The sequence below is a fragment of the Streptomyces sp. NPDC058051 genome, assembly GCF_042885475.1.
Lineage (GTDB): Bacteria > Actinomycetota > Actinomycetes > Streptomycetales > Streptomycetaceae > Streptomyces.
This window is the reverse complement of record NZ_JBHVRW010000014.1, coordinates 115,343-170,407: the sequence shown is the minus strand read 5'-3', so window position 1 is coordinate 170,407 and position 55,065 is coordinate 115,343. Positions and strand designations below refer to the sequence as shown.

Below are 55,065 nucleotides of genomic sequence, written 5' to 3'. Positions count from 1 at the left end.
GGCGCAGCCGGAACCGGACATGGGCATCCAGGCGTCACGCCGTGGATGCCCACGTCCGGTTCCGGTGGTCCGTCGACTTCGAGGATCGTGTCGGTGAACGTCCCGGGCTGCTCCTGGGGGAGGTTGTGACCGGCGCCCGGGTCTGGTGCGCCCAGGGGCGGCCCGCGAAGTGGACGGCTCAGCCGCTTTTGTCGGTCCACGGAACGGCCGGGGCTGGGCCCACGACACCTGGGACCGGATGACGGATGCCCGGCAGGACCGCCCTGCTGGGTGGGATGCCGGTCAGGCGAGCGCGGGCTGCGCCGCCCGCGCGGCAAGCCTTCCGGTGCGCGCCAGGGCGAGGACCGCGCCCGCGCAGGCCCCACCGGTCAGGGACAGCGCGGTCCACAACAGCCACAGCATCCGGTGCTGCTGGGCGTAGTCCCACAGTGCGCCGGTGGCCAGGTTGCCCAGGGTGATGCCGATGCCGGAGATGGTGTTGTAGAGGCCGTAGTGGGTGGCGACGAGGCGGTTGCCGGACAGGGAGACGACGGTGTCCATTTCGAACGGGTAGACGACCGCGCTGCCGGCCGACAGGGCGATCACCCCGGCGCCCAGCGCGGCCAGCGCCACCGCCCCCGGTACGGCTTTGCCGCTCGCGGCGACAAGGGCGAGCGGCGCGAACGCCAGGCCCAATACCGCGAGGCCGCGCACCAGGGCCTGTTCACCGCTCCACCGCCGTTTCGCCCAGCCGGTCAGCCGCAGCTGTCCGGCGATGGCCACCGCGGCGGAGAGGACGAACAGCAAGCTGGTGGCCTTCGTGCCCGCCTTCCCGAACGCGTCGCCTGCGGCCAGGGGCAGCGCGAGGTAGACCTGGAAGGTCAGTAGGTAGGAGCCGATCATCGCGAGGGAGAACAGCAGGAACGGCCGGTTGGCCACCACCGTGCGCCACTGCGCCAGCACCCTGTCGCCTCGTCGGGCGGAGCCGGCACCGCGGCGAGCGGGTAGAGACCGGCCCTGCAGGACGGTCAGGGCCGCGAAGATGCCCGCTGCCACCAGGCACACCAGGCGGAAGTCGGCGGCCAGCAGTGCCAGGCCGACCAGGGGGCCGGCCAGTATGCCGGCCTGGTAGTAGACGTTGAACGTCGCGAACGCCTCCACCCGCCGCTCCTCTCCGGCTTCGGCGGCGAGGTAGGCGCGTACGGCGGGATTGAACAAGGCGCCGGCGAAGCCGGTGGCCGCCGACGCGATGACCAGGACGGGCAGGCTGTCCACGACGCCCAGCAGGGCGAACCCGGCGGTACGCAGCAGGCACCCGGCCATGATCGATGCCTTGTAGCCGTAGCGGTCGGCGACCGTACCGCCGATGAGGAACATGCCCTGCTGGGAGAAGTTGCGCACGCCCAGCACGAGGCCGACCGCCCACGCGGCCAGTCCCAGCTCACCGGCAAGGTGGGCGGCGAGGTAGGGCATGAGCATGTAGAAGGCGAGGTTGATGGCGAACTGATTGGCCATCAACAGCCGCACCGCGGGCGGGAAGCTCAGCGTGCTGGTCCACAGGGTCTTCACCGGGCCGCTCCCGCCAGGGTCGCCGCACCCGCGCCGGCCGGTTGCCCGGCGGGTGCCGGGTCCAGGACGGTTTCGCACTTCGTCCACCGCGTGACGGCCCGCTCGCCGGGATGGGTGATCTGGTCCGGGGCGTCGGCCGGCTCGCATCCCAGCAGCCGGCGCTCCCGACACCAGGCGTCGTCGAAGACGGTGCCGACGTAGCGGTGCGGGCCGTCGGGGAAGACGGCGGCGATCCGGGCCTCGGCCGGCAGGGTCGTGGCCAGGTGGCGGGCGACCAGGGCGACCGCGCCCACGCTCCACCCGCCGGTGGCGTACCGGGAGCGGGCCAGGGCCCGCGCGGACCAGACCGCTTCCCCGGCGGATACCCAGTGCACCTCGTCGAACAGGGCGTAGTCGACGTTGCGTGGATAGATGCTGCTGCCCAGGCCCCGCATCAGCCTCGGCGCGGCCTCTTGGCCGAAGATCGTGGAGCCTGTCGTGTCGACGCCCACCACCTTCAGGGCGGGGAAGAAGCCGCGCAGCACCGAGGCCACTCCAGCCGAGTGCCCGCCGGTACCGACGCTGACCACCAGGGCGTCGATCCGACCGAGCTGGGCGACCAGCTCCCGGGCCAGGCCCGCGTAGGCGCTCACGTTGTCGGGGTTGTGGTACTGGTCCGGACACCACGCGTCCGGATACATGGACAACAGTTCGCCGACGCGGTCGCGGCGAGCCTGCTGCCAGCCCCCGACCGGATGCGGATCCCGGACGGTCTGCACATCCGCGCCGTAGGCGGCGAGCAGGCCCGACACCAGGGGTTCCATGCCAGGATCGGTGACCACGGTGACGGGGTGGCCGAAGACGATCCCAGCGAGGGCCAGCCCCAGACCGAGTGTGCCGGAGGTCGATTCCACGATCCGCGCACCGGGCAGCAGGTCACCGCGCTCACGGGCGCGTTCGGCCATGAACAGGGCGGTGCGGTCCTTGATGCCGCCGGGGTTGTGGCCTTCGAGCTTGGCCCAGAAACCGCGTCCGGCATCCGTGAAAGGTTCACCGACCCACAACACGGGGGTGTCACCCACCAGAGAGGCCGGGGTGTCGGCGCGGCGCGTGGCGCCGGTCAGCAGCTGGGCGGGGGCCAGGGTGGAGCAGGGAAGGGTGGAGGAGTTCATCGCACAGGTCTCCTGCCGGCCGCACAGCACCCCGATCAAGGGCGAGGCGGGCCGGTGGTGTTCGAGGACGGAACCATCAGTGGACGATGACGTCACCAGGAGCCCGGATTGCGCGGGCGCCCGGTGACCAGGTCCTCTCAGGTCCGCCACACGCCCAGTACAGCCCGCGCCCGGCTGTGCTCCGCAATGGCTCCACTGCCTTCGTTGCCGCAGGGCGCCCGGCTCCTCGCGGGCATCGTCCCGGCGGGATCGGGGATGAGCAGCCCACCGCCGGTCGCCGGGGGCACGGGCAGGTCGGCCCGGGGACCGGCGGCGGCAGGCTCGTCCACGTCGGTGCATCCCACGGCAGCGCCGTGATCGCACAGGGTCGAAGTGGCTGCCGCGACGGGGTGCGTGTGCGGGGAGGAGACAGCTCCAACAGCGGGCAGTGAATCAGCCCGCGGCAACCCGGCAGCTTGTGCGCCGTGGGCACAGCCGAGCAGGTGCAGCAGCCCGGCCAGCACCGTGACCAGCACCAGCCGCCACGGCGCAGCCCGGGGTACGAGACGCCTCACCCGCATCAGCACAGCACGAAGCGTATTCGAGCAGACACAGAAAGTGCTTGCCGGGTGAGGCGTTTCGTTCTCATGAACGGGCTCTTTCTCCGCAAGGGGCAGAGCCCGGCCTCTCCAGTACCTTCCGGGCGCCGCCGGGCATGAGAAGGCTCAGGCGTACTCGAAGGCCGTCGGAACGGCGCACACCGGGGCTTTGCCGCCCTCCAGCAGCGCGACGGCAGCCCCCGGACAATTGATCGACGTCACACGCCGCCTGGCGGTAGCTGTACGAGGACAGGGCAGCCACTGGCCCAACGGCGTCGGGCTGAAGCTTCGACGCGCACCGGGTGTGCCCGGCCGGGCACACCCGTGTCAGCCACGCCTCCGAACTCGCCGACGGCACGGCGGCACAGGCCGACACGTGTGACAGCGGCGCCTTGCAGGTGTGGATCGCGGGCCGGGACGGTCGCTGTGGGTGGTGCAGGGCACATGTGTGGTACCCGCCGACAGGAGTGCCACGCTCGGTACCGCCCTGGTGCCGGTGTGTCCTGCGACGGCGCCACCGCTCAGCGGTGGAAGGCCGGCTCCGACCGCACCCTGGCCTTCAAGGGGGCGGGCACCCACTGATCGGCCTCGGCGCCGGGGCGGCGAACGCCGTCGGCTGGCCTCCGTTGCAGGAGAGCGCGTATCTCTACTCGGGCACCACCGGAACCGGGACGGTGAAAACGGTCGATCACGACGACTTCGGCACGTGTTACACGCTGTCGAAGGCTGCCCTCTCGGTCCAGATCGCCTCCGGCTCCGCATCCCTGGAGCTTCTACTCCAAGGCCGGCTGCACCGGCGCCACCCCGTGGCGCAGCGGCTCGCTGGCCCAGACCGACCTTCCCTGGGCGATGCTGAGCTACCGGGTGGTCACGCCCTGACGACCCTGCGGGTGTCACTGTCCCGTCGTGGCCGGGACGGGACGATCGTCCCGGCCCGGCCACGACGGTCTCGGTTCCGGATCGGCCGGTCCACTCACGGCTGCGGCGGGGACTCCTCCTGGGCCGCATCTGTGCGGCGCGCGGGCGAACCGCGTGGACGCGCGCACGAGGCGCCGCCGTTCGTCCTCGTCCAGTCCCAGGACGTCCATCAGCTCGTGCAGAGTCGCCTGCCGCCGCGGGCTCTGGCCACGTTCCATGTCACTGATGGCCCGCACGCTCACGCAGGACACCTCGGCGAGGGACTCCCGCGTGAACCGCGCACGTTGCCGCGCCTCCACGCAGCAGCCGACCGGGCTGTCAGACGGTGATGGTCTGGTACTCGGTGTAGGTGCCGAGACCGACCGCGCCGTACTCGCGGCCGATGCCGCTGGCCTTGAAGCCGCCGAACGGGCCGTCGAAGGCGACGGAGGCGCCGTTGACGGTGATCGTTCCGGTGCGGATGCGACGGGCGACGGCCAGGGCGTGGGCCTCGTCGGAGGACCAGACACCGCCGGAGAGGCCGTACTCGGAGTCGTTGGCGATGCGGACGGCGTCGTCCTCGTCGTCGTAGGCGATGACGACCAGGACCGGACCGAAGATCTCTTCCTGCGCGATCCGCATGGAGTTGTCGACATCGGCGAAGACAGTCGGCGTGACGTAGTTGCCCTTCTCCAGGCCCTCGGGGATCTGCGGGCCGCCGGTGACCAGCCGGGCGCCCTCCTCGATGCCGAGCCGGATGTAGCCGCGCACCCGCTCCTGCTGGTCCGGACGGATCATCGGGCCGATGAAGGTGTCCGGGGCGCTGGGATCGCCCACCTTCAGCGACTCCACCAGCTCCTTCAGCGCGGCCACGACCTCCTCGTACCGGCTGCGCGGGGCCAGGATCCTCGTCTGGGCGATGCACGACTCGCCGTTGTTGAGCAGGGAGCCGAACTTCAGGCCCGCGACGGCCTTCGCGATGTCGGCGTCCGGCAGGATGACGGCGGCGGACTTGCCGCCCAGCTCCAGGCTGACCCGCTTGAGCTGCTCGCCCGCGATCGAGGCGATCCGGCGGCCCGCCCGTGTCGAACCGGTGAACGCGATCTTGTCGACCTTCGGGTGCGACACCAGGTACTCACTGGTTTCCCGGTCCGCGGGCAGGATGCTGATCACGCCCTCGGGCAGGCCCACCCGCTCCAGCAGTTCGGCCAGGAAGCCCATGCTCAGCGAGTTCTCCGGGGACACCTTGAGGACCACGGAGTTGCCGGCGAGCAGGGCCGGGATGATCTTCGAGGTGGCCGAGGAGAACGGCGAGTTCCACGGGATCACCGCGGCCACGACGCCGACCGCCTCACGGCGCACCACACTGCGCACCGGGGACGCCGGGTCGGAGGGCACCAGGGTCTCCTCCCAGCCGAACTCCTCCGCCGCCTTGAGGTAGGCGTTCGCCTGCCGGGTCAGACCGGGCTGTCCGGCCCGGGTGAACCATCCCGCCGAACCGTTCTCCAGCGAGATGAGGTGTGCGGCCTTCTCCGCGTTCTCTTCGCGCAGTGCGTTGAACCGCCGCAGGGCCGCGATCCGCTCCGCCGGCGGGGTCAGCCGCCACACACCCGCCTCGAACGACGCCCGCGCCGCGGCCAGCGCGCGGTCGACGTCCGCTCGCTGCGCCTGTGCCACGCGGCCGATCACCGACTGGTCGTGCGGCGAGGCGATGTCGAGCAGGTCCGGGTCGCTCGGCACCGCCCAAGAGCCTCCGACGAAAAGCCGGTCGTAGGTGATCATGTGCTTTCTCACTTTCGGTTCTCTCGGACGCTCCCTCAACTGTCACTTCAATGTAGCATTTTACTTCAATACATACACACGCGAGCGGCAGTACATCTCTTATGTTCTACATTGTCGTAAATCTTGAGGGATGAGAGCCGACGCAGCACGTGTCCGTTCCCAGTGCTTGTGAGGGTTTCCCGCTGGATCTGCTCGGCGAAGTGATCGAGTCCCGATCAATCTGCGCGGCGAATGTCCTGTCTCGCTGAAGCCGAAGCAGTCTCGGTCGATGTGAGGCATCGGGCTGTACGTCTCGCTCAATCTCGGGCAACTGCCCCTGTGTCTCGCGTGTCAGCCCGGCGCGTCCATCAGGGCGGTGACATAGGCATCCAGCCGCTCCTCCACAGCTCGCGTCGTCAGCTCTGTTCTCCCGGCCTCCCGCCACGGCTGCGACACCGACTGCACTTCCTCCGAGGCGGCCAGCGCGTCCCGCACCCGCCAGTACAGCCGCTCGCTCACGCTCGCAGCCAGCACACCGCCGGCCTCCTCGTACGCCTCGGCGAACCGCAGCCCCCAAGCCGGGCCGTGCAGCAGCGCGAGATTGACGGAGCAGTGCGCCACATCGAGATCGGCCGGGCCCCAGGAGGCTCCTGCCCAGTCGATGACGCCAGTGATCCGAGCGCCTTCCGGGTTCGAAGGCGACACGTCGAACAGCACGTTGCCGGGTTGGAAGTCCCGGTGCAGGAAGCGCCCTTCATAGGGTGGCGCGGGTCTGCGGATCACTTCGATAGCCGCGGCCCATACGGCCGCGTCGGCGCCCTTGGGAACCACGACGGTGTCGGCGGTCGTCAACGTCGTATATTCCCGGGGCCGCTCAGCGGGGTACACCGCGTGGATCGCCACAAGTTGACGGGCCAGCAGGCGCACACGCGCCTCCACTCCCATGTCGTCAAGGACCGTCCGGCCCGCCAGATGGGTCATCAGGAGCGACGGATACTCGCACTGCGCGGCGGTCGGATCAACCGCGACTAGTGAAGGAGCCGGCACGGCGGTCCCCGCGAGCAAGGTCAGAGCGCCGGCCTCCCCAATCAGCCCGTCCTCGGCGTTCTCCATGTAAAACGGGTCAACGTAGCTCCGCAGCACCAGGTCACGGGTGCCTCCGTCCCGCGTGCCGACGATCAGCCTCCGCATCTCGGCGGTGATGCCGCCTTGCAGCGCCTCGGCTTTGACGATCCGTTCGCCAGCTTCCAGGTGCCGACTCACCCAAACCAGCGTCAACGGTCGGACGGTCGCGGTCTCATCGTGGTTCATCACCGTGCCACCTCATCATCCGGGCGGCGGCACGGGCGAAGGCTTTTACAGGTACCGACGGCCGTGCGGCTCAGTCCTTCCAGCAAGCCTGGATCCGGACGCAGATGCTCTAAGAGGCGCAAGTCAGAAGTCAGTTGGGCGAGGCAGACGGACACTCGGCATCTCACTCAACCTGAGACACACCAGGTCAGACGGCCGCCGTGCCTCAGCTCCAGCGAGGCGGGACAGCGAAGTCTCCCGTGGGCTGAGCTACGGACGTCGCGCGACGAAGACGAACTCCTTGCCTGGCCGGTCAGGAGCGTCGCGTACGTCCTCCACCACGTACCCCTGCGCGATCAGCTCCGTCTCGACCTCCTGCCGCTCGCGGAAGCGCAAGGTGGAGTCCGACGTCAGTACCTGCCCGTCGGAAGCGAACACATAGGTCCAGCGGAACGTCACCAGCGGCTCGCTCACCTCGATCACCTGGACCCAGCTTTCGACGGCGCCGACATCCGGGATCTCCGTCACGCGGTATGAGGCTTCGCGGTTCCACTCCTCCCAGGCGCGTCTGGCTGGATCCCTGGTCTCGAACACCAGACGGCCGCCAGGCCGCAGTGCCTCGTACGCGCCGCGCAGGGTCTCGCGCCATGCCTGCCGATCGAGGATCTGCTGGGCGGCGTTCGCGGTCATGGTTCCCAGGTCGACCCGCAGCGGCGGGAGTGTCGTGGCATCGCCACAGATCCAGCGCACTCGCTCGCTGCCTGGCTTGGCGCGGGCCACGTCGATGGATGCCTGGGCGGGATCGACGCCGACGACCTTGATCCCGTGTTCAGCCAGCAGAAGTGCGAACACGCCTGTCCCACAGCCGATATCCAGCACCTGACGTGCCCCAAACTCCTCCGTCATCTGGACGTACGCGTCGAGATCGCTGCGATCGGGATCGAGTGGGTCATAGATCGCGGCAAGCCGTGGATGTCCGAAGCACTCGTCAGTCATGCGATCGAACGTATGGGGAGGCTGAGCTGCCTGCCTAATCAATTTCTGCGGCTGCCAGCGGTGTTGGCGCCCGCGTGAGTCGAGGTCTCCAATCGATCACCCGGATGAGGGGTTTGGTCCCGTTCTTTCTTATCAGTCCCGCCTCTTCTGCACAGTGGCTCGCATGGGGGCACAAGGAACGGCCGAACAGGAGATGTCAGCCGTGGATCAGTTCGAGGTCGGGTGGCGGGACGCCGGTGGTGAGCACCGGCGTCCGCTGTCCAAGGCTTCGGAGATTGAGTTCGAGGCAGGGCTGCCCGTTCGGGGGTTCCCGTCGTATCGGGGGCAGCGGCATTTCCCGGGGCTGTACTGGTCGGCGACGACCGGCGGGCATGTGGGGTTCGACTGAGCCACCCCCGCCGCTGCCTGCCGGAACGTGCGGCTTACCTGCACGAACGCACACCGACGCGGGCACGCCGAATGAGCGGGCCGTCAACATCGAGAAAGAGGAGTGGGCGCTGCCTCAGACCAGTCACGACTGAACGGTAACCGTTACTGGACTGACGCGGCAGGGTCCAAGCTCATCGCCCAGTTCTCAGAAACACTGGGACGACGGGCCTTGACCCCGAATCCTGGACACGGGTTATGCGGCTTGGGCGAGCGTAGTTGGTGTGAGGTGGAGGGCGTTCTCGAAGGCGATTGGTGATCGTTGTCCGAGGCGGGAGTGTCTGCGTCGGGTGTTGTAGCGGTGGAGCCATCGGAAGGCGTCGAGTCGGGCCTCGCGCTCGTTGAGAAGGACTTCCAGGACCTCACCGGCTTCGGAAGAACGTGGCCGCATCGCGGACTCTCGGTCTGATGCGCGCCTACGCGGTGCGGGACTGTGCGGCAATCGTCGAGCACCTCGCACACCTCGTGTCCAGGTGTGGGCGGGCCGGGGGCCCGGCCCGCCCACCGCCGCATCAGGCCGCCAGCGCTTCCCGGAGCGTTGAAGGCTTGAGTCCGAAAGTGTCGCGGATATCGCTGTCGTCCACGATGAACGGACGCTCAGACATGAAGCTCATCTCGGTGAACTCCCGCCACAGTGGGTCGGTGAAGGACAGCAGTGTCATGTCCCGTTCGGTGAGTTGCTCCAACCGCGGTTCGGGCGCTCCGTGAAGTTCGGCGAGGTTGGTTGCGGCATGACGCACGGTCGTGGTGATGACCGGGGCGTGCCAGGCCCGTCCCCAGGTCCGCTCGTCGCTGCTGACCGCCACCAGCGCCGCTGCGACGTCCTCGGTGAAAGAAAACGAATGGGCCGCATCGGGGTTGCCGTGGACGAGGGCCAGTTCGCCGTCGAGGACTCGGGGCGCGACCAGCAGCGTGAACGGTGAGACTGCGCCCGGGCCCAGGTACTGGCCGGCTCGCACTTCGGTGGCCCGCAGCCGCCCTTCGTCGTGCGCGTCCTTGGCCTGCTGCCACAGCTGGGCCCTGACCCGGCCCTTCCGGGTGGTCGGGGCCATCGGGGTGCGCTCGGTGACCGGCCCGGTGGTCTGCTGATAGCCGTAGTGGTTGCCGAGCATCACGTAGTCGGCCCCGGCCCGTTCGGTCGCAGCGAGAATCGAGGTGAACAACGGCGGCATGGTCTCCGGCCAGGTATGGTAGGCGGTCATGGCGGCGTTGAAGACTGTGTCCGCTCCGGCCAGAGCCTCTGCCAGCTCGTCAGTGCGGCCCGCGTCCAGGGCGACCCGTTCGATGGCAGGGTGGTCAGGACCACTGCCGCTGCGGGTGATGAGGCGGACCCGCTTGCCGCCGTCGGCCAGTTGCCTGGCGGTCGCGACCCCGGTCGCACCTGCCCCGATGACGACTGATCCACCCATGGTCTTGTCTCCGTTCACCTTCAAAAATGGAACGCCTCCCCGATGGGGGGAAACGTGGTTCACGGAGGGCCCGTCCGCACGCCCAACTCTGCCGTGCGGACGCAGGGTAGGTTAGTGGCCTGAAAGCCACGGCCTCCAAGGATCTAGCCATGCATCGTGTCGCCGTCCTGGCCGTTCCCGCGGTCAAACCCTTCGACCTGTCCATGCCGTCCGCGCTGCTCGGCGCCGCCGAACTCGACGGACGCCCCGGCTATGAGGTGACGGTGTGCACCGCCACGCCCGGCGTGATCGCGGCCTCCGGCGGCATCGAGGTGGTGGTCCGGCACGGCCTTCAGGCGGTCGCGGCGGCGGACACGGTGATCGTCCCCTCTACCGCCAGCCGGCACGACGCCGAGCCGGCCGCACTGGACGCCTTGCGGGAGGCGGCCGCCGCGGGCAAGCGCGTCACCTCGATCTGCAGCGGTGCCTTCGTCCTCGCCCAGGCCGGACTCCTCGACGGCCGTGTCGCCACCACCCACTGGGGCTTGGCCGAGGAAATGCAGCGCGCCTTCCCCTCGGTGCGCGTGGACGCCGACCGGTTGTTCGCCGAGGACGGACCGATCATCACCGGTGCGGGCTCGGCCGCCGGGATCGACCTGTGCCTGCACCTGATCAGTTGCGACTACGGCGCGGCAGTGGCCAACGCGGCGGCCCGCGCCGCTGTCGTCACCCCGGTCCGCCACGGCGGGCAGGCGCAGTTCGTACAGACCCCGCTCCCGGCCGAGACCGACTCCTCATTGGATGCGGCCCGCATCTGGGCACTGCAGCACCTGGACCAGCCGATCTCCCTGCGCGACCTGGCCGGTCAAGCCAAGGTCAGTGTGCGGACCCTGACCCGCCGTTTCACAGCCGAGACTGGCGTGACCCCATTCCAATGGCTGCTCCAGCAGCGGCTGCTGCGGGCCCGCGAGCTACTGGAGACCACCGATCTCACCGTCGACCAGGTGGCCAGCCGCAGCGGCCTCGGCTCCGGCGAGTCGCTCCGCCAGCACCTGAGCCGCCAGATCGGCATGACCCCAGCCGTCTACCGGGGCGCCTTCCACCGCCAGAGCGTGAAGGCTGGTCAGTGACCGCGCGTCTCGGTCCGAATCTGGTGTTTCATAGGTGGTCGCTCGTGAAACACCGCACCACCCGGTGGTCCACCTGCGGCGATCACGTTTCATGAGTTGTTGCAAACGACTGGGCTTCTGAAACACCCTCATGAAACGCTCCGGGGCTACGAGCGACGACTTCAAGCGCGTGGAATCGCACGACTGTCCGATGTCCACCTGTGCCGTCCCGGCGGGCTCCCCGTGCCGGACCGGTAAGGGCAGGGTGGCGGTCCAGTACCACACCGCCCGCTTCCGCCTTGTGCCCCAGCTCGCCAAGACGCTCAGCGTGCCGACCCCCGCAGTACGGAAACCGGGGTCGGTGTGGACGGAGCTGCCCCGGCCGGTGAGCGCCGGCGCCAAACCGGTCGGGCACGTCCGCCTCGGGTACGCCCGCGCCTCGACCGTCCGGCAGTCCCTCGACGCGCAGCTCGACTCCCTCGCCGAGGCCGGAGTGACGCGGGTCTTCTCGGAGAAGATCTCCACCCGCGCCACGAAGCGCCCCGAGCTGGAGACCGCTGTGAAGCTCGCCAGAGAGATCCGCTCCTGCGGCGTCGCAGTGACCCTCGTCGTTCACGAGCACAAGCGGCTCGGTCGCGGCATCGAGCTGGCCATGCTTGCCGAGGAGCTGAAGGCGAGCGACGTCGGCCTGGAGTTCCTGACCGGGGAGCTGAAGGGCTCACACGACCCGTCCGGGATCGTGTTCACCGTGCTCGCCGCGATGTCCGGGATGGAGCGCGAGTACATCCGCGACCGCACCCTCGAAGGCCACGAGTCCGCCCGCAAGCGCGGCAAGACCATCGGCGGCGCGGGCGTTACCGACGACTCCATGCTGTCCATGGCCCTGCACCTACGCGCCCAGGAGATGAGCCTGCGCGACATCGCCAAGCGACTCGTCATCACCACCGGCGCGAAGAAGGGCCAGCACCCCTCGCCCGCCACCGTCATGCGGATGCTCCGCGAGCATGACGAGCAGGCCGCCGCAGCGGCGAGCACGTGATCACCCGGCTACTTTGCGGCTGGTGTCTGAGCTAGGGCTCCAGGGCCCCGTAGAGGCGGGGGTGGACCGGCGCACCGTCTACCGGCGTTTCTCGGTCGACACGTTCCTGTATGGCATCGGAGCTTCATGAGACACGGATCGGGACGGCAGCACACTTCTGCGACGCCGTACCCGTGCACCCCTATGTTGTCCGGCTGCGGCCGTGGCCGACATCATCGCGCGGAACCCGTAGGCGAAGCAGGGCTGGGGTTGACCGCCGACGGCGCATGAGCGCGCCGTACGAAACGACACGGTGAGGGCGGTCTGCGGCCGACATGGCGAAGGCGGCCTACGGCCGACCGGATCACGGCCGGCCGGATCAGACTCGGCCGGACCTGGTTCGTCCCGGGGGTCCGGACCAGTGACATGTGGCGTCGGTCCCGGACGCGTGCGGCGGAAGGGCATCGCCCTTCCGCCGCACGTGTGTTCAGGACCGGTCGCGCCTGGGCAAGCGCCAGTTCGGGCGCGGGAAGTGGCAGGTGTAGCCGTCCGGGTAGCGCTGAAGGTAGTTTTGGTGCTCCGTCTCGGCCTCCCAGAACGGGCCGGCCGGCACCACCTCGGTCACCACCGGCCCCGGCCACAGCCCGGACGCCTCAACATCGGCGATGGTGTCCTGTGCGACACGACGCTGCTCGTCGTCGAGGTAGAAGATCGCGGAGCGGTAGCTGAGGCCCACGTCGTTGCCCTGCCGGTTCGTCGTGGTCGGGTCGTGGATCTGGAAGAAGTACTCCAGGATCGCACGGTAGTCGGTGACCGTGGGATCGAAGGTGATCTCGATCGATTCCGCGTGCTTTCCGTGGTCACGGTAGGTGGGGCGGGGCTTGTCGTCGTCCCCGCTGTAGCCCACCCGAGTGTCCACCACACCAGGAAGCGCCCGAATCAGCTCCTGCATCCCCCAGAAGCAGCCACCCGCCAGCAGCGCCTTCTCCTCGACGTCGCTCATGGCACCTCACCTTTCTGTCCGCGTCCGTTCGCGCGGGCTCCAGCCTCGCACACCTGCCGGAAAGTCCCCCACCTATCGTCACCATTTTGACTGGTGACGAACCGTATGGCGAACTGGTCACCGCTGTGCCTGCCCTCATGGACACGCTGGACCCGCTACTCGCGCTGCGTGCGTGGCTGGACCGCCTGCTGAGTCTCGGCAGGGCCGCACCGGAAACCGGGGCCGGGACAGTATCGGATTGCTGCTGTTCAACGAACGCTGTCGCTCGACCGTGGTCACGCCAGAACCTCTTCTCCGTGTCGGACATGCCGCCGCCCGAGCCTCCGCCGGTGGGACGGGGTCTGCCCGGGTGGTCGGCCGGGGCCGTCCGCGCGGGACGTCCCCGGCGTACGTGGGGGCCGACGGGTCCGCCGGACGTGTCGGCCGACCTCAGCCTGCGCTGCCGGACAAACCTCACGCATCAGTCACTTGACGGTGGGATACAAGGTTGTGCCTCCGACGTGACGGGCAGTCACAGCAGGTCGAATCCCAGCTCCCGGGCGGCCGTCTCGGGGGTGGGTTGTGACCAGCGCTCCGCCACCGCCTCGCTGGTGGACAGCGACCGCGCCAGGGCCACGTCGAGGTAGAGCGTGCCGTGGAGGTGGTCGGTCTCGTGCTGCACGATGCGCGCCGGCCAGCCGGTGAACACCTCGTCGACCGTGTGACCGCGCTCGTCCTGCCCGCGCAGCCTCACCCGCGCGTGGCGGGCCACCACCGCCTGCCAGCCGGGCACGCTCAGGCAGCCCTCGAAGAACGCGGCTCGGGCGTCGCCCTCGGGCTCGTAACTGGGGTTGACCAGCACCCGGAAGGGCAGTGGGGTGCGTCCGCGCGCCTCCAGCGTCTCCCGCGGCCCTCGCGCCAGGTCCTCCATCACCGCGATGGCGAGCGGGATTCCGACCTGGGGCGCGGCCAGTCCCACGCCCGGGGCCGCGTGCATCGTCTCCCGCAGCGCGGCCACGAACCGGTCGAGCAGCGCGTCGCCGAGCTGCCCGTCGTAGGGTTCGGCGACGCCGCGCAGTACGGGATCGCCCGCGGCGACGATGGGCAGCGGGGCGCCGGTCGTCAGGAGTTCCTCGACGCGCTCGGCCAGGGACATGCGTGTCATCGACTTGGTCATGGGATCAGCTTGCCAGCCGATTCGGGATACGTATGAAACACATGTATTGAGAATCCGTGCCGTCGACGGTCAGTCGGCTCGCGTTCGTCCACTCGTTCTTCAGCAACTCCGAGGTCCACGGCGCGGCGCTGCTGCTGTCGGGCGAGGCGGGGGTGGGCAAGACCGCGGTGTTCGACGCGGTGGCAGGCCCCCGCGCACGGTTGGACGCGGGGTGTGCCACCGGCCTGTCCTCCCCCGGTGGCCGTGCCTGACGCCGCCTCGCAACACGAGAGGTGAACCGGATGCTCGATGCCTGGGACAGCCATCCGGACCTCCACTGGCCGTCCGGTTTCTCACCGGCTCGCGCCCACGGTTTCTGCCAGGCCCAGGCCGTCGTGCGCGCCTCGTCCACCACGGCGTTCACCCTGATCTGCGACGTGGCGCGGTGGCCGGAATGGGTGCGTCGATCAGCTCGGGCAGGTTCCGCGCCAGGCCGCAGGTCACCGAGGCGATCAGGAAGATCGTGGTCGAGGTCAGGTACAGCCGCTTGCGGCCGAACATGTCGCCGAACTTGCCCCACAGCGGTGTCACCGCTGCCGAGGCGAGCAGATACGCGGCGCTGACCCACGCGATGCCGTCGAACCCGTTGAGGTCCTCGGCTGTCCGGGGCAACGCAATAGGGGGTGTGACCGAGATACGCGCCAAAGGGGCAACGGGATGATCTTGAAGCACTGATCCGCTCGGATTTACCTGCGGCGACGTGCGGCGGGGTCGCGTTCGGCGACGTGCCGGGCGACCGAGTCGATGCCGGGGCGGGCGTAGCGCTCCAGGGAGCGGACGGAGGCGTGGCGGGAGCGGGCCAGCAGCGTCGGGGTGGAGGTGCCGGCCTCCGCGTCGTGCGTCAGGGCACTGTGGCGGAGCCGGTGCAGGGTCCAGCCGTCCAGGTCCTCGGTGTCGTCGGGGGAGGCGAGGGGGTTGGCCAGTAGCCGGGTGTTCTCCTCGAAGATCTCCTCAGCGCGGCGGTAGGAGAGCCGGGCCCAGCCTGTCTCCGGGCACACGTCGAGCGTGGGTGTTCCGGCCGGGGCCTTGCGGTCGGTGAGGAACAGCGGGCCGCGGGTGCGGCGGGCGATGAGGCGGGGCAGGAGCTGGGCGGTGCCGGACTGCCAGTGGATCCACTCGGTAGCCCCGCCTTTGGCGGTGATCCTGCCGCGCTTGTCCTGCGGGTAGAGGTCTTCCACGTTGAGGCACAGCACCTCGTCGGCCCGTGCGGCGGACTCGTAGAGCATCTTCCACTGCGTCTTCTCCCGCTGCGTCCTCTCCCGCTGCGTCTTCTCCCGCAGCGCGATGTCCAGGCGCCACAGGGCGGCGATCTGGTTCTCAGCGAGAGCCTTGGTGCGGTCCGGCGGCGCCGGCCGCCGCTCGATGCCGATCGTCGGATCGCACTCGATCCAGCCCTGGCGCTGCCACCAGCCGATCGCCTTGCGCGCGATGGACAGCTCCCGGTTGACGGTGTCGGCGTCCATCGCATCCGCCCCCGCCGCCGCCAGCTCGGCCAAGACCTCCGGCAGCGCCGGGTCGTCGATCGCGGCGACGGGGAAGACGGGCGGTTTCGCGCCTCGGCGGGCGGGTCCGGTCGGCGGCGGTTCGCCGGCGAGCATCCATCCCCACGTCGTGAGGGAGATCCGGTAGATCCGCGCGGAGGACTTCGCGATGCCCGCGCCGGTGAGGCGGCGCTCGACCGCCGCGGTGTACGACGAGGGCAGGGCGGGCAGCGGCACGACCCGGGCGCGCGGCAGGCGGGGCGCGCCCCTGCTCTCGGATTCGGCCACTGGTTCGATCATCACGCCTGCCCCGCCCTTCCGGCACTGCCGCAGTAAATGCGTACAGCTCGTCCCGGCGGCCGGGATGCCCCGCCGCAGGTCGCGGTGATCACCGTAAGGGCTCCGCGCAGTAAATCCGGTATTTACTGCGGCAGTTGCGAACGCGTTTCCGCGATCGAGCATCCGCCCGAATGCGTTTCTGCTGTGCGGACTTGAGGGGAGTGGACTGTCAGTGACCGGGGCCAGCATGCTCACCTGGGTCATGCCCCAGATCCACCGTCACGGGCAGGCACTCGGCGAGCAGGTCGACGATGTCGCGCCAGGCTCGCTGCGCGTGCCGTGGGTGGTAGCCGACGCCGGGGACCACGGGGTGGCCGACCGGCGGGTGATGGAAGGCGTGCAAGGCGCCGCCGTAGACCGCGAGGCGCCAGTCGACGCCCGCGGCCTGCATCTCAGCGGTGAACGCGTCTCGTTGCGCGGGCGGCATGATCGGGTCTTCCGACCCGACCCCGGCCCACACCGGGCAGCGAATGCGCGCAGCCTCGCCCGGTCGGCCCGTGGTCAGTGCGTTGACTGTCCCGATCGCGCGCAGGTTGACACCATCGCGTCCGAGTTCCAGCCCGACGGCGCCCCCGGTGCCGTAGCCGACGGCGGCGATCCGGTCGGGGTCGGTCCGCGGTTCGGCGCGCAACACGTCGAGCGCCGCATGGCCGATGCCTCGCATCCGCTCGGGGTCGGCGAGCAGCGGCAGGCAACGGGCCAGCATCTCCTCGGGGTCGCCCAAATAGCGCCCGCCGTGAAGGTCGAAGGCCAGCGCTATATATCCCAGTTCGGCGAGAGCATCGGCCCGGCGGCGCTCGACGTCGCTGAGCCCCATGCCCTCTGGTCCGAGCAGCACCGCTGGCCCGCGGTCGACACCGGCCGGGAGCGCGAGGTGCCCGATCATCGTCAAACCGTCGGCCGGATACTCGACCGTACGCGTCGTAATCGTCGTCATGAGACTGGACTGTAGTGATCGTCGAGCCCGGTCCGGCCGGTGTTCTGCCGCTGGCGGAACAGCGCGGGTATCCCTCTGAAATACGGCGAGGGCCCACCAGAACCGTCACAAACCCCGCCCCCACGGCAGCGCTATCGGATCACCTGCCCGGGCCACGGTGTTGGAGGCTGACCCTCGCAGCAGGATTCTGGGGTATACCGGCCCGCTCCCTTGAAGGGCGTCACCAGCTGGTTCCCTCACGGCTCAGGCAGCCTGGCCGAGACCGGCGGCGGTCAGGTCCTGCTCGCGCAGCGGGGTGAAGTCGGCGTCGAGTTTTTGGCGCGTATCTCGGTCACACCCCCAATAGAGCCTCACCCAGGCTGGCACCACCGAACCATCCGCCCCATTAATGTGGCAATTAACGGAGGATACTTCACTCGTGTGAGGCGATAGATGTCTGAGGTTTCACATTCCGCCGCTAGAATCGGTGCGGTGAGAGCCGACGCAGCACGCAACCTGGAAGCCGTCCTGACCACCGGGGCGCGCATGCTCGCCGCCGATCCCGGCGCCAGCATTGCGAGCATCGCTGCCGAGGCGGGCGTGGACCGGCGCACCGTCTACCGGCGCTTCGCCAGCCGTGAGGAACTCCTCGCGGCCATCTACGAATCGCGGCTCACGGCCATCGAACGGGCCATCGAGAACGCCCGGCTGCGCGAGGCACCCGTCGCCGTCGCGCTGCACCAGTACGTCGAGAACATCATCGCCGTCAACCGCACCTGGCCCGTCGACCTCACCCGCATGCTCGCCGACGACACCGTCCACGCCCGCCGTGACGCGTCCGTCCGCGAGGTCGACGCCTTCCTCGAACGCGCCACCGACGAAGGCCTCCTGCGCCGCGGCCTCCCGCAGGGATGGGCGAGCGCTTTGCTGCCCCAGCTCATGCACCTGGTGTCCCGGACAATGCCCGAACTGAGCCCCGCACAGGCGGCGGACGTCGTCGTCGACACCCTGCTGCGCGGCCTCGGAGCGTCCTGACCCGACGAAGGCCCCCGGGACACTTCGCGAACGCCGGGCCACCGTCCTGGATCTTGCTCGGGCAAAGGACCGTTTATGAGAATCGAGGCAGGGGGCTGGTTCGGCTCAACCGGCTCAGGTGTCGTTTCCGTGGTGGCGCGGGGATGAGCGGCGTGGTGATGACCGCGGCACACGTGCCCAATACCAGCCAGTCCAGGTGGCCATGGCCGCTGCGGCACGGCAGGCCGCCTCGGCCGTCAGACCGTCGCTCACTGGAAGAAGATCGTCTGCCTGGCCCTTCTCGGCGGTCGCTGACAGACAAGGGGTGGCTCGGCCATGTTGCCGGGCCACCCCTTCGGGGCGTGCAGCTGTCAGACCGGCTGCGGGGCGGGCGCTGGGGCGGTGGCCTTGTGAACCTTGCTGGTCTCGCGGAGGATCAGCAGGCCAGTGATCGCGATCAGTGCCGAGGTCAGGCCGTGGATGCCGAACGCGGCGGCGATGGAGCCGTGGTGGGCCAATACGTTGATCATGTCGCCGAACGGGGCGACGGCCTCCATGAGCAGGACCCAGCCCAGAGCACGGCGGTGGCCCGTCACCAGCAGGATGCCGATGACCAGGCCCATCGCGAATTCGCGGATGCCCTTCATGATGAGGAAGCCGTCGCCGTCGCCGGCGGGCCAGTTCGGCAGGCCAACGCCTGGAGTGGACGTCTCGGGGGTCAGGATGAAGGACAGCCCGAGGTAGAGGACGAACAGGGCGACGACGGTGGCCAGGGCCGTGTTGACGTTCTTCAGCGACATGGTGCTTCTCCTTTGAGGTTCAGCCTGGGGTTGTGCAGGGTTCAGCGGCGGGCGTAGTTGGGGCGGCCGATGACGTGCCGGATGACGCGGACCGATGCGGGTGGGGCGGACAAGATCGCCTTACCGGAGCATCCCTGGCCGCGCCGACCTGCCGGTTCGTCCCCGGCGATGCCCGTTTTGCCGCGATCGCGCCACCATCAGCAAAGCCGTGATTCGCTGGGCTGCCATCGGCCTCAGGACCCGGCGCCGCCCAGAGTGAGGATTTCCATGAGGTGTCCGTTGGGGTCGTGGAAGTAAGTGCCTCTGCGGCTTTCGGTGCGCTTGCTGTGATGGATCTGCCCGTCCTCTTGGCATGCAGGATCGCCGTAGTGGGTGATTCCACCGTGCTGGATGCGGGCGAGGGCAGCGTCGAACTCCTGCTCGCTGACCGTGAACGCGTAATGGTGTGGCTCGAAGGCGGCCAACTGGTCGTAGTCCAGGCTGACCTGGTGGCCAGCGTGACCGGCGTGAAGTGCGCCACCGGCGGATCGACACTCAGGCCGAGGATTTCGGCCAGGAACTGCGCTGAGGCTTGCGGGTCACGGGCGGGGACGATGGTGTGATTCAGTGCCACGGCCACAAGGACTCCTTGTCAGGGACGGGGCTGCGCGTGGTGGGTTGGTCGGCGGTCTTGGCGACCCGGCGTGGTACGGATGCGTGACTGCCCGGGGAGAGAGGGCAGGGCTTCTCCGACCGCCCTCCCCCGGCTACAGCTGACGTGTCATGCATCGATCTGCTCGAAGATGTGCGGGTACGACACGATGTCGTCGGGAAACTCGGCCGCCATGCGCTGAAACTCCGGGCTGCCGAACGCCGCGGCGAGCGCCTCGGTCGACTCCCAGACCGCGACGTTCATCAGAAGCTGGCTGTCTGCCGTTCCCCTGTGCATCTGCAGGGAGACGAATCCCGGCTGAGCCTTCATGAACTCCGCCTGCCCCCGAAAGAGGGCCAGGAACGATTCAGTCCTCTCCTTCGGGACGAAGAAGGTGTTGGCCAGGACGATGGGCCCGGTCTTCTCTTTGAACTGCGCGCATATCGGCGTGTGCGGGTCGAGACTCTGCAGCTTGGCCATCTTCGGTGCTTCCTCTCGCTATCGGTTGTCCCACGGCACCGCGGCCAGGCCACCGCCGTACTGGATCCGGCGACGCTCACGACGCTCGCCACCTGTGGCACGTGGAGATCTGACAGACGTTTGAGGGGCATCGGCGCCGTCCTCCAACGACTGCGGCCTTGCCAACGTTTGTTGGCAAACGCTTGTTGGCAAACGTAGAGCCCCAGTCCTGGACTGTCAACACGCGTTGGCCTACATTTGTTGGCATGACCGGCACCACAGAGAACCAGCAGGCCGCACGGCGTTCCGACGCCACCCGCGCCACGATCCTCGCCGCGGCCCGCGAGCGGTTCGCGGCGGACGGCTACGAGAAGGCGACCATCCGGGCCATCGCGCGCGACGCGAAGATCGACCCGTCGATGGTGATGCGCTACTACGGCAACAAGGCGGGCCTGTTCGCGGCGGCCGTCGCGATCGACCCCGGGTTGCCCGGCTTGTCCGTCGAACCGCGCGAGGAGATCGGCCGCACGCTGGTACGTCACTTCCTCACCCTGTGGGAGGAGAACGGGGAGCTCACCGCGCTGATGCGGGTCGGCGCCACCGACCCGGCCGCCGCCGAGCGCATGGGGAGCGTGCTGCGCGAGCAGTTGATCCCGCTGGCCCGCCGGGTGAGCCCCGATCCGGAGCAGGCGCCGGCGCGGGCGGCGCTGTGCGCCTCGGCCGTGCTGGGGCTCGCGCTGACGCGCTACGTGCTGCGGTTCCCGGCGAGCATGACGCTCAGCCGTGAGGAGATCGTGGACTGGCTCGGACCCACGATCCAGCGGTATCTCACTGCACCCAAGCCCTGAAGAACGCGTCGAGGCACCTGCCGCGACCTCGGTCACGGCGGGTGCCCTCAAAGGGAAAGCCGAAAGGATCAGCCCTGCTTCTCCGGCTTGCGGGACTTGTCGCCGAGCATCATGAGGCCAGCGGGCACACAGCCGGAGGTCCACACGGCGCAGCCGCAGATCGCTGGGCCCCGTACCCCAGACGGGCACCCGCCCCAAAAAACTGCGATGCACATTGATCACGACCCGATACGCGCCCCAACGCCGCGTCATTCGCCGGTGCCCTCGTCCACGTCGAGGTGGACGGTCGCCGGGTCACGCAGTGAGCACAGGCCCTCGCGTGGCGGGCGGGCGGCGAAGCTGTGGCGGCCCACGCAGTTGAGGTCGGCGCCCAGCGACGCCCCGCCCCTGACAGCCCCGCGGACCACGACAGGACCTGCACAGCAGGCGGGGCGCGAGGCAGGGCCGGTTCCTGGCCAGGTGTTCTGTCCGGAGTGTCCGTCCTGCTCCCGTGTGCACCGGCCAGTCACACACGTGTGTGGCCGATTTTGCACTCTCCGACACGTGGTTGATTGTGCAAAAGTTCACTCCGGCCGCATGCGACCGAACCAGTACCGAACCAGTAGCGACGATGTCTCCTCCCGGCGCCGTCACACACAGGAAGAGGTGGGTAGCATCTTCACCCCCAGGACGAAACTCCGTAGCTCAGCCGCCGCGACCATGGCCGCAGCTCTGATCGGCCTCGGCGCCGGGGCGGCGAACGCCGACGGGTGGCCTCCGTTGCAGGAGGGCGCATACCTCTACTCGGGCACCACCGGAACGGGAACGGTGACGAACGTCGACCTCGGCGACTTCGGCACGTGCCACACGCTGTCGCAGCCCGCCCGATCGATCCAGATCGCCACCGGCTCGGCCTCCGTGAAGCTGTACTCCGGCGCCAACTGCACGGGCACGTATCCCTGGCTCAGCGGCACGCTCACTCAGACCAACCTTCCCTCGGCGATGCTGAGCTACCAGGTCGTCAAGCCCTGACGGCACTTCGGGGTGACACCGCCCTGCCCTGGCCCGGCCGACACGATGATCGTCGGCCGGGCCAGGGCAGTTTCGGTCCCCGACCGGACGTTGGATCCGACCGCGTACTGAGCGGACGACTCGCTCCTGCAGACCGGCCCGCAGCTGATCAGCATGCACATCAGCCGCACACAGTGCCGATGTGGGACAGCCGAACGCGGCCGAGGGCCCGCCGGTCGCGGGACATGTGAGTCCAGTTCGAGGACCGAGCCCTGTTCACGCCGACGCGTGCGGCGGCTGCCGCCTACCGGACTCCCGCCTGCCGACGGGCGTCGTCGGGGTTCGCTCCCTCAATGGTCAGGCGCCGGTCGACATTCGTCGTGCCGAGGGCCTCCAGGACGAGGCAGACCGGCGGTCGAGATTTCGCCGTAGCGGGAGCCACAGGCGCTCTCGCCATCCACCACGAGGGTCTCGGACCCGGCCGGATCGGATCCGGGCAGGTCGGTCGGACCGCCGGGACAGGCGGCGTTCAGCACTCACGTGAATCACCGGGACTTTGAAACCGTCCTGGGGGACGCGTCACACCTTGTCCGCCTTCGCCTTATCGGAGCCGGTCGCGCTTCCCGCGCGCTCCTGCCCCAGCCACCGGGAGTGGTGGCGCTCTGCCCAGGACCGGCTGACGTATCCGGTACGCATGCCCAGTCTCGCCTCCTGATCCTGAAACGCCTTGCGCATGTGCCCGAGCACCACGAAGGTGATCGCCCAGGCCAGGATGTCGTGGACGAAGATCGCGCTGGTGCGGGAGATGAACGGCAGCAGCCCCATGAACCACATCAGCAGACCGGTGGCCATCATCACCAGGACGGCGCCGGCGATCCAGCCCGCGTAGAGCTTCTGGCCCGCGTTGAACTTGCCGGCGGGGCGTGCCTCGGGCGAGATCCGGCGCCTGCGGACGGCTCGCAGCCACTGCCGGTCGTACACCGCGAAGCGGTTCAGCCTGCGCAGGTCCGCGCGGAACTCGACGGACAGCAGTCCCAGCAGGAAGGGCAGCGGAAGCGAGATGCCCGACCACTCGTGGACGGTGACCATCAGGTGCCGCCGCCCGACGAGTTGGGCGAGCGGCCCGAGGTACAGACAGGCGGCGGAGACCATGCACATCAGCATCAGAGAGCCGGTGGCCCGGTGGATCATACGCTCGGCGGTGCTGAAGCGTCGGACCCGGTCCGAGGGGTCAGGCCGCTTCGCTGTGCCGGTCGGCGTCATCGAGCCATCCGTCGATGTCATAGCCGCGTTCCTCCCAGTAGCCGGGCACGACCTTGTCGGTGACCGATATGCCGGACAGCCACTTGGCGGACTTGTAGAAGTACATGGGGGCCGCGTAGAGGCGGACCGGTCCCCCGTGCTCGTGGGTGATGGGTCTGTCCTGCATCTTCAGCGCGACCAGCATGTCGGAACGGCGGGCCTGCTCCAGGGTGAGGTTCTCGCTGTAGGCGCCGTCGAAGCAGGTGAAGCGGACCGCCGCGCCCGGGGAACGCACGCCGGCGGCGTCGAGGATGTCCGCCAGCCTCACACCTTCGAAGGGGGTCTGGTCCACGCGCCATCCGTCCGTGCACAGCACGTCGTGGACGATCCGGGTCTGCGGCATCGCGCGCAGGTCGGCGAGCGTGAAGGTCCTCGGTTTCTCCACCAGTCCGCCGACCCGCAGCTCGTAGTTCGCCTCGTTCTTGTGCGGTACCGAGCTGACCACGCTGTAGTACCGGAAGCCGCCCGGATTGGGCAGCAGACCGGTCAGGCCCGTGACGTCGAACTGGGAGGCGGTGCCGAGAAACCCCTCCCAGCCGCGCTGAAGGTAGGGCGCGGTGGCGAGCCCGGCGGCGCCTGCGCCGAGCATGCCCAGCATCGCCCGCCGCCCCACCGGTGCGCCCTCGGCCCTTGGCTTCGGCTTTCCTGCCATGGTCAGTGTGCTCCTTCGAGGTGGCAACGAACCCGGCGCTCCGCGCCAGCAGGGGCGGCCCGATCGGGCGATCCCGCACGTATGAGCAGAGTCGAACTGCCGCACCATCGTCACCTGTTCAACCAGTGACGATGGTGTCACGACGTTCCTCGGGGTGTCAACAACACGACGAATGGAAGAGGGCGACATGTGCCCGCGCGGAATGTATCGATGCGCACAGGTATGAGCCTTGGGCGGCTGAACCGCCAGGACGGCCGGGGACCGGGCGGGGGAAGGACTGCTACCGGTCTCCGAGCGGTCCAGACCGTGTGCCGTCGCCCTCGGCGTCGCCGAACCGGTGGGTCGACATCGTCGACAGCACGCCTTCGCAGTCCTCGGGGTGGCCTTGCGATGTTCCGGGGCCGCCGGGGTGAGAACGTCCGGAGCGATGCGGTTCACCGTGACGCCATGAGCGCCACACCCGCGGGCGGCCGAGCGGGCGGCGCGCCGATAGCTCCCTTGGCCGACACGGCCGTGTTCTCGTATAGGGGGTATCGCCGAGGTGAGCCCAAAAGGGGCCACGGGATGATCTTGAAGACATGAGGGCCCGGCCCGTCACCCGTTCGGCTCAGTGTCGTTGGTGGTGATGTTGACTGTCGTCTGGGGCCTGGGGTGGGTTGTGACCTCGATCGAACGGACTGCGTATCCGCGGTTCAAGCGGCTGGTCACCGCGCACGAGCTGCATCTGTTCTTCTCGCCGACTCGCGATGAGCTGGACTGGGCCGCCGACCGTACGGACAGCGATGAGCATCTGCTGGCCCTGCTGCTGACGCTGAAGTCGTATCAGCGCATGGGGTGCTTCCCGAAGGTGGAGGACATCCCGGAAGCGGTGGCGGAGTTCGTGCGGCGGGCGGTGGAGCTGCCGGAGGGCACGCTGCCGGCCTCGGCCAGGCCGCCTGATGCCGGGCGGGCAGGATTAGGGGTTGGCCGACCAGGGCGGTGATGAGCTTGCGGGCTCTTGCCTTGGTCAGTCGCTTCGCGGCCGGCGCGCAACGTTGCCGGGGAGTGCGCGGCTCGATGTCGGTGCCCTTGACCGCCTTTACGAGCACGACCTCGGCGCCCTCTACCTGGCCTACGCCCCGGCCTACTTGGACGACAATGACGCCGCCCTGGCGCTGATCGCGAGCTTTTCCGGCATCAGCGTCGCCCGGATCAGGCACGGACTCACGTGCCGCCACTTCGCCACGACCGGCGACGAAAGCCGGATGGGTGTAGCTCTCGCTGCACCCGCGTCAGCTTGACGCTTCCTCCTGTCGCTGGTGATCGCGGGTGGTGGCGGGGATGGCGTTGTCGATGAGGACGGCGGCGACGGCGGCGGCGGTGGGGAAGGCGTCGGCGTTGAGGACCCGGGTGCGGGCCGCGGCGCCGTCGATGAGCAGCGCGAGCTGTTCGCCGAGCTGGTCGGGATCGGTGGCGCCGGCTTCGCGGGCGGTGTCGGCGAGCCGTGCGGCGACAGCCTTCTTGTAGTCGCGTGCGTACTGGGATGCGGGGTGCTGGGGGTCGTGGAGTTCGACGGTGGCGGCGATGTAGGGGCACAGGGGGGTGGTGGGGGGGATGTCGAAGGCGGCGAGGAGCCGTTCGCGGGGCGTGAGGTCGGTGCGGTCGAACACGTCGGACAGAACGGACGGGTCGAACCGGCGCAGGTACTCGGCGACGAGTTCGTCCTTGCCGGTGAAGTGCTGGTAGGCCGTGCGCTTGGACACCTCGGCCGTCGCGCAGAGCTGGTCCATGCCGGTGCGGTTGATGCCCTGCTCGCGGAACAGTTGCTGGGACGCGATGAGGATGCGCTCGCGGGCGCCCCGGCCGCGGCGGCGGCCCGTGGGGCCTTTTTCCAACTCTGTCATGGCTCCAGGGTACCCCAGCTGGGTAACGACCGGTGTACATAGTTTGCGTTCGGGTCGCCCGCCCCGTACGTTAAATAAACAGGACGGTGTACTTAACATCGTCGCCCCAGGTGCACACGGAACCACCGACTCAAGGGAACGACCATGGGAAAGCTTGAAGGCAAGGTCGCGGTCATCACCGGCGGCACCACCGGCATGGCGCTGGCCGGCGCGAAGCTGTTCGTCGAGGAGGGAGCGCACGTCTTCATCACCGGCCGCCGCCAGGAGGCCCTGGACGAGGCCGTGAAGGAGATCGGCCGCAACGTCACCGGCGTGCAGGGCGACGCCGCCGACCTGGGCGACCTGGACCGCCTTTACGACACCGTCAGGCGGGAGAAGGGAAGCCTCGACGTGCTGTGGGCCAGCGCCGGCGGCGGCGAGCCCGCCCCGCTCGGCGAGATCACCGAGACCCAGTTCGACACCTGGTTCGGGCTCAACGCCCGCGGCACCCTGTTCACCGTCCAAAAGGCCCTCCCGCTCCTCAACGACGGCGGCTCCATCCTCATGACCGGCTCCAACGCCTCCCTCGGCGGCTTCCCAGGCTGGAGCGTCTACGCCGGCAGCAAGGCCGTCCAGCAGGCCTGGGCCCGCGTCTGGCTCAACGAGCTCAAGGATCGCCGCATCCGTGTCAACGTCCTGACCCCTGGTCAGGTGGCCACGCCGATGATGGAGGAAGTGATGGACGCGGACACGAAGGCGCAGTTCGAGGCCCTCATCCCCCGCGGCACGATGGGCCGCCCCGACGAGATCGCCACCGCAGCCCTCTTCCTCGCCTCCGACGACTCCAGCTACGTCAACGGCATGGAACTCGTCGCCGACGGCGGCACCACCGCCCTCTGAACCGGACAACACGCAACCAGGGAAGGGCATCTCATGAGCAGCATCAGCATCATCGGCACCGGGAACATGGCCCGCACCATCGGCGCGCGGGCGGTGGCGGGCGGCAACACCGTCGAGGTCATGGGCCGCGACGGGTCCAAGGCCGCCGGCCTGGCCAAGGCTCTCGGCGGCGGTGCCACGGCGGGACAATGGGGCACCGCCCCGGCCGGGGACATCGTCATCGTGGCCCTGCTGTACGACGGCGTCGTGCCGGCCATCGCCCACTACGGAGACGCCCTCGCGGGCAAGGTCATTATCGACATCAGCAATCCCTTCAACTCCACGTTCGACGGGCTGGCCCACCGCGAGGAGACCTCTATCGCGCAGGAGGTCGCCAAGGTCGCCCCGGCGAGCGCCAGTGTGGTGAAGGGGTTCAACACCGTCTTCCGCCAGGTCCTGGAGAAGGGCCGGCCCGACGTCTTCATCGCCGGCGACAGCACGCGGGCCAAGGCAGACGTGGAGACGTTCGTCGAGACCCTCGGGCTGCGCCCGCTGGACGTCGGAGGCCTGAAAATGGCGCACTGGCTGGAGGGAGCGGGCGTGGTCACGGTCGGCCTCGCCAACCACGGGGTGGGGAACTTGGACTTCGCCCTCAGCATCACCGAACTTCCCGCCTGAGTTGACGGGTTGCCGGATCACCGAAAGGACTCGCCACGTGAGACCGTGGCGAGGTCTGCTCTGCCGGCGACCCCACTCATGATCGTTCACGCCAGTCCGAGGCGTCTTATCAGGCGGTAAAAGCGGCGCCGTCCAGGCAGCCGGGCGGGGGCGACGCCTCCACCCGGCGAAGTGACGGATGGCCCGGCACTCCGCCCTCTCACAAGCGGTCGTTTGTGAGAGGGCGGAGTGCCGGGCCATGCGCACGCCGTTGTCCGGCCCGCACGCCATGGCCCGACCCACCGTCTCTTCAGCCCAGGTCGGACATGTCGAGCACGAAGCGATAGCGGACGTCGTTTCGCCGGAGGCGGTCGAGTGCCGTGTCCACCTGTGACGACGGGAGCACTTCGATGTCGGCGGCGATGCTGTTGTCAGCGCAGAATTGGAGCATCTCGGCTGTCGCCAGGCGGCCTCCGCTGCCCGCGGAACTGAGCTTCTTGCGGCCGATGAGCAGGTCCGTGGCCTCGACGGTGACGGGGCCCAAGTACCCGAGGAGGCTGAGGGTGCCGTCCATCGCCACCAGCTTCAGATACGGGGCGAGGTCGTGAGGGGCGGAGATGGTGTCGATGACGACGTCGAAGGTGTCGCGTGCCGTGGCCATCTGCTGGGTGTCGGTGGAGGCGATGAGGTCGTGAGCGCCGAGCTTGCGGGCGTCGTCGCGCTTGTCCTGGGTGCGGCTGATGACGGTCGTGGTGGCGCCGAGTGCCACGGCCATCTTGACTGCGAGGTGGCCCAGGCCACCGAGGCCGGCCACGGCGACGCGACTGCCGGGGCCCACGCCGAGGGAGCGCAGGGGTTCCCAGACGGTGACGCCGGCGCACATCAGCGGGGCGGCTGCGGCCGGGTCGAGGCCGGAGGGGAGCGGGTAGGCGAAGGCGTCGCGCACGACGTACTCGCGGGAGTAGCCGCCCAGGGTGGTCGACCCGTCCTGCCGGTCGGTGCCGCCGTAGGTCAGAGTCGGGAAGGCGTGGCAGAAATTCTCCTGTCCGGCTTCGCACATGGCGCACACGCCGCAGGAGTCGACGATGTTGCCCACCGCGACGCGGTCGCCGACCGAGAAGGTGGTCACCTCGGGGCCGATCCCGGCCACCACGCCGGTGAATTCGTGACCGGGCACCAGGGGCGCTTTCGTGTGCTGGTCGTAGGCGCGCAGGGCGTGCAGGTCGGTGTGGCACACGCCGCAGTAGTCGACCTGCACCGCGATGTCATCCGGGCGCAGGTCACGGCGCTCCAGCGACGCGCGCCGCAGCGCCGTCGGGCCGGCCGCCTGCCATCCGGTGGTCGTTCGCATACGGGACTCCTTAAACAGACTGTTCTGTCTGTTGCAGCGTAAGCGCGACCGTGCCCCAAGGCAAACCAACTGTTCTGTTTGGTAGAGTGCGGGTATGCCGGAACAGCCCCAGACCTCGCGAGGCGCCGCGACCTACCAGCGCATCCTGGACGCCGCCACCGAAGAGTTCGCCCAGCACGGCATTGCCGGGGCGCGCATCGAACGCATCGTGACGGCAGCGCGCACCAACAAGGCACAGCTCTACGCCTACTTTGGCGACAAGGAGCGACTCTTCGACGCGATCTTCCTCAGCTCGCTGGAGCGCATCACCAACGTCGTGCCCATCGACGCGGACGATCTCGCGGAGTGGGCCGTTCGTCTCTACGACGAATACCTGCGCCGCCCCGACCTCATCCGGCTGGCGACCTGGACACGACTGGAGCGTCGGCCTGCCGGGCACCTCGTCGAGACCCACCAGCACTACGACGACCGCAAGCTCACGGCCATCGCCGAGGCCCAGGCCGCCGGGCGGGTCCGCGCAGGTGACCCGTTCGACATCATGGCCATGGTCATCGCCATGTCCATGGCCTGGTCACCGGTCAGCAACGTATATGCGGCCAGCAGCCAAGAACCCGATGACGTACATGACCAGCGCCGCGCCCTGCTCCGCGACTGCGTCCAAAGCGCCACCGCGGCCGGCAAAGGCGACGCATCCCCCTCATGACTGCCACCAACACCCCTGGTGACGCTCACGCACGCTGCCTGGGCTCCGGCCAGGACCGGAGCCCAGGTCTCACGCCGGAACTGCGGCTGCCTCCCCCTGCGGGGCGCGCGGGCCGGGTACCGTCGCCCGGATGGACAGGTCCAGGTCGAGGCGGCTGTTCATATCCAGCTCGAATCTGCCGTAGGGATTCACATGGGTCCAGAACAGCGGGGAGAGCGCCCGGCGGTCCGCGTCGGTGAGTTTGTCCGCCCACTTCGGATCGGCCAGGACCTCCTGCATCAGCAGAGTGCTGACGTGCACCAACGCTGACTGGAGCAGGTGTAGCGCGAGCATGCTGACCTCCTGGGATTCCTTGTCCGCACCGGCCAGGTCACCGTCCTTGCCGTAGAAGAGGTCCTTGTTCGCGGAGTTCCGGTTCTCCACCACCTGCAACCCCTCGTGAATCTCCTGGCGCATCCCAACGTCGGCGAGGTAGTCGCAGATGAACGAAGTACGTACCGCCCGGCCCAACTCCTTGATCGCCCGGTACGTCGGGTGCTTGGGCCCTCCCCTGGTGAAGCGCCGCAGGACCTGCTCGGCCTCGGCGGTGCCCAGGCGCAGGGCGGTGGTGTACTTCACGATCTGGTCGTACTGCTGGGCGATCAGGTCCCAGTCGATCGTCTTGGTGGAGAGCACCGGGCTCAGGTTCGGCCAGTTGTCGTCCCCGCCCCACCTGGACGGAAAGCACAGAACCACACCCCAGCCCCATCACGTTCTGCTACATGACGGGTGGCGGCAGCTATACGAGAACACGGCCGACACGTAGGTCGCGTACCCGAACATTGAGCAGCTCCGACGTCGAGCGTCGACTGGTTCTGACTCGCGGTGCCGCGAGTTCCTCTGAGCCCTGCGGGGGGGGGACGTCAGACTCTGGAACCTTCGTCGCGGACCGCACCGCGGTCCTCCGGTCTGCGCGGTCGACGGCGCACCTCTCTGACCGATCGAGGGACCTGGACTCTCCCCGAAGCAGGCACGAGCCGTTGAGAAGTGGCGCGGACCAGCGCGGGCTCTGTGGTCAGCCGGTCGCGCTGTGCCGGCGTGCCCGGTAGGCGGCGGCCTTGATCCGGTTGCCGCAGGTCCGCATGGCACACCACTCCCGCCGGTGACCGCGTGAGCGGTCGAGGTAGACCTGGGTGCACTCCGGGCGGGCGCACTCGCGCAGCAGCGCCCCTTCGTCACCGCCGATGATCTCCACGGTCTCGCGGGCGAGGGCGGCGAGCCCCTGTGCGACGGAGCCGGTACGGGTCGTGCCGTCGGGGACGAGCCGGAGTGTCACGGGAAGGCCCGAAGCGTGCAGATTGACCTCAGTGACCGCCTCGGAGGGCAGTGGCCGGCCGTCGATGCGGGCGGCGACCAGGGCGTGGATCGACTCACGCAGATCCACCGCGAGGGCGAGGTCGGACGCGCGGGCGCCGGGCGCCAGGTCGAGCATTCCGGATTCCACGAACCAGTCGTCGAGCAGCGCGGGGGTGGCGAGCTTCTCCGTTGGCGTGGCGTTGCGTCGTGTGCGCAGCGTGCCGACGAAATCGAGGGGAAGGGATCCGCAGGGAAAGGCATGCATCACGTAACCATACTGACCAGTGACTGGCGGATGCGCAATAGCCTCACACGATCAGCTTCCGGTATGCGTCTCCCCACGCGGTCCGCCAGGAGCCCGGCCCCGAGTTCCGTCGGCGAAGCTCCCGATCCGGTGACCGGTGCAGCCGCCGCACGACGACGGATGCTCGTGGAACTACCACTCGTGCCTCGCTCTGGACCTGGGCCTGCAGCCTCCGGACGGCCGAGGCTGCGAGGAGGCGGCAACCGCCCTCAAGATCCTGGAGGGCCTGGAGGCCGGCCGGCGATCCGTCCGACGAGGACACCTTCATCGGTCCGCCGGTCCGCGCCGAACAGGGGAGACGCGTGCGTTCCCGCTGTTCGGCCGGGCATCGAGGAAGGCGCACGCCCGGTCACCGGCCACCCCGAGCCGTCGACGGGACCGGAACAGGAGAACTACGCCAAGCCGGCCTTGTCCGTCGACATCAACGTAGACGTCGACAACAGCATGCGGATCGCGCGGGGAGAGGTCTTCGGTCCCGTCCTGGCGGTGATCCCCTTCGAGGACGGGCTTCCGGAGGTCGTGGTGTGGTCAGCTGCCGTGGCGGACGGCGCTGATCGCGGCGTCGAGGAGGGTCTCGATCGGGGTGTCGTCGTCCGCGACCGCCCACGCGTTGGCAGCCGCGTCGAGGCAGGCAAGGGCCGAAGCGACCAGTGCGCTGGCGCGTACATCCTCGATCCCGGCGGTGGATCCCAGGCGCTTCGCGATGTCCGGGACGAGGAATTCCTGCCACTGAAGCTGCTTCTCGAGGTGCCGTGCCCTGAGGGACGGGGTCTCCAGAAGCATGCGCGTGGTCCTGCGCAGGACCTGCCGGGAGTCGCTGAAGCCCATCAACAGGGCACCGAACGCCGCACGGAGCGCGTCCCAGGAAGCCTCCGCCGGGGGCCTGTCCTCAAGAGCGGCCTGCACATGCCGTCCGGCTTCCGTCAGATACCCGACGACGACGTCCTCTTTCGTCTCGAAGTACCGGAAGAAACTGCGCGGCGAGATGCCCGCCGCCGCGGAGATCTGATCGGTGGTCACCTCGGCGAAGCCCCGCTCCAGGAAAAGGGGCAGAGCCGCGTCGCTGATCAGCTTCTGCACAGCCAGCCGCTTCTGCCCCCGCAGGACAGACAGCTTCCCCTCACCCTCTCGCATGAACACAGGCTACCTTGTTGAAATTGGCAGAGACTGTCAATCATGGCATAGTCTGGCAGAGCGTCGCGGGTGTCATGGCGCCCGATCGGGAGGATCGAACATGTCCAAGGTCGTCGTTGTCACCGGCGGAAGCGACGGCATCGGCGCAGCCGCCGCCCGACGGCTGGCCCGGGACGGGCACACCACGGTGATCGTCGGCCGCTCGCCGGACAAGACGCGGGCGATCGCCGGAGAACTGGGCAGCGATCACTTCGTCGCCGATTTCACGAGGTTCGAGGATGTGCGCAAGCTGGCCGCGGAACTCGACGCGCGGTACCCACGGATCGACGTACTGGTGAACAACGCCGGAGGGGTGTTCGGCGACCGGAACAGAACGGTCGACGGCTTCGAGAAGACCCTTCAGGTCAACCATCTCGCGCCCTTCCTGCTGACCAACCTGCTCTTGGACAAACTCCTGGCCAGCGGCGCTTCGGTGGTGCAGACATCCAGTTCCGGGGCGCGACTCTTCGGCCACATCGACGTCGACGACCTGAACAATGACAACAAGTACACACCGCACAAGGCGTACGGGGACACGAAGCTCGCCAACATCCTCTTCACCAAGGAGTTGCACGTCCGCTTCCACGGGCAGGGCCTGTCGGCGGTGGCCTTCCACCCCGGAGGATCCGTCGCCACGGGTTTCGCCACCGATACCACCAGCTTCATGAGATTCGTCTACGGCAACCCGGTGGTACGGCCTTTCTTGCTGAGCGCCGAGTACGGCGCCCGGCCGTTGGTGTGGCTGGCGGAGGGCACACCGTCCGTCGACTGGATCCCCGGTGCCTACTACGAGAAGAAGAAGCTCGCCCGGAGGAACAACCCACAGGTGGTCGACGCCGGCCTCGCTCGACGGCTGTGGGACCGCAGCACCGAGATGGTCGGACTGGGAGCGTCATGAAGCGGGGTCCGAAGGAAGAGCCGGCCGCGGTCCCCTCGGGTACTGCGGCAGCCCGGCGGGCCTGCGCGAGAAGGCCAGCCGGGCTGGAGGAGGGGCGCGGGGTCCTGCTGGCAGCGGAAATATGTATGTCGCCGGGGCGACGCGCCGCGTGGACCGCCGCACAAGCCGGGCCTTCGCCGACACCTGCCGCCGGGCAGGCGTGAACCAGAGCAGCACCCGAAGCCGCACAGCACCGGCACTCTCTCCGGTGGCAGCATCACACTGCCCACCGACGCATCCGACCTCGTGAACCCTGACGGACCGCACCGGAAGCACCGTCCCGGAACACCCGGAAGCCGGAATGCGCGTTGATGTCGCGGCAGCAGGTCACCGCAAACGTGCCGTCGGCCGGTTCCGGCCGGTCCCGCGCCTCCCAGCCGTAGTCCTCGACCAGCAGCGTGCGGCCGCCGATCCGGATCGCGGCGACGGCGGTGTCCTCTCAGCCCGCCTCCCGTTCGCCGGCGAGCGTCCGCATGTCATGCCGTGTGACGCCATGGATTTCGGCCTCGTCGCCAAGCAGCAGGCGCAGTGCGTCGCCCGGTTCGACGTCATGGATCAAGGTGGCGCAATACGCCGTGTCCTCCATCAGCGCCGGCGTCCAGTCGTTCCAGGACTCCGGTTGACGCGCTTGCCGTTGCGCCAGAAGGGCGTGCCGTCGCGGCGCAGTTCCACACCTTCGGACGTGACGACCAGGGCATCGGCCGGACCGGCGATCTCCTTCGCCACGAGACCGTCACCGGTGCGCACCCGCAGCATGCCGTCGTCGTCCAGCGCGAGGTAGCCACGCTCGTCGCCCCCGATGTACTCGTCCCACAGCCAGGTACCGTCAGCGGCGAACTGCACCAGTCGGCGGTCGTCGCGGTGCGCGAACACCGTGACGCCGTCGGGGGCTGTCAGGGACTGCCGCTGCAGCACCTGCCCACGCAGCAAGGTGTCGCCGCGAGCCGTGTTCATGCCCGGCCGGGTGCAGCCGGCATGGCGGTCGACGACCCATGAGGTCCCGTCGAGCACCATCGTGCCGTCGTCGTGGACCACGAGCCGGGTCGCGCCGGTGGTGCCGGCCCGCCACAACGGGGCACCGTACATAGTCCGCACCGTCAGGTCACCGTCGGTGAGGTCGGCCCAGCCGTTTCCGGCCCACCACGTGTCTGTTGCCCACACCGCCCGCTGCTCGAAGTTGCAGTACAGCACCAGGTTGCCGTCCTCCTGGTGCACGAGGGTGTGCGAGCCGTTCGGCGACGTCAGCGACTGGTTCCGGAGTCGGCAGCCGGCCGGGAGTTCGGGACCGCCGTAGGCGTACACGGCGGACGGCGGAACATCCGCCGGGGCACCCTTGCCGATGTCCCGCCACAGCAGCGCGCCCGCGGCATCCGCCAGGACCAGTCGCCAGCTCGCGCCCCGGGCCTCCGGGACCTTACGCCATGTCAGCTCGGCGCCGTCCTGCTCGAACCACCGAGCCAGCCAGACGGACAGTGTGTGGCTGGAGCTGCCGCCCGACATCTCCTCGGTGACCTGCAACGATCCATCCCGGTTACGGGTCACTGTCCGCTTGTGGCGGCCCTGCCGCACGAGATGGGCGATGTCCGTGATCGCCGCCGCCGGAGCCGAGCCGAGCAACGCCTTCACCTCGACGGCGCCGGTGCGGGAGTTGACCAGTCGTACTCCGGCACCGCTGAGCAACTCCAGGTCGCCGTCGTCGCTGATCACCGCTGTCAGTGCATCCGAGTGCCGCACGTCGGAGGCCCACAGCGGCTGGTTGGCCTCGTCCTCGACCTGAAGCGCACCGTCATGGCCGAGCAGCAGCGTGCCGCTCACTCCGGCCCGCCAGCGGGGCTCACCCGAGGCGGTGTCGGTCAAGGTGGCGGTGCCGCTGTCGTCGTAACGCAGCACGTGCCGGCCGTCGCGCGAGGTGAGGAGGTTGTCGCCGAGCCGGGTGAACTGCCTCATCTCATGCATGCCGGGACCTCGGAAACTCACCGGACGCAGGCATGGCAACGGTTACGCATCCGCGCTCACCGCCATCACGCCGAACCGGTGGTCGGGAGCCGCCTGGACTGTGTCGGAAACCACTCCCTCCCGTCCCCGCCGCTCCCCCGTCCGACAAAGTCACCGCACCCATCGCAGCTGCCTCCCGACCTTCGATACGAAACACATGTGCACGATCATCGCTGTTACTCGCCCGGCATGGGGGACACCTGGCGAAATCCCACCGGAACCACGTCGGACGGTCGTCCGGACAGGCCGACAGCTGCCCGGATGACCTTTTCCCGTCATCAAGACGTCGGTAGGTGCACAGGTGCAGATGCGCCGTCCGCGCCGTGCCCAGCACGCTGGGCCAGATCGGCGCATGTCGGCGCCGGACCGGACGACGGGCTTCTCACCGACAGGTCATCAGGCAGCGCGAAGCCTTTGACACACCTGAACACCCTCCCTATATTTAGATACGTATCCATTTAATGGCTCGACCGCGATAGGCTGCTCGGCCGGTCCGGAGGATCCGCCCGAATCGAACGGAATCTGTCATGTCCAAGGTTTTTCTCGTCACCGGTTCCTCCCGCGGTCTGGGCCGCGAGATCGTCAAGGCGGCTCTGGCCGCCGGGCACCGGGTGATGGCCACCGCGCGTGATCCGCGTTCCCTTGAGGACCTGACCGCCGCCCACGGCGACCGGCTGCGCACCTCCCGGTTCGACGTGACCGACGCCAGAGCCGCCGAGCGCGTCGTGCGGGAGACGGTCGAGGCGTTCGGCCGGCTGGATGTCGTGGTCAACAATGCGGGCCAGGGGGACCGTGCCGCACTGGAGGACACCACCCTGGAGGCGTTCCGCCGCCAGATCGACACCAACTTCTACGGCGTCGTCCACCCCAGCCGGGCCGCGCTGCCCGTACTGCGCCGGCAGGGCGGCGGGCACATCATCCAGATCTCCTCCCTCGGCGGCCGGATAGCCAGCCCCGGCATGACCGCCTACCAGTCCGCCAAGTGGGCCGTGGGCGGCTTCTCCGAGGTCCTGGCGACCGAGGTCGCCTCCCTGGGCATCAAGGTCACCGTCCTGGAGCCGGGCGGCATGCGCACCGACTGGGCCGGAACCTCCATGCACACCCCACCCGTCAGTGAGCCTTACCGGGCCACCGTCGGAGCCGCTGCCGAGGCGATGCGCGGCTTTGCCGAGAACGCCACGACCGACCCCGCCAAGGTCGCCCAGGTCGTCCTGACCGTCGCCGGCCTCGACGAACCCCCGCTCCGGCTGCTGCTCGGCTCCGACGCCTACGGCTTCGGGCGGACCGCCTGGGCCCGGCGCCTGGAGGAGGACGAGAAGTGGCGCCACCTCAGCGTCTCCACCGACCACGACGAGGCCGACGGCGAGTCCGCCCGATGGCTGGAGCGCTGAGGGTCGCCACCGGCCGGTGACAACCTCGCAGCATCGTTCCCGGACGGCGGATCACCCCGCCGGACGGGATGTGCGTACGGCCGCGCCGCTCACGGTACGTCGATGAGCACCTTGCCGGTCGCTCCTCGCGCTCCAGGGCCTCGTGCGCCCGTGCCGTCTCCGCTGAGCGGTGTGCCGCCCGACCGGAATCGGAACGCGGCGCGCGAACTGGACCGGCATCCGAGTCCAGCCGCGAAGTCCCCTCCCGGTGCCGGGAAACACTCAGCCCGCTAATCCCGCTGTTGCCGCCCGGGTACGAGAATCCGGTCGAAGACCATGCCGAAGAACACGTCGAACGGCTTGCCGGAACGGCCGCCGCGCGCCACCAGGAGGGCTCCCTCCCAGGCGGACAGCAGAAACAGCGCGGTCTCGTCCGGGTCGAGTGCCGGGTCGACGGCCCCCGATGTCACGGCGTCACGCAGCGCTCCGGCGAGGGCCCGACTCCACCGGTCGAAGCTGTCCCCCACCCTCTCGCGCAGCTCCGTGCTGTGGTCGGCCACCTCGGCGCCGAAATTCCCGAGGAGGCAGCCACGTGTGTACCCGTACTGTTTCTGCTCGGCGCGCAGGAACTCGAAATGTCGGCGAAGGCGGGTCAGGGGCTCGACGGACGGGTCGGACAACTCCTTCAGCCGCCTCGTCGCGCCGTACAGCTCCAGGATGGTGACGGCCAGCGCCTCTTTGCTCGGGAAATGGTTGTAGAACGAGCCTTTCGGTACGCCTGCCGCATCCGTGATGTCCTTGACGCCTGCCGCGTTGTAGCCGTGTGTGTGGAACCGGTCCGCCGCCGCGGCAACGATCTCTTCGCGCATGCTCTGTCTGGCCATGGGCACCTCCGACCCAATGTGAGCAGTCGTCTTACCTTGTGTCAAATGTACCGACCTCGCTTGACCGCAATCAAGACGACCGGTCATTATGAATCGGTCGACGGGTGCACGCGGCCCGACTCCGGCCGTCACCCCGTGTCTGCGCCCGCGCACCGCGGCACGGCCGGTCTCCATCGGTCCAGGAGCAGTCCAGGACCTGTATCCACAGAGGATTTCCATGTCTGACCACCGGGCTGTCCAGGTCACCGGTTCACGTTCTTTCTCCACCGTCCGGCGAGTGACGCAACCGCCGCAGCCGGGCTTCGTACGCCTGCGGGTCGAGGCCTGCGGCGTGTGCCACTCCGACGTGCTGGCCGTCGAGGGGCTGCGCGCCGACCCCTCCGCACCCATCGTGCCCGGCCACGAGATCGTCGGGGTGATCGAGGAAGTCGGCCCGGAAGTCCACACGTGGCAGGTGGGCGAACGTGTGGGTGTCGGATTCCTCGCCGGGCACTGCGGTGAGTGCGAGTCCTGCCGGCGCGGGGTCTTCGTCCACTGCGAGAATCAGCAGCAGATGGGCACGACCGTGGACGGCGGGTACGCCGAGTCCGTGAGCGTGCGGGCGAACGGCCTGGTCCGCATCCCCGAAGGCCTTTCCCCGGTGGAGGCCGCACCCCTGCTGTGCGCCGGACTGACTTCCTTCGTGGGACTGCGGGGCGTGGAGGCGGGGCCGGGGTCTCTGGTCGCCGTGCAGGGCATCGGCGGCCTCGGCCACCTCGCCCTCCAGTACGCCGACCGGCTCGGCTACCGCGTCGTCGCGATAGCACGCGGCCGGGAGAAGGAGGAACTGGCGCGCTCGCTCGGCGCCGACCACTACATCGACAGCGCCGCCCAGGACCCGGGGCAGGCGCTGCGCGAACTGGGCGGAGCCGCCGCCGTCATCGCCACGGCTTCGAGTGGCCCCTCCATGTCCCCGCTCGCGGCGGGGCTGCGCACGCACGGCCGGCTCGTCGTGCTCGGCGTCGGCCCCGACCCCATCACCGTGCAGACCGCGGACCTCGTCTTCGCGGGCCGTACGATCAGCGGCAGCCTCACCGGCACCCCGATGGACAACGAGGACAACCTGCGCTTCAGCCTCATGCACGGCATCCGGCCGATGACCGAGGTGATGCCGCTGTCCGAGGCCCCGAAGGCCTACGAGCGCATGATGTCCGGGCAGGCCCGGTTCCGCGTCGTCCTCGACGCCGCCGCGTGAGCGGAGGCCGAGGCGCACGGGTCGTCTTCCGCATTTCCGCGCCGCGCAACCCGGGCCCGACCAGGCCCACACACCTTCGACGACCCCGTATCGGACGGGACCTCCTCGTCGGCCCGGCCTCTTCTGCTGGGCGATGGCTCCCCCGTCCTTGAGGCGCACGCCACCAAATCCACTGAAAGTCCTATAAGATGACCGACCATATTGACTCCCCCGTAGACCGGATCCGACACCGAGGAGTACCCGACGTGCCAAGCACCGAGGAATACAAGTCGCTCTTCATAGGCGGCGATTGGATCGCCCCCGCGACCGGAAAGGTGATCGGCGTGACGTCGGCGAGCACCGCGCAGCCGATCGGCGAGGTGCCGGAAGCCGTCGAGGACGACGTGGACCGCGCCGTGGAGGCGGCCCGGGCCGCGTTCACCGATCCGGGGGGCTGGGCCCACTGGGACGCGGAACGCCGTGCCGAGGCCCTGCTCCGGCTCGCCGACGCGCTTGAGTCCCGCGGGCCTGAGACGGCCCGGCGGGTGAGCGCCCAGAACGGCATGCCGATCGCTGTCGCGGACTTCTACGAGGCGCAGGTACCGGCGAGACTTCTGCGCTATTACGCGGGAATGATCCGCGAGTCGCCCTCGGAGGAGTCCCGCCCCGGCCTGCTCCGGGAGCCGACGCTGGTGCGGCGGAAACCCGTGGGAGTGGTGGCCGCGGTCACCCCGTGGAACTTCCCGCAGACCCTCGCGTTCTTCAAGATCGCGCCGGCGCTGGCGGCCGGTTGCACCGTGGTCCTCAAGCCCTCGCCCGAAACCGTCCTCGACTCCTTCCTCCTCGCGGAAGCCGTCCGGCAGGCCGGTCTGCCTCAGGGGGTGATCAACATCGTTCCGGGCGGCCGCGACATCGGGGCGTATCTGGTGGCGCATCCCGGCGTCGACAAGGTGTCCTTCACCGGGTCGACCCGGGCCGGACGCCATATCGCCTCGGTGTGCGGTCAGTTGCTGCGCCCTGTCACGCTGGAGCTGGGCGGCAAGTCGGCGGCCGTCATCCTCGACGACGCCGATCTCGACGGCCACCTGGAGGAGATGTTCGCCGCGAGCCTGCTCAACAACGGGCAGACCTGCTATGCCAGCACCCGCATTCTCGCGCCGCGCAGCCGCTACGACGAGGTCGTGGACCTGTACACGACGCTCCTTCGGGAGGCGACGGTCGGCGACCCGCTCGATCCGGCCACCCGGGTGGGCCCCCTGGTGAGTCCCGCCCAGCGCGAACGCGTGGAAGGGTTCATAGCGCGCGGAAAGGCCGGCGGAGCCCGGCTGACCACGGGAGGCGGGCGCCCGAGCGGCCTGGACGGCTGGTTCGTCGAGCCGACGGTGTTCGCCGACGTCGACCCGTCCTCCGAGATCGCCCAGGAGGAGATCTTCGGGCCGGTCCTGACCGTCATCCGGTACGAGGACGAGGCGGACGCGATCCGTATCGCGAACGACTCGGCGTACGGGCTGGGCGGCACGGTGTGGGGCGGCGACCCCGACCACAACCTGGCCGTCGCCCGGCAGATCGACACGGGCACGATCGGCATCAACGGCTACGGGATCGACGCCGTGGCTCCGTACGGAGGCATGAAGCAGAGCGGACTCGGACGGGAACTGGGCCCCGAAGGACTGGCGGCCTTCCAGGAGTTCGCGACCGTGTACCGGCCCTGATCCGGCGCACTCCCCCGCACACGGGCCGTACACCGGTCGGCCCGTGTGCGCCCGCCCGTCGCCTTCGGCCCTCCCACCTTCGACCGGCCACCGATTCGGAGTCACCGATGTCCATACAGAAGTCCGCGGCGACACGGCACGAGCGCCTCACGCCCGGACGTGAGCGCGAGATCCCGGACACGGCGCCCGGCCTCGTGGCAGAGGTGGGACACGAACAGGCCACGGTGAACGAGGCCGCACGGCGCACCGAAGCCGGTACGGCAGACCTTCGGCAGCGGGAAAGCAGCCCCGGACCGGCGACAACGGCTGTGTCGGCGCACACGTACGAGCCGTTGACCGTCATCGACACCGGTGAGCTGCGGGGGGACCTGGTCGCCGTGGCCCGGCAGCTGCCGTCGGCGTACCTCCCCTCCAGCGGGTTCGCACCGGGTATCCGGCAGATGGTCAGGCCCGCGACACCGGCCCAGGACGTGTACGACGCCCTGCTCACTCCCTACCTCCGGGCACTGCGCACCGTCCTCGATCGCCACGTGGAGCAAGGCACGATCCGTCCGGACAATCCCGCACTGGAGTTCGCCGAGACGCTCATGTCCGCAAGCATCCTCATGGAACGGCTCCTGACCGGTGAGGAGGTCACAACGGAACACCTGATCACGGTGACCGATGCCCTGCTGCTGCCTGCCCTGACCGGCCGCAGCTGGCTTCCGCATCACCCATCACAGCTTCGGCGGTAACGCCCAGAGCGCCGCCGGGATCGGATATCCGTCCGAAACTGCTATCGACACGTGTCGCATGTCCGTGCGACTCAGGTGTGTACGAGAACAGCTGACCGCTTCCCAGCGGTCAGGTCGTTGCTGGTTGCTACTCGGCCTGCAGGACGAAGAACAGGAAGCACAGGAAGCGTGGCTCGGCCGCGATGGCCTCGGGGAACATCTCGCGGGCGGCGGGATCAGGATCCGGCTCGCTGATGACCGTTATCCGGAAACCGGCCCCGATGAAAGCCTCGATCATCGCGTGCAGCGGCCTGTGCCATCTGCTCACCAGGGCGGTCTGGCCGCCGATGGTCCACTCTACGGTCCAGTTGGTGGTGTCGAAGTAGTTGCACTCGGCCTCGCGACCGGCCTCGCGATGTATGAGGCTGATGGCAAAGGGATGGTCGACAGACGCGATCAGCCGACCGCCGGGCCTGAGTATGCGTCGCAGCTCGGCCAGCGCCGGCCCCCAGTCCTCCAGGTAGTGCAGCACCAGGGACGCCGCTACATCGTCGAACGTGTCATCAGCGTAAGGAAGCGGGCTGCCCAGGTCCGCCACCTGCAGGTCCGCACCGTCGCCGAGCCGCTGCCGAGCCAGCTCCAGCATCCCGGCACTCGTGTCGAAGCCACTCACCATGGCGCCACGGTCGCGCAGCGCGGCAAACAGGGCCCCCGAGCCGCAGCCGGCGTCGAGGATCCGCCGGCCGGCCACGTCTCCAGCGAGGGCCAGCATCGCGGGCCGCTCGTAGTAGGCATTGACCAGGTTGGTTTCGTTTGCGGCCGTGTACGCCTCGGCGAAGCTGTTGTAGTCGTTGGTCTTCGACGGATCCGCACTCACTGCGGACGGCGAGACCAGCTTGGTGGAAATCGCGTGCTCTTGGCGCTCGCTTGAGATCATGGTGCGGGAGACGTGCGCTGCAGCAGTTCGGTTCCTGGCTGCGGCCAACTGCTGCGCTGCGTCGTCGCACGGGTCGATCTCGTCTACCCCGGAGTCCTCTCCCTGTCGGGCCACGCCGGTGCGGCGGGCCCTCCCGGAATACAGCAAGCGCCCCCGGCGCTGGTGCCGGAGAGCCGAAGCGCGAGCGCAAGGCTCCCCGGGCCGGGTTTGTTTCACCGCCCGCTTCCGCCTCGTGCCCCAACTCGCCAAGGCCCTCAGCGTCCCGACCCCCGCCGTACGCAAGCCGGGCTCGGTCTGGACCGAGCTCCCCCGGCCCGCGAGCGCCGGCACCGATCCGGTCGGACACGTCCGACTCGGGTACGCCCGCGCCTCGACCGCCCGACAGTCCCTGGACGCACAGCTCGACTCCCTCGCCGAGGCCGGGGTCACCCGGGTCTTCTCGGAGAAGATCTCCACCCGCGCCACCAAACGCCCCGAGTTGGAGGCGGCCGTCAGACTCGCCGGGGAGATCCGTTCCTCCGGCGTGCGCGTCACCCTCGTCGTCCACGAACACAAGCGGCTCGGCCGCGGCATCGAACTGGCCATGCTCGCCGAGGAGCTGAAGGCGAGCGATGTCGGCCTGGAGTTTCTTACCGGGGAGTTGAAGGGCTCGCACGACCCCTCCGGCATCGTGTTCACCGTGCTGACTGCCATGTCCGGCATGGAGCGCGAGTACATCCGCGACCGCACCCTCGAAGGCCACGAATCCGCCCGCAAGCGCGGCAAGACCATCGGCGGCGCCGGCGTCACCGACCCCGACATGCTCTCCATGGCCCTCCACCTGCGCGATGAGAAGGAGATGAGCCTGCGCGACATCGCCAGGCGGCTCGTCATCACCACAGGCACGAAGAAGGGGCAGCACCCCTCACCCGCCACCGTCATGCGGATGCTGCGCGAACACGACGAACAGACCACAGCACCAGCGAACGCCTGACCAGGCGGGTGAGGGGTGCCGGGCGTTCGTGGTCAGTCGCGGGAGGCCGGGGTGAGCGGCGCGCACCACACGTACTGAGGGCGGTCCGTCCCGACGCCGGTACCTGAGAGCTGATAGTGCGAGCGGGTCTCCGCGACCTCTTCCGCCGTACGGCCGGCGGCCTCCCGCTGCGGGATCTCGTCACGGCCCCACCAGAACAGGAAGGCGGGAAGTTCCTCCGGTGCGCCAGGGCGCGAGGCGAGCGTCTGGGTCGTTCCGCCGTAGGGGCCGCCGAGTCAGTCGACGTCGTCGGCGACGGGGGCGGAGAGAGTGCGGTCATCCATGGCGGTCAGCCTATGAGTACGCGGGGTGGGGCCGGGGCCACCGAAGGAATCACGTACGGGAGCGACGGCTACTTTGCACCGTGGGTCAGAGATAGGAGGCCGGGTCCGTCATACGGTCCACTCGTCCCGGGCCGATCGGGTCCGGAAGGCACACATATGAATCCGGCGACAAGAACGGCGCCCGGTCAGGGATCTCCCGGGCACGCCGGGCGTCCGGCGCGGCCCGTGCCCCACTCGCCGGCCGCGGCCGCTTCGGGCGCGCTCCCGTCGGCCTGCCCCGCAGCTTCTTCGTGACCCTGGAGCCCGGGAAATCCCCGCCTCCGGCCAGGGCATGGGAGCACGCATCGCGTCGACCTGTGTCCGCACGACCTGACGGTGCCCGCCGCCATCTCCGTGGTCGGCCCACCAGTCATACGTGTCAACTACGTGGACATTCGAGGACCCAGCCCCTGTCCCCTGCGCGGCACACTCATGTCATCCGGATGCCGCGCGGGCGCAGTACACTTTCCATAAGTTCACACGTGTTTATGTCCGGCCGCACACCGGCCGACACTTCCGCGAGGTTCCCGTCCTCGCTGTGCCCCGATCGGAGGCCGTCGATGACGCAACCCGTCCGACGCACGATGCGGTCCGACGCGGAGGAGAACCGCGCGCGCATCATCGCGTTCGCGCGTGAGACCTTCGCCCGCACACCGGAGGCGACCCTGAAGTCGATCGCACGGGGAGCCGGTGTGGGCCAGGGCACCATGTACCGGCACTTCCGGACCCGGGAGGACCTGCTGCTGAACGTCTACGGCGGCGATATCGAGGAACTGGCCGCCGCCGCCGCCCCGTTGCTTACCCGGAACAAGCCCCGGACGGCACTGCGGCTGTGGCTGGAACGGCTGGCCGCCTACGGCAGCCTCGGCAACGCGGCGTCCCAAGCCGTGCAGGCCGCCACCCGGGCGGACCTCGGTGGGCCCCACCACATCGTTCTGCGCGACGTCCTGGACACACTCCTGATCGCGTGCAGGGCCGCCGGCCAGGTGCGTGCCGGTGTCACCGCCCGCGAGGTTCTGCTGCTCATGTCCTATGTCTGGAACACCGGCGACAAAAACGGTGGACGGGAACCCGGCGGCACGGTGCTGGACATCGTCATGGACGGGCTGGCAACTGTGACCACGGCCGCGCCCGGGTCCACCCCGGGATCCGCCTGCGTGCGTCATCCCGGGCGTGACACCAGCCCCGCGTGACCCGCGTCGGCCGCTTCCGCGCGGCGCCGTCAGTTTTCTCCTCCAGACCGTGAACCCTGCGGCCCGTCCGGCCCGTTGCCCCAAGTGAAGGCTCCCACCGCCGGAGTGTTGAACTGGCTGGTTCGGCGATGGGAAAGGGGCGGTCGTCCCGCATGCTTCCCCCGCTGAGGTGGCGACCGTCCCGGGCCGAACTCTGTTCGCCGCGTCCGGTCTGCGTCCGTGCGGCGGGCGGGTACGACCCGGACCGTGGGGACGGGGCCCGGGTCGAGGCCGTGGTCAGCGGGCGTCTGCCGGTCCCGCTGACCACGGCCCGGAGGTCAGGCGGCCTCGTCGGAACTCATCGTGGCACGCAGCCTGCGCAGCGCGTTGTGTTGGCGGGACTTGACCGTCCCCGCGGGTACGCCGAGAATCCCCGCGGTTTCCTGAATGGTCCGGTCGCACAGGTAGATATGGACCAGAACCGCACGTTGCTGCGACGGCAGCCGGTGCAGCAGAGGCTTGGTGACGAGGGTGGCATGCACCTTGTCGAACTCCTCGGAAGACCACGAGGGATCCTGGTGGATGGCTCCCACGATCTCTCTGCGAGCCTGGGGCCTCTGCCGTACCCAGTCGATGATCAGATGCCGTGTCACGGTGAAGAGCCAGCCCCTGACAGAGCCTTCCATCCCGGGGAGGCGGTCGATGTTCCGCCAGGCCCGGAAAAACTTACGCGCGAGTGTGCCCCGTGCCTGCCCCGTGCCTGCCCCGTGCCTTCGGGGATCCGGTCGGGAATGCCGACAACGATGGACCGTTCGTGCCTGCCGCGGCGTACCCCCTCCCGCCCGATCGCACACCCTGCGGGTGAGCAGCGGTGGCCGCATCGGGGACGGGACGGCCGTCTCACACATGCCTCACCGCTCAGCACATTTCATTGGCATATCCCCCTCACGATCTCCCGCCTCACCCATGCCCGTCAGGGCGGTGATCGAAGGCCGAGAACACTGTGTCCGGGGTGTCCCGCCCCATTGAAGGGGACGAAAAAACCGGAACGCGAGGTTCACGTGCATCTCGGGCGCCTCGACACCGCCTGAGCCCACATGTCGGCTCAGGCCGCTGACCTGGTTCCTTGACGGACTCGGCACAGATGAGCACACATGGGTACCATGCGCAGCATCATCCATTTCGAGGGAGTGAACGGTTGTGCCCAGCCAATCAGCCGCCACGCTCCGGTCGCGGTATGTCGAACAGGCCGCGTCGGACCTGGAGAAGAATCGCCTCCTACAGCAGGAACTGGCGGAAAAACTAAAGATGTTGAAGCAGGAGGAAGCACTCCTGGCCGACATCCTGGCCCTTGCGGAACGCTACGAGGGATCCCTGGACGCACCTCCGCTGCCAGAGCAGTTGCAGCAGGAGCCCCTGCTCACCGGCGGGGTCGCCCCCGCCGAGGAATCCCGGCACAGCCGGACACATGCCAAGGACGTACGGCCGGGCCGGACCGGTGGCAGGGCGGGCGCACGGGGGAAGTCGCGCCAGCCTCTGCTGTCGGACGTGCTGGCAGAGCTGCTCGGCGCGCACACAGAGCCGCGCCTGGCAAAGGAACTGCGCGACGAACTGGTGGAGAAGCACCCGGACCGCGAACCGACACCCCAGGTGGTGCGCAACACTCTGGAGTCGCTGGTCGCCAAGGGCCGGATCAGGCGTCACAAGCAGAAGCGGTCGGTCATGTACTCGCTCATCGAGCCCTCCTCGCGGCGGTCCACGGCCCACCGGTCGGACGAGGAGGGCTGACACGGCATACCCGCGATCCGTTCGGCCGAGCCCGCCGTGGACACCCGCCGACAAGGGTGCCCGGCCGGCTTCGCCATCCATGTGCCGGATCTGCCGGCGGGCTCCGCACATGCGTGCAATGGACGAACCCGTCAACGTCATGCCGGATGCCTACGACGGATTCGTCCACTTTCTCCACACGCCTGCCACCGCGCACAAACTGACTGCGAGCCCGCATCCCGTCCGAGCGGCCGCCTCTTCCGGTCGCTTGAACGGCCCGTTCATCACCGTGGCGGCAGCCTCCCTCCCCATCAAGCCAACGTGTGCGAGTGCCGTCCGGTTCATGTACCAGCGCCGAATCTTTTTCAGGACCGATCGGTCGACGGGCCCGGACTCACCGTGCGAGCCGACGACAACGATCCGCGCTCCCGCGCGGTCCAGGAGTGCGTCTACGACGGTCTCGACACCTTCCGGGACCGTCGCGCCGTCCGGCCGGTTCCCCTACGCCGTTATCAAGCGGCAGATCGTCGCTCCTGGGTTCATGGACGCCGACCACGCCCTGGCGAAGGCCGTACAGAAGTCGCTCGGACTTCCTGTGCGTACCTGTCATACATCTCACCTCGGCCGGTAGATATGAACATGTGTCGGCTCAGTCACGCTCGGGACTGTGAACGTGTCTGCCGAGCGCGCAGGGCGCCCAGTCATTCCGCGCGAGTCGGACAGCCGTGGCCGCCACGCGCCGTCCACGGCCCCACGCCGGACCGTTTCGGCACCGCGATCACGGACGGGTCGCCACAATGGTCCTCCACGGCTCGATTTTGATCTCAGAAGACGCACCTGCACCGGGGTCCGGTCCAGGACCTACTAGATGTGGCAGGCATCACAGCCAAAGAATCGAACCTCTGATGTGTCGGCGAATCGTTGTCTGTATCAGACACGTCTGCACACGTTAGGAAGACGCCCATGCGCAACAACGCGCAATCGTCCGGCTCCGGTTCCCTCTCCCCCGGCGCCCACTTCTTCGAATTGGGTGGGATCGCTCAGCGGTATCACGTCCACGGCAGTGGCCCGGTGTGCGTCGCCCACCCCGGTGGGCCCGGCGCCTTCTGGGAGTACCTGCGCATGCCGGGCCTGGAGCGGCATCTGACGATGGTCTACGTGGAGCCGATCGGTACCGGCGGATCCGGCCTCCTGCCCTCGCATCCGCACGGCTATACCCGGGAGCGCTACAGCCGCTTCCTTGAGGTGCTCATCAACCACCTCGGAGTCCCCAGGGTTCATCTGCTGGGACACTCGCACGGCGCTTTCGTCGCGGCCCACCACGCCGTGCACCGCCCGGAGCGTCTGGCGGGCGTCGTGCTGTACGAAGGTGCGCCGGTCACCGGGCCCGAACACGGCACGGAGGCGGGCCGCATGCTGAGGGAGTTCGCCGCCGGGCACGTCGGGCATCCCGGGCTGCCCGATGTGCTCGCCGCCTTCGAGGCGATGTCCACCGCACGGGACGACGAGGCCGCCCTGGCGGCCTTGCGCGGCGTGCTCCCGACGTACATCGCCGACTACTGGGACGACGAGGAGCAGTGGGCTTCGTTGCGAGACTCACTGCGGATCAGCCACATCTCCGGGCTGGACGAGAACCTCTCCCCCGAGACCATCGACGATCGCGCCGCGCTCAAGGGGCTGACGGTACCGGCGCTCGTGGCCGTGGGCCGCCATGACGTCATCTGTGGAGTGCGCTGGGGCAGGGAACTCGACGAACTGATCCCCGACTCACGGCTGGTGATCCTGGAGAACAGCGCGCACCTGGGACACCTGGAGGAGCCCGAGGTGTTCGAACACGTCGTCCACTCCTTCGTCCGCGAGACCCCGGCCGGCGGGGCCCAGGGCGCGTAGCGCCATGACCCGGCCACGGGCAGCGTGCGGCCGGGGCGTCACGCCTTGCGTCGCGCTGTTGCCCGTGTCCCGCGCGCTACCGTGCCCGGGTCATGGCGCGGACGTCGCTATGGGCACGGAGCCGCACTGCGAACGCGGTGTCTTCGCTCCGGGCTTCTTCGGCGCGATGGTGCGGGGGTCGACGGCCTCCCCCGGAGCACCCTCGCGGTAGAGACCGTCGGGCAGGCTGTCCCGGTCGTGCGGCAGCAGGAAGAAGACCCGGCGCCGGTACAGACCGCTGTCGGGGTCCGGCGACGCGCAGTCGCCGAGGAGCGCGTAGCCCACCATACGGCCGTCTCGGGCATACGGCGGCTTGGTGTTGCGGCGCCTGGTCTTGTCGAGTGCCTGGCGAACGTAGTCCAGTTCGTCGGGGTTCTCCAGCCACACCACCTTTTCCTCGTGGCTGAGGTCGCTCTCCGTCAACAGCGAACTCATGGCTGCAGCCCCTCCTTCATCAGCGTGTTCCCCTGCACGAGGAACGCGGCCCGGCGTCTTCGGGCATCGCCCTGGCTCTCGTGCCGAACGGTGGTGGGCCATGGCACGAGTGCCCCGGCAAAACGGGCCCGGCTCTCATCGTAGAGCGCCGGACCCGGTCGGTGTAGAGCACCGGGGGCGAACGGCCGCAGCGCGAAGGCCGTCACGCGTGCTCCAACAGGGCAATACCGGGGTAGTACTTACGGCCGTTCGACTTGATCATGTCGGCGGGCGAGGCCACTGCGACCTCCTGGCGGACACGGTTGGCGAAGGTCCTGGGCGTCGCCGGCCTGATCCCCTCCCCCGTACTGCACCACGAGCTGTACTGGGTGTACAGCAGGCCCTGCTCCACACGGAGTTCATGAACGCCGTCGCCGTCCCGTGTGCAGCATTCCGCGAGAAAGCGTCCGATGTGATCCTCGGTGGTGGCGTACGCGGTCGTCGCGATCCTGACCCGGTCCGGGCCTTCGAGCGGATCCCTGGTGGCCAGGTAGCGCTGCGCGCCCTCGATGAGCCACTGGAGGATGCCCGGCCCTTCGTCACGGACGAGTTCGAAGGCGAGGTTGTCGATCCTGCGCGCGGCCGGAACGGTCCGGGTGAACGGCAACAGCCTGATCCGGCGCCAGAAGGCGAAGCCGCCTGTGGAAACCTCCGGGCGGTGGTTGCCCAGCAGCCAGAGGTGGTGGGTCGGGGTGAAAGAGAAGTAGTCCTGCCGCATGCGGCGTGCCTTGATCTTGTCGCCGCCGGTCAGCAGGCGGACGCGTGCTTCGTCGAACTTGTCGTTCGGTTTGAGTTCGCTGCACACCACCAGACGACGGCCGTGGAGTTCGGTCAGCTCAGTGGAGTGCTCGGAGAACGCCCCCCGGTCCATCAGGAAGCCGGGCGGAGCCGCGTCGGCGTAGTCACCGAGAATCTGGATCATGGTGTCGAGCAGAACGGACTTGCCGTTCTTGCCCTCACCGTGCAGGAACGGCAGGACCTGGGCTCCCACGTCGCCGGTGATGGAGTAGCCGAGCATCAGATGCAGAAAGCCGATCATCTCCCGACCTTCCGCGTCGTCGCCGAAGGTATCCGCGAGGAAGCGGTGCCAGCGGGGGGTCTCCATGGGCTGCGGAGCGACGCCGGTGGCCCTGGAGTGGAAGTCGCGGGTCGGATCGGCCTTGCGTAGATGGCCGTTGTACAGGTCGACCACACCCGCGGGGGTGCACAGGGCGTACGGGTCGCCGTCGAGACGGTCGGGGTCCACAGAAAGGTCAGGTGAGGCCTTCGCCTGGATGAGCAGGGCCTTCATTCCTGCGGTGGACAGGGTGCGCCGCTTGTGCTGAGAGATCTCCCGGTTGCTGAAGACGCCCCGGAGGTCGGTGTCCGGCATCTCCTCGGCCATCTCCCCCGCGGCCCACAGCGCGGCCTTCTCGCCTCCCCCGCGCTTCCATCGGTAACCGTCCCAGGAGAACCAGCCGAGCCCCTCGACATGGCGGAACTGGTCCCGGTGCAGCTGTACGAACAGCCGCGCGTTGCCCCTGTCGGACAGCGAAGGCGGCAGCAGAGCCGGGACGGTACTGCTGCCGCGGGCCACCGTGGTGGATCCTTCGGAGGCGGTCTGGGCAGGCAGCCGGGCGGGTACGGACTGATCGGCCAACTGAAGTTCGAGCATCTGCTGAGCGGCAGCCTGCGGATCGAAACGCGTCGACTCATCGGCGCTGCTGCTCATGGACGTCCTCCGAGGTGGAGCGGGCGGGCCGAGCCCACTGCGAGGGCGTCGTCAACGATCGTTTCATTCCTGGCCTGCTGCCAGGGTCTGGCGTGGTGGGCGACACGAACGAGTCTGTCCCGGATGACGGCGTGTTCGAGGTGACCTGCGCCGATCAGCCCTCCGGCAGTGTATGCGGCCCTGTTGAGTTTCTCGGTGAAGGCGTTTCCCTCCGGTACGCGGGCGCAGTCGGCGACTTCGGCGATGAGGGGCGCCATGACCTGCTCGGCGGCGGCCGGGCGGCGCGTGCGGCCGCTTGACGGCGTTCTGGGAGCACCCCGGGGGGCGGGGGGCTGTGACGCGGCCTCGGACGCGATCACGTGGCCGGTGCGGGCCAGTTCCAGCCGCAGCCAGCCCGGGAGCGGGGACGGGGTCCGCGAAGGGCCCACGGGACGGTAGACGCCGTCCCGGGTCCGGATCCCCGGGGCGATGATGTAGCCGCCCTCCGCCCGTACGTCGACCTGCCAGGCCAGGGCTGCTCGACTGCCGGCGCCCGTCGAGCAGCGAAAGCGCGTCGCGGGGTCGGGGTTCCGGTACCAGATGTGCAGTCCCCCGGAGGGGGTATGGACCCGCAGGGTCGTGTCGTCCTGAGCCGGGTCCGGTTCACCGCGGTAAGCGGCCAGCAACGCCAACGTGTCGAAGCCGGACGCCAGTCCGTCAAGCTTGACCTGGTCCGGGATCGGGATGCCGGGCAGCAGCCGTGACCGGTCGGCGAGGGGGGCTGCGTGCGAGTCCACGTCGATGACGACGAGTTCGGCCGGCCCGCAGGCAACCCCCACGCCCGAGGAGGGCGAGTCCGTCCACCATCGGTCGATCCGTTCCGGATCCTGGCTGGCCGCGTGGAAGCCATGGCAGGGACGTCCTGCGGGCAGACAGGGGCATGCGGTCGGATGGTGCCGGTGCGCCTTGCAGTCCGGGCAGTTTCCGGCTGGGGTCTTCCGGCCGGGGGCCAGCGGGTGGACCGGCCAGCCCTGAGCGGCACACCAGCGCGCGACGGCGTGCGGAGAGACCGCCCCGACTCGGGGGGCACTGCCACGGTTCTCGCCTTGGCGCGGCACGGGAATCGTCCTCGTCACGTCTGTTGCTCGATCACGTTTGTCCGGCGTCTGATTGCCGGTCATACACGGTCAGGGACCAAAGGGACTCTGATGCGGACAGAGTGTAGGGCCCTTCGTGTGAAAAGCATGCATCCCTCGACTGCGCGCCGCCTCATTGTCGCCTCGGTCTTTCGGATCCCTGGCTCGGGGGACACGTCCACCGTCAGATGGCCAAGGAACAGGGCAGTGGCCGGAGGTCGACGTCAGGAAAACGCTGGAGCACCGGGACTGGGCAGGAGGGACCTGCAACACGACGCAGGGACTCAGGAGTCGTCCATGCCCGAGCCCCACAGGACGGGCAGAAAAACAACGGCCTGATAGCCCGGCGTCAGGGCCCGAAGAGGGGCAGGGACCAAAACCAAGGGTCTGCCAGGGATTGAGCCCCTCATCCAGTCCCTTGGCGTTTTCGCAGGTCAGAGACGTTCCATTGCACGACGCAGGGACCGTAGGGACTCAACTCGCTTATTATGAGTGGATTATTGCTTCTTTACGTACGCGCGTACGAGTGTATGAAGAGAAGCTTGCACATACAAGTAAACTCTTAAACGCGTTATAATTGCGAATTTCAGTCCCTACAGTCCCTGAGAATGCATCCGAACAACCTCTGACCTGCGAAAACGTCAGGGACTCAGGGTCAGGGACCAAAGAGTCCCTGACCCCTTTCAGTCCCGCTGGTTCCGGTCCCTGTGGTCGTGGATCCCTCGGCGGTGAAGAGGCACCTGTGATGCTCCCGAAGAAGGTTCTTCCTGAGATGACTGAAGCGAGGTGAACCTTTCAGCCACCGAGAACGTGTACACGGTGTAGGGCTGTGCGGGATCCTGCCGAGAACCTTCCCCTTGCCGGATACTCCGCGGCCGGCCTCGGGGTCGTCGCCCGCCCGGTACGGGCTCCTCCCGAGGGAACACCGCGGCAAGCCTGTTGCGACAAACCTGCTCCGTCAGCGAACTCCCCGCGTAGCTGGACCGAGGTCGCTCAGTGGTAGTTGATACGCCTCGCCCCCACGCTCCGCACGGGGCTCCTTCTCTCGGGCTGAGGCCCGCTGGGCTATTACGCCGTAATAGCCCAGCGGAGCGAGAACAGCAGGCCGAACAAGAACGATGCTGGAGTGGCGCTGTTCCCAGGCCCTCTGACGGGCGAGCAGTGGGTGGCACGGGATCCGCTGTTGTCGAAGTGGCCAGAGCCCGGCCCCCGCTGCCGGCTCACCGTCGCGCAAGCTCTCCCCCGGCAGCGTTTGTCGGACCTGATGACCACGGTGTGGGGCACTTGCGCGGCGGACTGAGTGAGCATCAAGCTGCGTCTGGAGTTCTGAGCCAGCGGTCTTACGGCGGTGGCGGCGGCCCAGAAGTGGCTCCCGCCCAGGGGCTGCACCAGATCGAAGAGTGTTGTCCTTTCTCAAGGAAGTTAGTCGTCCGCGCCTGCGCTGACCTGCGTGGACTGGATTGGGTGAGACGTGGGGACTTGGTTCGTTGAGACAAATCTCGGCCCGCTAACGCAGCTGCGCGTTCCGATGCAGGTCGCCCGCCTGCTCCAAGGCGGCTTCGTAGGCGTGCAGGGCGGTGATGACTGTGGTGCGTTCCGCGGGGTCGAGACCGCGCATGACGCGCTCCCAGGCGGAGGCGCTGCCAGAAAGCCATTCGCCGATCGGTGCGGCGTAGGCGGGGGCGATGGTGATGATGCGGCGGCGGCGGTCGGCGGGATCGGCAGTGCGCTGCAGGACGCCCGGCCGTGACAGCTCGCTGACCATGAGGCTGACAGTCGTCGGAGCCACCTCCAGCCGAGAGGCCAGCTCGTTGATGCTGGTGGGGCCGTCGTACTCCAGGTGGGCCAGCAGTGCGAGGTGTCGCGGTGCCAGGTCCAGACCCTGGAGTGCTGGAGGTATGGGCAGGCGCTTGGCGCGGCCCACGAGCCGTGGCATGAGCAACAGCAGGGTGCGGACGGCCTCGTTGACGGCTGGACCGTCCGATTCCGTGGACATCAGCGACCTCTCCCCGATATCTTTAAAAACAAAGGCTTTGGATTCAAAGAGAACGAGGTCCACTATGCCGCATCTGACCGTCCACCTTCCAGAGAACAGGCTGACCGGGAACGAACCCATGCTCGTCGCCGCACTGACCGACGCTGTCGTCGACGTCTATGGCGAATGGGCCCGCGACCTCGTAAGCGTCCGCCTGAGCGGAGTCCCCGCGGGCCGTTTCGCGCAGGGTGGCAAGGCCGTGGACACAAATGCCGCGGTGATTTTGGGCGTTCGTGCCGGCGTCTTCGACCGCCCCGACGCCGCCCAGATCACCGCGCGCCTGGGCACCGGGCTCACCGACGCGATCACGCGCGTCGTCGGTGATGACCTCCGCGCCGGCACCATGGTCGAACTCGTGGCGTCACCGCCAGAACGTACCTTCGTCGGCGGCGTCCTCGCCGTGTGACCCCCCATCTGGTCCGCCTCACGACCCGGCTGTATTCAGGCTCAGCAGCGGTAGTAGGGGTGGAACGGGCTCTACCGCTCGGATCGAAGTCCATCAGCAGCAGTCGGTCCCGCTCCAGCCACGACTCGAAGCCGACGTGCCGCCCGGTCGTCGCCGCCCAGTACCAGCCCGGGAAGTGACGCTCACCGCGCGACCAGCGAAACGTACGTACGGGATCGACATCCTCGAACCGGCCCGTCACACAGTCCCGCAGCGGAAGCCGACGACGCCCGTGCACCGCGTCCACGTACGACAACTCGACGCACGACCTCGCCTGATCCACCCCAGCCGGTACAGCCATCCAGCACCCCGAGCACGCTCAACCGCGCGACTAGGTTCGCTGGGACGGAAGCCCGAACGACTCGGTTCGCTGAGAGAACGACTCGATTGAGTGAGACAGGACAAGTGTCCACTCGGGGCAGGTCGGAACCCGCACGGCGGTGGCCCGACCTATTACGCCGTAATAGGTCGGGCCACCTCGGAACCTCTCGATGCGTCAGCCGTCATCGGTTGTTCTGTCTCAGCGGACCTGGGGCAGTCTCGGTCTATCTGTGGCATTGGTGGCAGCATCTCAGTCCTTGCCTCCTCACCACGTGGGCCTGTGACCGCCTCACCCACTGGAAATTCGCCCTTCACCACACCGGATGGGACACGCTTTCGCTGATCCTGCACAACGAGACAATCCGCAGAGCGGCCAACCAGCCGAGCGGCCCACCAGCCGACGAAAGGCTTCCGTACCTGCCCCTCGACCTTCCCCCTCTACTGACATGGGAGTACGCGCTGTTGCCGGACGAGCTCTGACGAGGTAGGCAGAGCCACGAACCTCTGGCTATTGCATGTGACATGCAATTAGTTGGCCGCGGTCGGCTTGCCGGCGGACAGCCTCTGGCCGTTTGCCCTTGCGGTCTGCGCAGCCACCGGGGCGGAAGCCAGCCGGAATAGCCGTACGCTCCCCTCACCGTTGCCTCACATTGATTGAGACGACCGGGCGCCGACGTCTCAATCAGTCTGAGGCCCCCCGGCCAAGCCGGGGGTGCTACCTCGGGTCGGCTGAGACAGGACATCGATGAGCTGCGTCAGATCCACGAGACCGACAGACAGCGCGCTCCGCCCCGCGTGTTTCGGTGCGACTCCTCCCGCATGCAAACTGACTCGACCGGGCTATTACGGCGTAATAGCCCGGGCCGACCAACCAAGCGGGAACGCGTCCGGCGCCCTTGCAACTGGGAGTGGGGGAGTGGTGTGCCCACCTGGCACTGCCCCGA

At 68.6% G+C, this 55,065-nt stretch carries 55 protein-coding genes and 1 pseudogene; 23 read left to right on the top strand and 33 right to left on the bottom strand.

Going from position 1 to position 55,065, the window contains the following annotated elements:
- Nucleotides 1-282: 282 nt before the first annotated feature.
- The 7 genes from ACFVUT_RS22860 to ACFVUT_RS22830 all read right to left on the bottom strand — a co-directional run bounded on the left by ACFVUT_RS22860 (nt 283) and on the right by ACFVUT_RS22830 (nt 8,221).
- A complete protein-coding gene (locus ACFVUT_RS22860) occupies nt 283-1,548 on the bottom strand; it encodes an MFS transporter (RefSeq protein ID WP_389653796.1) in 1,266 nt (421 codons plus the stop codon).
- Complete coding sequence (locus ACFVUT_RS22855; protein WP_389653794.1) at nt 1,545-2,699, bottom strand: PLP-dependent cysteine synthase family protein; 1,155 nt, start codon at nt 2,697-2,699, stop codon at nt 1,545-1,547. Before ACFVUT_RS22855 ends, ACFVUT_RS22860 begins: the two co-directional genes overlap by 4 nt.
- 137 nt (nt 2,700-2,836) lie before the next feature.
- A complete protein-coding gene (locus tag ACFVUT_RS22850; RefSeq protein WP_389653792.1) occupies nt 2,837-3,265 on the bottom strand; it encodes a hypothetical protein in 429 nt (142 codons plus the stop codon).
- A gap of 905 nt (nt 3,266-4,170) precedes the next feature.
- Nucleotides 4,171-4,431 (bottom strand): hypothetical protein, encoded by a 261-nt coding sequence (locus ACFVUT_RS22845; RefSeq protein ID WP_389653824.1) that lies wholly within the window; start codon nt 4,429-4,431, stop codon nt 4,171-4,173.
- A gap of 82 nt (nt 4,432-4,513) precedes the next feature.
- Complete coding sequence (locus tag ACFVUT_RS22840; protein WP_389653822.1) at nt 4,514-5,956, bottom strand: aldehyde dehydrogenase; 1,443 nt, start codon at nt 5,954-5,956, stop codon at nt 4,514-4,516.
- A 330-nt stretch (nt 5,957-6,286) separates the two neighbouring features.
- Nucleotides 6,287-7,246 carry a phosphotransferase family protein gene (locus tag ACFVUT_RS22835; protein WP_389653790.1) on the bottom strand — a complete coding sequence of 320 codons (960 nt, stop codon included), beginning with the start codon at nt 7,244-7,246 and terminating at the stop codon, nt 6,287-6,289.
- A gap of 249 nt (nt 7,247-7,495) precedes the next feature.
- Complete coding sequence (locus ACFVUT_RS22830) at nt 7,496-8,221, bottom strand: class I SAM-dependent methyltransferase (RefSeq protein ID WP_389653788.1); 726 nt, start codon at nt 8,219-8,221, stop codon at nt 7,496-7,498.
- A gap of 163 nt (nt 8,222-8,384) precedes the next feature.
- Here ACFVUT_RS22830 and ACFVUT_RS22825 point away from each other — a divergent pair, with 163 nt between their 5' ends.
- The gene (locus ACFVUT_RS22825) at nt 8,385-8,609 is read left to right on the top strand and encodes a hypothetical protein (protein ID WP_389653786.1); all 225 of its coding nucleotides are present in this window, start codon (nt 8,385-8,387) and stop codon (nt 8,607-8,609) included.
- 550 nt (nt 8,610-9,159) lie between these two features.
- Here ACFVUT_RS22825 and ACFVUT_RS22820 read toward each other — a convergent pair.
- Nucleotides 9,160-10,056, bottom strand: coding sequence for an NAD-dependent epimerase/dehydratase family protein (locus ACFVUT_RS22820; RefSeq protein ID WP_389653784.1), 897 nt, complete (start codon nt 10,054-10,056; stop codon nt 9,160-9,162).
- A 149-nt stretch (nt 10,057-10,205) separates the two neighbouring features.
- Between ACFVUT_RS22820 and ACFVUT_RS22815 the strand changes: the two genes are divergently transcribed.
- The gene (locus ACFVUT_RS22815; RefSeq protein ID WP_389653782.1) at nt 10,206-11,165 is read left to right on the top strand and encodes a GlxA family transcriptional regulator; all 960 of its coding nucleotides are present in this window, start codon (nt 10,206-10,208) and stop codon (nt 11,163-11,165) included.
- A 190-nt stretch (nt 11,166-11,355) separates the two neighbouring features.
- Nucleotides 11,356-12,183 carry a recombinase family protein gene (locus ACFVUT_RS22810; protein WP_389653780.1) on the top strand — a complete coding sequence of 276 codons (828 nt, stop codon included), beginning with the start codon at nt 11,356-11,358 and terminating at the stop codon, nt 12,181-12,183.
- Nucleotides 12,184-12,649: 466 nt separating this feature from the next.
- Here the strand turns inward: ACFVUT_RS22810 and msrA are convergent, their stop codons facing one another.
- Together msrA and ACFVUT_RS22800 are read right to left on the bottom strand one after the other, a co-directional pair.
- A complete protein-coding gene (gene msrA, locus ACFVUT_RS22805; RefSeq protein ID WP_389653778.1) occupies nt 12,650-13,165 on the bottom strand; it encodes a peptide-methionine (S)-S-oxide reductase MsrA in 516 nt (171 codons plus the stop codon).
- A gap of 511 nt (nt 13,166-13,676) precedes the next feature.
- Complete coding sequence (locus tag ACFVUT_RS22800; protein ID WP_389653776.1) at nt 13,677-14,321, bottom strand: peptide deformylase; 645 nt, start codon at nt 14,319-14,321, stop codon at nt 13,677-13,679.
- Nucleotides 14,322-14,377: 56 nt separating this feature from the next.
- Between ACFVUT_RS22800 and ACFVUT_RS22795 the strand changes: the two genes are divergently transcribed.
- Nucleotides 14,378-14,572, top strand: a complete 195-nt coding sequence (locus tag ACFVUT_RS22795; protein ID WP_389653774.1) for a hypothetical protein — start codon at nt 14,378-14,380, stop codon at nt 14,570-14,572.
- Nucleotides 14,573-14,720: 148 nt separating this feature from the next.
- Here ACFVUT_RS22795 and ACFVUT_RS22790 read toward each other — a convergent pair whose 3' ends face one another.
- The 3 genes from ACFVUT_RS22790 to ACFVUT_RS22780 all read right to left on the bottom strand — a co-directional run bounded on the left by ACFVUT_RS22790 (nt 14,721) and on the right by ACFVUT_RS22780 (nt 17,117).
- Entirely contained in the window at nt 14,721-14,972 is a 252-nt protein-coding gene (locus ACFVUT_RS22790) for an MFS transporter (RefSeq protein WP_389653772.1), read from the bottom strand.
- A 74-nt stretch (nt 14,973-15,046) separates the two neighbouring features.
- Entirely contained in the window at nt 15,047-16,129 is a 1,083-nt protein-coding gene (locus tag ACFVUT_RS22785) for a tyrosine-type recombinase/integrase (RefSeq protein ID WP_389653770.1), read from the bottom strand.
- A gap of 220 nt (nt 16,130-16,349) precedes the next feature.
- Nucleotides 16,350-17,117 (bottom strand): dienelactone hydrolase family protein, encoded by a 768-nt coding sequence (locus tag ACFVUT_RS22780; protein ID WP_389653768.1) that lies wholly within the window; start codon nt 17,115-17,117, stop codon nt 16,350-16,352.
- A gap of 525 nt (nt 17,118-17,642) precedes the next feature.
- Here ACFVUT_RS22780 and ACFVUT_RS22775 point away from each other — a divergent pair.
- Nucleotides 17,643-18,131 (top strand): TetR/AcrR family transcriptional regulator, encoded by a 489-nt coding sequence (locus tag ACFVUT_RS22775; protein ID WP_389653820.1) that lies wholly within the window; start codon nt 17,643-17,645, stop codon nt 18,129-18,131.
- 350 nt (nt 18,132-18,481) lie between these two features.
- Here ACFVUT_RS22775 and ACFVUT_RS22770 read toward each other — a convergent pair whose 3' ends face one another.
- From ACFVUT_RS22770 to ACFVUT_RS22760, 3 genes are all read right to left on the bottom strand, one after another.
- Nucleotides 18,482-18,910 (bottom strand): DUF4267 domain-containing protein, encoded by a 429-nt coding sequence (locus tag ACFVUT_RS22770; protein ID WP_389653767.1) that lies wholly within the window; start codon nt 18,908-18,910, stop codon nt 18,482-18,484.
- Between the two features lie 233 nt (nt 18,911-19,143).
- Nucleotides 19,144-19,374 (bottom strand): hypothetical protein, encoded by a 231-nt coding sequence (locus ACFVUT_RS22765; RefSeq protein ID WP_389653765.1) that lies wholly within the window; start codon nt 19,372-19,374, stop codon nt 19,144-19,146.
- Between the two features lie 296 nt (nt 19,375-19,670).
- Nucleotides 19,671-20,021, bottom strand: a complete 351-nt coding sequence (locus ACFVUT_RS22760; RefSeq protein ID WP_389653763.1) for an antibiotic biosynthesis monooxygenase family protein — start codon at nt 20,019-20,021, stop codon at nt 19,671-19,673.
- A gap of 245 nt (nt 20,022-20,266) precedes the next feature.
- Between ACFVUT_RS22760 and ACFVUT_RS22755 the strand changes: the two genes are divergently transcribed.
- Complete coding sequence (locus ACFVUT_RS22755; protein WP_389653761.1) at nt 20,267-20,848, top strand: TetR family transcriptional regulator; 582 nt, start codon at nt 20,267-20,269, stop codon at nt 20,846-20,848.
- Between the two features lie 248 nt (nt 20,849-21,096).
- On the opposite strand, the gene ACFVUT_RS22750 is transcribed toward ACFVUT_RS22755, so the two are convergent.
- Nucleotides 21,097-21,255, bottom strand: coding sequence for a hypothetical protein (locus ACFVUT_RS22750; RefSeq protein WP_389653759.1), 159 nt, complete (start codon nt 21,253-21,255; stop codon nt 21,097-21,099).
- A 238-nt stretch (nt 21,256-21,493) separates the two neighbouring features.
- Between ACFVUT_RS22750 and ACFVUT_RS22745 the strand changes: the two genes are divergently transcribed.
- Nucleotides 21,494-21,859 carry a hypothetical protein gene (locus tag ACFVUT_RS22745; RefSeq protein ID WP_389653757.1) on the top strand — a complete coding sequence of 122 codons (366 nt, stop codon included), beginning with the start codon at nt 21,494-21,496 and terminating at the stop codon, nt 21,857-21,859.
- Between the two features lie 558 nt (nt 21,860-22,417).
- Here ACFVUT_RS22745 and ACFVUT_RS22740 read toward each other — a convergent pair.
- A complete protein-coding gene (locus tag ACFVUT_RS22740) occupies nt 22,418-23,122 on the bottom strand; it encodes a cytochrome b/b6 domain-containing protein (RefSeq protein ID WP_389653755.1) in 705 nt (234 codons plus the stop codon).
- Nucleotides 23,070-23,792, bottom strand: coding sequence for a molybdopterin-dependent oxidoreductase (locus tag ACFVUT_RS22735; RefSeq protein ID WP_389653753.1), 723 nt, complete (start codon nt 23,790-23,792; stop codon nt 23,070-23,072). The genes ACFVUT_RS22740 and ACFVUT_RS22735 overlap by 53 nt, the downstream gene beginning before the upstream one ends.
- 610 nt (nt 23,793-24,402) lie before the next feature.
- On the opposite strand from ACFVUT_RS22735, the gene ACFVUT_RS22730 reads away from it, so the two are divergent.
- Nucleotides 24,403-24,774, top strand: coding sequence for a DUF4158 domain-containing protein (locus ACFVUT_RS22730; RefSeq protein ID WP_389671030.1), 372 nt, complete (start codon nt 24,403-24,405; stop codon nt 24,772-24,774).
- Nucleotides 24,755-25,072: a hypothetical protein gene (locus ACFVUT_RS22725; protein WP_389653747.1), complete on the top strand. Its 318-nt coding sequence runs from the start codon at nt 24,755-24,757 to the stop codon at nt 25,070-25,072. Before ACFVUT_RS22730 ends, ACFVUT_RS22725 begins: the two co-directional genes overlap by 20 nt.
- Here ACFVUT_RS22725 and ACFVUT_RS22720 read toward each other — a convergent pair.
- Nucleotides 25,064-25,675, bottom strand: a complete 612-nt coding sequence (locus tag ACFVUT_RS22720; RefSeq protein WP_389653745.1) for a TetR/AcrR family transcriptional regulator — start codon at nt 25,673-25,675, stop codon at nt 25,064-25,066. The genes ACFVUT_RS22725 and ACFVUT_RS22720 overlap by 9 nt on opposite strands.
- Nucleotides 25,676-25,819: 144 nt before the next feature.
- Here ACFVUT_RS22720 and ACFVUT_RS22715 point away from each other — a divergent pair, with 144 nt between their 5' ends.
- Nucleotides 25,820-26,554 (top strand): SDR family NAD(P)-dependent oxidoreductase, encoded by a 735-nt coding sequence (locus ACFVUT_RS22715; protein WP_389653742.1) that lies wholly within the window; start codon nt 25,820-25,822, stop codon nt 26,552-26,554.
- A 33-nt stretch (nt 26,555-26,587) separates the two neighbouring features.
- Nucleotides 26,588-27,211: an NADPH-dependent F420 reductase gene (locus ACFVUT_RS22710; protein ID WP_389653739.1), complete on the top strand. Its 624-nt coding sequence runs from the start codon at nt 26,588-26,590 to the stop codon at nt 27,209-27,211.
- Nucleotides 27,212-27,500: 289 nt separating this feature from the next.
- On the opposite strand, the gene ACFVUT_RS22705 is transcribed toward ACFVUT_RS22710, so the two are convergent.
- Entirely contained in the window at nt 27,501-28,541 is a 1,041-nt protein-coding gene (locus ACFVUT_RS22705; protein ID WP_389653736.1) for an NAD(P)-dependent alcohol dehydrogenase, read from the bottom strand.
- A 94-nt stretch (nt 28,542-28,635) separates the two neighbouring features.
- Here ACFVUT_RS22705 and ACFVUT_RS22700 point away from each other — a divergent pair, with 94 nt between their 5' ends.
- Nucleotides 28,636-29,244: a TetR family transcriptional regulator gene (locus ACFVUT_RS22700; RefSeq protein ID WP_389653734.1), complete on the top strand. Its 609-nt coding sequence runs from the start codon at nt 28,636-28,638 to the stop codon at nt 29,242-29,244.
- Between the two features lie 69 nt (nt 29,245-29,313).
- Here ACFVUT_RS22700 and ACFVUT_RS22695 read toward each other — a convergent pair whose 3' ends face one another.
- Nucleotides 29,314-29,979, bottom strand: coding sequence for a Tn3 family transposase (locus ACFVUT_RS22695; RefSeq protein WP_389653731.1), 666 nt, complete (start codon nt 29,977-29,979; stop codon nt 29,314-29,316).
- 319 nt (nt 29,980-30,298) lie between these two features.
- The gene (locus tag ACFVUT_RS22690; protein WP_389653728.1) at nt 30,299-30,844 is read right to left on the bottom strand and encodes a CGNR zinc finger domain-containing protein; all 546 of its coding nucleotides are present in this window, start codon (nt 30,842-30,844) and stop codon (nt 30,299-30,301) included.
- Here ACFVUT_RS22690 and ACFVUT_RS22685 point away from each other — a divergent pair.
- Nucleotides 30,839-31,375, top strand: a pseudogene (locus tag ACFVUT_RS22685) (aldehyde dehydrogenase family protein); the annotation flags it as partial. The gene ACFVUT_RS22690 and the pseudogene ACFVUT_RS22685 sit on opposite strands and share 6 nt — an antisense overlap.
- Nucleotides 31,376-31,411: 36 nt before the next feature.
- On the opposite strand, the gene ACFVUT_RS22680 reads toward ACFVUT_RS22685, so the two are convergent.
- Nucleotides 31,412-32,017: a TetR family transcriptional regulator gene (locus ACFVUT_RS22680; RefSeq protein WP_389653726.1), complete on the bottom strand. Its 606-nt coding sequence runs from the start codon at nt 32,015-32,017 to the stop codon at nt 31,412-31,414.
- A 100-nt stretch (nt 32,018-32,117) separates the two neighbouring features.
- On the opposite strand from ACFVUT_RS22680, the gene ACFVUT_RS22675 reads away from it, so the two are divergent.
- Nucleotides 32,118-32,954, top strand: a complete 837-nt coding sequence (locus ACFVUT_RS22675) for an SDR family NAD(P)-dependent oxidoreductase (protein WP_389653722.1) — start codon at nt 32,118-32,120, stop codon at nt 32,952-32,954.
- Between the two features lie 478 nt (nt 32,955-33,432).
- Here ACFVUT_RS22675 and ACFVUT_RS22670 read toward each other — a convergent pair whose 3' ends face one another.
- Nucleotides 33,433-33,579 carry a hypothetical protein gene (locus ACFVUT_RS22670; protein ID WP_389653719.1) on the bottom strand — a complete coding sequence of 49 codons (147 nt, stop codon included), beginning with the start codon at nt 33,577-33,579 and terminating at the stop codon, nt 33,433-33,435.
- Nucleotides 33,579-34,949 carry a Curculin domain-containing protein (mannose-binding) lectin gene (locus ACFVUT_RS22665; protein ID WP_389653716.1) on the bottom strand — a complete coding sequence of 457 codons (1,371 nt, stop codon included), beginning with the start codon at nt 34,947-34,949 and terminating at the stop codon, nt 33,579-33,581. The genes ACFVUT_RS22670 and ACFVUT_RS22665 overlap by 1 nt, the downstream gene beginning before the upstream one ends.
- Nucleotides 34,950-35,515: 566 nt before the next feature.
- Here ACFVUT_RS22665 and ACFVUT_RS22660 point away from each other — a divergent pair.
- Entirely contained in the window at nt 35,516-36,379 is an 864-nt protein-coding gene (locus ACFVUT_RS22660) for an SDR family NAD(P)-dependent oxidoreductase (protein ID WP_389653713.1), read from the top strand.
- Between the two features lie 269 nt (nt 36,380-36,648).
- Here ACFVUT_RS22660 and ACFVUT_RS22655 read toward each other — a convergent pair whose 3' ends face one another.
- Nucleotides 36,649-37,242 carry a TetR family transcriptional regulator C-terminal domain-containing protein gene (locus tag ACFVUT_RS22655; RefSeq protein WP_389653710.1) on the bottom strand — a complete coding sequence of 198 codons (594 nt, stop codon included), beginning with the start codon at nt 37,240-37,242 and terminating at the stop codon, nt 36,649-36,651.
- Between the two features lie 277 nt (nt 37,243-37,519).
- Here ACFVUT_RS22655 and ACFVUT_RS22650 point away from each other — a divergent pair, with 277 nt between their 5' ends.
- The 3 genes from ACFVUT_RS22650 (at nt 37,520) to ACFVUT_RS22640 (ending at nt 40,901) form a co-directional block, all read left to right on the top strand.
- Nucleotides 37,520-38,476, top strand: coding sequence for an alcohol dehydrogenase catalytic domain-containing protein (locus ACFVUT_RS22650; protein ID WP_389653707.1), 957 nt, complete (start codon nt 37,520-37,522; stop codon nt 38,474-38,476).
- A 245-nt stretch (nt 38,477-38,721) separates the two neighbouring features.
- Nucleotides 38,722-40,167, top strand: coding sequence for an aldehyde dehydrogenase (locus tag ACFVUT_RS22645; protein WP_389653703.1), 1,446 nt, complete (start codon nt 38,722-38,724; stop codon nt 40,165-40,167).
- A 107-nt stretch (nt 40,168-40,274) separates the two neighbouring features.
- The gene (locus ACFVUT_RS22640) at nt 40,275-40,901 is read left to right on the top strand and encodes a TetR-like C-terminal domain-containing protein (protein WP_389653700.1); all 627 of its coding nucleotides are present in this window, start codon (nt 40,275-40,277) and stop codon (nt 40,899-40,901) included.
- Between the two features lie 127 nt (nt 40,902-41,028).
- Here ACFVUT_RS22640 and ACFVUT_RS22635 read toward each other — a convergent pair whose 3' ends face one another.
- On the bottom strand, nt 41,029-41,817 hold the full coding sequence (locus tag ACFVUT_RS22635; protein ID WP_389653697.1) for a class I SAM-dependent methyltransferase: 789 nt from the start codon (nt 41,815-41,817) through the stop codon (nt 41,029-41,031).
- A 232-nt stretch (nt 41,818-42,049) separates the two neighbouring features.
- On the opposite strand from ACFVUT_RS22635, the gene ACFVUT_RS22630 reads away from it, so the two are divergent.
- Together ACFVUT_RS22630 and ACFVUT_RS22625 are read left to right on the top strand one after the other, a co-directional pair.
- Nucleotides 42,050-42,790 (top strand): recombinase family protein, encoded by a 741-nt coding sequence (locus tag ACFVUT_RS22630; protein ID WP_389653694.1) that lies wholly within the window; start codon nt 42,050-42,052, stop codon nt 42,788-42,790.
- Nucleotides 42,791-43,712: 922 nt separating this feature from the next.
- The gene (locus ACFVUT_RS22625) at nt 43,713-44,345 is read left to right on the top strand and encodes a TetR/AcrR family transcriptional regulator (protein WP_389653691.1); all 633 of its coding nucleotides are present in this window, start codon (nt 43,713-43,715) and stop codon (nt 44,343-44,345) included.
- Between the two features lie 317 nt (nt 44,346-44,662).
- Here the strand turns inward: ACFVUT_RS22625 and ACFVUT_RS22620 are convergent, their stop codons facing one another.
- Nucleotides 44,663-45,205 (bottom strand): RNA polymerase sigma factor, encoded by a 543-nt coding sequence (locus ACFVUT_RS22620; protein WP_389653818.1) that lies wholly within the window; start codon nt 45,203-45,205, stop codon nt 44,663-44,665.
- A 319-nt stretch (nt 45,206-45,524) separates the two neighbouring features.
- On the opposite strand from ACFVUT_RS22620, the gene ACFVUT_RS22615 reads away from it, so the two are divergent.
- A complete protein-coding gene (locus ACFVUT_RS22615; protein WP_389653688.1) occupies nt 45,525-46,112 on the top strand; it encodes a hypothetical protein in 588 nt (195 codons plus the stop codon).
- Nucleotides 46,113-47,054: 942 nt separating this feature from the next.
- Nucleotides 47,055-47,981, top strand: a complete 927-nt coding sequence (locus tag ACFVUT_RS22610; protein ID WP_389653685.1) for an alpha/beta fold hydrolase — start codon at nt 47,055-47,057, stop codon at nt 47,979-47,981.
- 90 nt (nt 47,982-48,071) lie between these two features.
- Here the strand turns inward: ACFVUT_RS22610 and ACFVUT_RS22605 are convergent, their stop codons facing one another.
- The 4 genes from ACFVUT_RS22605 to ACFVUT_RS22590 all read right to left on the bottom strand — a co-directional run bounded on the left by ACFVUT_RS22605 (nt 48,072) and on the right by ACFVUT_RS22590 (nt 53,316).
- On the bottom strand, nt 48,072-48,455 hold the full coding sequence (locus tag ACFVUT_RS22605; protein WP_389653682.1) for a DUF6009 family protein: 384 nt from the start codon (nt 48,453-48,455) through the stop codon (nt 48,072-48,074).
- 202 nt (nt 48,456-48,657) lie between these two features.
- The gene (locus tag ACFVUT_RS22600; RefSeq protein WP_389653679.1) at nt 48,658-50,205 is read right to left on the bottom strand and encodes a phage/plasmid primase, P4 family; all 1,548 of its coding nucleotides are present in this window, start codon (nt 50,203-50,205) and stop codon (nt 48,658-48,660) included.
- A complete protein-coding gene (locus tag ACFVUT_RS22595) occupies nt 50,202-51,365 on the bottom strand; it encodes a bifunctional DNA primase/polymerase (RefSeq protein ID WP_389653676.1) in 1,164 nt (387 codons plus the stop codon). The genes ACFVUT_RS22600 and ACFVUT_RS22595 overlap by 4 nt, the downstream gene beginning before the upstream one ends.
- A 1,462-nt stretch (nt 51,366-52,827) precedes the next feature.
- Nucleotides 52,828-53,316, bottom strand: a complete 489-nt coding sequence (locus ACFVUT_RS22590; protein WP_389653673.1) for a MarR family winged helix-turn-helix transcriptional regulator — start codon at nt 53,314-53,316, stop codon at nt 52,828-52,830.
- A 64-nt stretch (nt 53,317-53,380) separates the two neighbouring features.
- On the opposite strand from ACFVUT_RS22590, the gene ACFVUT_RS22585 reads away from it, so the two are divergent.
- Nucleotides 53,381-53,761: a 4-oxalocrotonate tautomerase family protein gene (locus ACFVUT_RS22585; protein WP_389653670.1), complete on the top strand. Its 381-nt coding sequence runs from the start codon at nt 53,381-53,383 to the stop codon at nt 53,759-53,761.
- The last annotated feature ends 1,304 nt before the right edge of the window (nt 53,762-55,065 follow it).

Bases quoted from the DNA above. Each gene is read 5' to 3' on its own strand.
- ACFVUT_RS22755 (WP_389653761.1), top strand. From the start codon at position 20,267: ATGACCGGCACCACAGAGAACCAGCAGGCCGCACGGCGTTCCGACGCC.
- ACFVUT_RS22620 (WP_389653818.1), bottom strand. From the start codon at position 45,205: ATGCGGCCACCGCTGCTCACCCGCAGGGTGTGCGATCGGGCGGGAGGG.
- ACFVUT_RS22710 (WP_389653739.1), top strand. From the start codon at position 26,588: ATGAGCAGCATCAGCATCATCGGCACCGGGAACATGGCCCGCACCATC.
- ACFVUT_RS22665 (WP_389653716.1), bottom strand. From the start codon at position 34,949: ATGCATGAGATGAGGCAGTTCACCCGGCTCGGCGACAACCTCCTCACC.
- ACFVUT_RS22680 (WP_389653726.1), bottom strand. From the start codon at position 32,017: ATGCGAGAGGGTGAGGGGAAGCTGTCTGTCCTGCGGGGGCAGAAGCGG.
- ACFVUT_RS22735 (WP_389653753.1), bottom strand. From the start codon at position 23,792: ATGGCAGGAAAGCCGAAGCCAAGGGCCGAGGGCGCACCGGTGGGGCGG.
- ACFVUT_RS22780 (WP_389653768.1), bottom strand. From the start codon at position 17,117: ATGACGACGATTACGACGCGTACGGTCGAGTATCCGGCCGACGGTTTG.
- ACFVUT_RS22720 (WP_389653745.1), bottom strand. From the start codon at position 25,675: ATGACAGAGTTGGAAAAAGGCCCCACGGGCCGCCGCCGCGGCCGGGGC.
- ACFVUT_RS22700 (WP_389653734.1), top strand. From the start codon at position 28,636: ATGCCGGAACAGCCCCAGACCTCGCGAGGCGCCGCGACCTACCAGCGC.
- ACFVUT_RS22635 (WP_389653697.1), bottom strand. From the start codon at position 41,817: ATGATCTCAAGCGAGCGCCAAGAGCACGCGATTTCCACCAAGCTGGTC.
- ACFVUT_RS22655 (WP_389653710.1), bottom strand. From the start codon at position 37,242: ATGGCCAGACAGAGCATGCGCGAAGAGATCGTTGCCGCGGCGGCGGAC.
- ACFVUT_RS22690 (WP_389653728.1), bottom strand. From the start codon at position 30,844: ATGCATGCCTTTCCCTGCGGATCCCTTCCCCTCGATTTCGTCGGCACG.
- ACFVUT_RS22840 (WP_389653822.1), bottom strand. From the start codon at position 5,956: ATGATCACCTACGACCGGCTTTTCGTCGGAGGCTCTTGGGCGGTGCCG.
- ACFVUT_RS22675 (WP_389653722.1), top strand. From the start codon at position 32,118: ATGTCCAAGGTCGTCGTTGTCACCGGCGGAAGCGACGGCATCGGCGCA.
- ACFVUT_RS22660 (WP_389653713.1), top strand. From the start codon at position 35,516: ATGTCCAAGGTTTTTCTCGTCACCGGTTCCTCCCGCGGTCTGGGCCGC.
- ACFVUT_RS22810 (WP_389653780.1), top strand. From the start codon at position 11,356: ATGTCCACCTGTGCCGTCCCGGCGGGCTCCCCGTGCCGGACCGGTAAG.
- ACFVUT_RS22775 (WP_389653820.1), top strand. From the start codon at position 17,643: ATGCTCGCCGCCGATCCCGGCGCCAGCATTGCGAGCATCGCTGCCGAG.
- msrA (WP_389653778.1), bottom strand. From the start codon at position 13,165: ATGAGCGACGTCGAGGAGAAGGCGCTGCTGGCGGGTGGCTGCTTCTGG.
- ACFVUT_RS22800 (WP_389653776.1), bottom strand. From the start codon at position 14,321: ATGACCAAGTCGATGACACGCATGTCCCTGGCCGAGCGCGTCGAGGAA.
- ACFVUT_RS22605 (WP_389653682.1), bottom strand. From the start codon at position 48,455: ATGAGTTCGCTGTTGACGGAGAGCGACCTCAGCCACGAGGAAAAGGTG.
- ACFVUT_RS22625 (WP_389653691.1), top strand. From the start codon at position 43,713: ATGACGCAACCCGTCCGACGCACGATGCGGTCCGACGCGGAGGAGAAC.
- ACFVUT_RS22835 (WP_389653790.1), bottom strand. From the start codon at position 7,246: ATGAACCACGATGAGACCGCGACCGTCCGACCGTTGACGCTGGTTTGG.
- ACFVUT_RS22590 (WP_389653673.1), bottom strand. From the start codon at position 53,316: ATGTCCACGGAATCGGACGGTCCAGCCGTCAACGAGGCCGTCCGCACC.
- ACFVUT_RS22715 (WP_389653742.1), top strand. From the start codon at position 25,820: ATGGGAAAGCTTGAAGGCAAGGTCGCGGTCATCACCGGCGGCACCACC.
- ACFVUT_RS22705 (WP_389653736.1), bottom strand. From the start codon at position 28,541: ATGCGAACGACCACCGGATGGCAGGCGGCCGGCCCGACGGCGCTGCGG.
- ACFVUT_RS22610 (WP_389653685.1), top strand. From the start codon at position 47,055: ATGCGCAACAACGCGCAATCGTCCGGCTCCGGTTCCCTCTCCCCCGGC.
- ACFVUT_RS22770 (WP_389653767.1), bottom strand. From the start codon at position 18,910: ATGTCGCTGAAGAACGTCAACACGGCCCTGGCCACCGTCGTCGCCCTG.
- ACFVUT_RS22760 (WP_389653763.1), bottom strand. From the start codon at position 20,021: ATGGCCAAGCTGCAGAGTCTCGACCCGCACACGCCGATATGCGCGCAG.
- ACFVUT_RS22595 (WP_389653676.1), bottom strand. From the start codon at position 51,365: ATGACCGGCAATCAGACGCCGGACAAACGTGATCGAGCAACAGACGTG.
- ACFVUT_RS22640 (WP_389653700.1), top strand. From the start codon at position 40,275: ATGTCCATACAGAAGTCCGCGGCGACACGGCACGAGCGCCTCACGCCC.
- ACFVUT_RS22585 (WP_389653670.1), top strand. From the start codon at position 53,381: ATGCCGCATCTGACCGTCCACCTTCCAGAGAACAGGCTGACCGGGAAC.
- ACFVUT_RS22820 (WP_389653784.1), bottom strand. From the start codon at position 10,056: ATGGGTGGATCAGTCGTCATCGGGGCAGGTGCGACCGGGGTCGCGACC.
- ACFVUT_RS22600 (WP_389653679.1), bottom strand. From the start codon at position 50,205: ATGAGCAGCAGCGCCGATGAGTCGACGCGTTTCGATCCGCAGGCTGCC.
- ACFVUT_RS22855 (WP_389653794.1), bottom strand. From the start codon at position 2,699: ATGAACTCCTCCACCCTTCCCTGCTCCACCCTGGCCCCCGCCCAGCTG.
- ACFVUT_RS22815 (WP_389653782.1), top strand. From the start codon at position 10,206: ATGCATCGTGTCGCCGTCCTGGCCGTTCCCGCGGTCAAACCCTTCGAC.
- ACFVUT_RS22825 (WP_389653786.1), top strand. From the start codon at position 8,385: ATGGGGGCACAAGGAACGGCCGAACAGGAGATGTCAGCCGTGGATCAG.
- ACFVUT_RS22830 (WP_389653788.1), bottom strand. From the start codon at position 8,221: ATGACTGACGAGTGCTTCGGACATCCACGGCTTGCCGCGATCTATGAC.
- ACFVUT_RS22670 (WP_389653719.1), bottom strand. From the start codon at position 33,579: ATGGAGGACACGGCGTATTGCGCCACCTTGATCCATGACGTCGAACCG.
- ACFVUT_RS22740 (WP_389653755.1), bottom strand. From the start codon at position 23,122: ATGACATCGACGGATGGCTCGATGACGCCGACCGGCACAGCGAAGCGG.